The sequence below is a fragment of the Bacillus sp. ISL-39 genome, from assembly GCF_018613295.1.
In the GTDB taxonomy this organism is placed as follows: domain Bacteria; phylum Bacillota; class Bacilli; order Bacillales; family Cytobacillaceae; genus Mesobacillus.
In genome coordinates this window covers 687,341-745,011 of record NZ_JAGGQM010000002.1, presented here as the reverse complement: position 1 = coordinate 745,011, position 57,671 = coordinate 687,341, and the positions used below count along the sequence as shown (strand labels likewise).

Genomic DNA, 57,671 nt, shown 5'->3' with positions numbered 1-57,671 from the left:
CGATAAAGGAGCAGGGAAAACCTATCATCTTACAGACCCTAAACCATATAAGGTCTCTGAGCTTTATGAAATGATGATGTTCGAATTATTGAAGAAGCAGCCAAAAGGTTCTGTACCATTGGCACTGGCAAAGGGAGGTCTCAACTTCCGGGTGCTCAGGAGGTATCTGGGAGTCGAAAAAGAAGCGCTTGACTATTTTACATGGAGGGGCAATTTCGACTCAACCCAGGCACAGGACGACCTGAAGGATTCCGGAATCAAATGCCCGGACTTCAAGGAAGGGATTGCCGCAATGGCGAACTTTTATCGAGAAAACAAACATAACCCTCAATATCAAATCAACATAGTGTAAAAACTCTATTTTTTTTGGCAGGTGAATGAACGTGCATTCAGTTGAAGAAGTACGAAAGATGTCTGTTGTGGCACCAGCGACAGGAAAGATTATTGCCGAAATTGAAGAGACGCCTGTCCATGAAGTTCCGTTTTTTTACCAGAAGGCGAAGGAGGGCTTTGGAAATTGGAGCGGCCTTACGATTTCTGAACGGACCCAATATTTAAGGAACCTGAAGCAGCTGATGGTTGATGAAATGGACCAGATTGCCAAAATCATTTCTGATGATACAGGCAAGGTGTTGACCGAGTCAATTGTGGCCGATATTATGCCGACACTTGACGCAATCGACCATATTATCAGGCATGCTGAAAAAGTTCTCAGCAGAAAGAGAGTGAAAACACCTTTATTGCTAATTGGCAAAAAGTCATTTATAGAATATATGCCCCGTGGTGTGGTGCTGGTAATATCTCCCTGGAATTACCCATTGCAGCTGGCGATGGTTCCGATGATCAGCGCCCTGGCTGGAGGCAATTCTGTCATTTTAAAACCTTCAGAAGTTACTCCGCTTGTTGGAAAATGCATAGAGGACTTGTTTCGTCGTTCAGGCTTTCTTGAAGGAGCAGTTCAGGTTGCTCATGGCGGCAAAGAGGTAGGTGCTGCTTTTACTGCGGGCAAACCAGACTATATCTTTTTTACAGGCTCTGTTCGTACAGGAAAAATCATCCAGCAGCAGGCTGCGAAGGATTTAATCCCAACAACTCTTGAGCTTGGCGGCAAGGACCCGATGATCGTATTTGAAGATGCTAACCTAGACAGGGCCGTGAAAGCAGCTGCCTGGGGTGCTTTTACAAACAGCGGCCAGGTTTGCATGAGTGCTGAGCGATTATATGTGCAAAAGTCTATATATGGCAAGTTTCTCGAAAAGTTGAAAAAAGAAGTTAATTCACTTCAGCAGGGCACAGATCTAGATTCTGATGTCGGGTCTATGACTTTTCCAGGCCAGAAAGAAGTGGTGAAGGCTCAACTGGACGAAGCGGTTGAAAGGGGGGCGAAATTGGAGACTGGGCTGAAGCCTTCTGATTGGGAGGGAGGCATGTTCCTCCCGCTGACAGTCATTACTGAAGTGAAGCAAGATATGAAGGTCATCCAGGAAGAATCTTTCGGTCCGTTGCTTCCGGTTGTCCCTTTTGATACGGAAGAAGAAGCGATTGACTATGCCAATGGAACCGTGTTTGGCCTGAATGCCAGTGTCTGGACCAGTGATAAAGCCAAGGCTCGCCGTGTCGCATCCAGACTGGTGTCTGGAGCTGTCGTCATCAATGATGTAATCATTACTGTGGCAAACCATGGCCTTCCTTTTGGAGGAACCAAGGAAAGCGGCATTGGCAGATACCATTCGGAGGCCGGATTGAGAATCTTTTGTCATGAAAAAGCAATCATGGAAGACATGGGTTTCATGAACTCGGAAATTCAATGGTACCCCTATAAAGGCAAATATCCTTTGTTCCTGAATTTATTCAAAAGCTATTTTGCCGACAAAAGAGATTGGCTTAATTTTGCTAAAAACTATATTGCCCTTTTAAAACGCAACAAATAATTTTCAGCCGTCCCGATTTTAGGGGCGGCTTTATTTATGTTTTTGAAGTTTAACATAGGAGAAGTCAGGTTAACTTCTCCAAAAGTTTAGTTTCTGTGTTGGTATTGGATTGCGAAATAAATTTAACAAATAACTGGGAAAATGATAATTCGAAGAGCAATTTGGACAATATAAAACAAGTAGCAAGATGCACAAGATGATGGAAGCGCGGATTTCTAAGTTGTCCTTTTACACCTTGGAAACATCAGCATTCATAATAGCACCAATAATATGACTAAAGGATGAAACATAACGTGGCGATAAAAAAGAAATTAACCAAACTAGAAGCGGTAATGTGGAGCATCGCACTTCCAGGGTTTGCCCAGCTGCTGAATGGAAACCTCATTAAGGGGATCTTCTTTGTCATACTTGAGTTCCTTGTTAACGTGAATAGTAATTTTAATAAAGGAATAATGTACAGCTTCCTTGGGGAGACAGAAAAGGCCATGTATGTCATCGACTATCAGTGGCTGATGTTTTACCCATGTTTATATATGTTCGCCATGTGGGATGCGTATAGGAGCGTTATGCCGGAAGACGAAAAAATAACCTTTTTGCCATTTGTATTTTCTGCCTATTTCGTAACTGTAGGTTTGATGATCTCACCAAAGGTTAAACTATTTGGTTTGTTTCCAGGACCTGTTTTCCTTCCAATGCTATTTGTGATCCCCGGAGTGCTCACCGGGTTTCTGATCAGGAGTTTATTACTTAAGCTTTATTACAACTAGAATTGATGGTTTCCTGATTACATACAAAAACCACTACTTGCCTGCGGTGATCATCTTTCTTTGTTGTAAACGGTCCATCAGATTGCCTATCATCCCCCATTTCCATTAACAGGTCATTGAGATTGAATGCGATAGGCTGTTGAGCCATCTATATTTGCCTCAGTTATATTTTTCAAACCTAAAATTCTTAGCAAATCCTCATATAACCATATTATTTTAATCCTTCAGTCAAGTTTTGGCTGAAGCTTTTTTATTTTTTTCTAAAAAACCCCCATACCATAGTAAGCGTAAACGTAACTTTGTAGTGATTAATGCGGCCGCTCCAAAAACTTATGAGGTGGATGACGAATGAAGAAACTTTCAAACCAAGAGATGAAAAAAATCGCTAAGAGTACATTGGCTCTGGTGCTTGCTGGAACATTTACATTTTCGCCAATTGCAATGGCGGAAGAGAACAATTCTGAGGTTGAGACTGTTGAACTGCAAAATGTCAGCCCGGAAGAGATTGAAGAATCAAAAACACAGGTCGATGAGCTTGAAGAGACGAATCCATCTTTGATTCCTGGGGACTTCTTCTATTTTGCAAAAGTTGCATTGGAGAAAATAAGGCTCGCTTTTACAATTGATAATGCTAAAGAAGCAGAATTGCTTGCTACATACGCAGCAGAACGTCTTCAAGAAGCAAGTGCGTTATTCGCTGAGGGAAAAGAAGAAGAAGCCCTTAAAGTGATCGAAGCTGCTGTAGAATACATGGAATCTTCACAGGAAATTGTAGATGAGGAAGGATCAAAGGAAGTTGCTGACTCAGAAGAAACCGGCACGGAAGATGGAGTTAGCTCTGATGAAGAAACAGAATCTGAAGAATTAACTGAAGATGGCGAAGAGCCTGCAGATGAAGTAATCGCTGAAGAGCCAAGTGACGAAGATGCAGAAGAAGGTTCAGAGATAGAAGAAGTTGTAAGCGAAGACCCTTTCGAAGAGATTGAAGGAATGCTCAGACAGAATATCGTAGCATTGAAAGCCGCTATGGAACATGTTGGCAATGACAATGCAAGAGCACAGCTTCAAAAGAACATTGACAAGACATACGCTAAGATGGCAAAGAAATTAGCTGAATTAGAAGATAAATATGCAGAGAAGCCTGTTGAGGAAGAAGAAGATACCCAAACAGCTGAGCCAGTAGAATTAGAACCAATAGCAGAGCCAGATCTTTTGCCTGCTGATGAAACACCTGATGATGAGACAATGCCTGTAAATGACGACACAACTGTAGTACCAGTAGTATCGCCAAAAGCTGAAAAAGAAAAAGCTAAACAAGAGCGTAAAGCAGAAAAAGCTGCTGAAAAACAAGAGCGCAAGGAAGCTAAACAGCAAAAGAAAGAAGAAAAACAACAGGCAAAGCAGGACAAGAAAGTAGAAAAGAAGTCTAATCACCAGGGAAATAAGGGCAATGGCAACGGAAAAGGCAATGATAAAAACTAATGCAAATGAACAATAGACTCGAAAAGGTAGCCATGAGCGGCTATCTTTTCACTGCCTAACCACAAAAGCGTAATTGACAGACTGTGATATAATGTGGGGAGAAAAGAGGTGAGTCTATTGCTAAGTTTATTGTTCATGGCAAAGAAAAAGCGCAGGCCGCTGGAAGAAACCGTAGAAAAGATCCACCAGGGGGATGCTGCTTTAAGAGAAGAATTGATTGATTCTTACAAGCCATTTATCGCAAAGACTGTTTCGTCTGTCTGCAAGAGATACATACATGAGTCGGACGATGAATTTAGCATTGGCCTCATCGCTTTTAATGAGGCAATCCAGAAATATTCATCTGAAAAAGGCAATTCATTATTAAGCTTTGCAGAAGTCATGATCAAGCGCAGGGTAATTGATTACATCCGCCAGCAGAGCCGGAATCAAAACCTGAGTTTCCATATATCGAATGATCCGACTGAGGAAGAACAACAGAGGTCGACTATTGAAGATGAGCTTTCTCTCGATGATTTCAGGAAAAAGACAGAACGGGAACTGAGAAGAGAAGAGATCATCCAATTCCAAGGAGTATTAAAAGACTTTGATTTGTCTTTCCAGGATTTGCTCGAGCAGTCTCCTAAGCATGCAGATGCCCGTAAGAACGCTATGCTTGTTGCAAAATCAATGGTTGAGAACGAGGAACTAAAGAATTTGCTTTTAGATAAAAAACGGCTGCCAATCAAGCAATTGGAGGACATAGTCAACGTCAGCAGAAAAACCATAGAGAGAAACAGAAAATATATTATAGCAATTGCACTTATTTTAATTGGGGATTATGTATATTTAAAGGATTATATTAAAGGGGTGTTAGAGACATGAGAAAAGGGGTTATCCTTGAAATCAATGATCTTTACCTAACATTGTTGACCCCCGAAGGCGAGTTCTTACGGGCCCGAAAGCTTCAACAAGATTATCAGGTAGGAGAAGAAATTCATTTTTTTCCAGACACGCAAACCGTTAAACAGAAAAAATTTAATTTATCATTTTTAAATAGCTTTAAGACAAGGAGTATTGCGCTTGCAGCAGTATTTATGCTTGCGATGACTGCGCTTGTTCCTGCGTATCAAAACGGACAGGTTTACGCCTATATGTCCATCGATGTGAATCCAAGTATTGAACTGGCAGTCAATGATGATTTAAAGGTCCTTCGTTTGAAAGGGTATAATCCTGAAGGGGAAGAAATCATTGGGGAAATAAAAGACTGGAAAAAGAAGGATGCAGCGGTTGTTGCAGAAATGATCCTTGAGGAAATCGAGGAAGAGGGATTCTTTAAAGAAAAGAATGATGTTGTCATCGCAACGGTCCATAATCAAAAGGCAAATGAATCTGTTGATCAAAAATTAGAAAAAAAGATATCCGAAATAAAAAAATCAACACAAGATGAAGACCTGAATTTCAAGGTGATGGAAGCCACAAGTGAAGACAGGGAAAAGGCCCAAAAACAGGGTGTTACAACTGGTGTATACAAAGAAAAGCTAAAAGATGCACCAAAGCCTGCAGCAAAGCCGGTTGAAAAGGTTAAGAAAGCCACCCCAGAGCATGGAAAGAACAATCCTGCTCCAACAGTTGTTCCACAACCTGAAAAGAAGCACCCACCAGGTCAGGAAAAGAAGAAAGATCCTGAGATTCCAAAAGAAAAACCAAACAATAAGGAAACACCTGCAACTGAGAAAAGCAAAGGGAATAAAAATTCTGGGTTGAACAGTAATGGCAAGGGCAGCAGCAAACAGGTTTATAAAGGCAATAGTAATGGTCAAGACCGACAACAACATAAAAATGAAAAAAGGTTTAACACACAGCAAGGCCCCAAGAGTGACAACAGGGGACAAGCAGGAAAAAGCAAAGACAATCCTGGCAGCAAAAAATAGTTAACAGTAAAAGTCCGGAATCCAATCCGGACTTTTTTCCATGTTCATATTCAATTATTTGAGTAGATAATGGATATCCAAACGTATCTTACAGTCATTTATTGCTGGTTTTGACCAGAGAGCTGTGACTGTGCTTGCTGAACAAGGCGTTTAGTGATTTCTCCTCCGACAGAGCCATTTGCTCTTGAAACTGTATCGGACCCAAGATTCACTCCGAATTCCTGAGCAATCTCATATTTAACCTGGTCCATGAACTGTTCAACGCCAGGAACCAGCAATTTATTTGAATTACGAGCCATCGTTATCAACTCCTCTGATAGTATGCAGAGAAAAATTTCTCTGTATAGATAGTTTGAACATTGCGGGTAAAATCATAAGTGGTAATCTTTTATCCTTTTGGATAATGTTTGCCGTGATTTTTTAACGGTCATCTCCTCTTTAGGTTTCTAATAACCAATTAGGAGTACTTGCAATAAATTAGAGTACAATTCTAAAGAAAGTAAGTTCCGGGAATAACTGTAGGGAAAGTACTTTATTAATCAGGTGATATTCTATATCATAAGTATGTAAACGAATCAGGCTGAAAGGAATCAATTATGTGGCAAAATTTTAGAAAGAACCTTGACAAACTAACACCTGCTCAAATAATTGTATCTTATTATTTAATTGCGGTGGCTGTATCAATGGGCCTGTTAAGTCTTCCAATTGCAATTCAACCCGATGCGAAATGGTCCTTGTTGGATGCGCTGTTCACCGCTGCAAGTGCAGTAAGTGTAACAGGCTTGACTGTCGTAACAACAAGTGAAACATTCACTGTACCTGGAATTTTTATTTTAATGTTTGTTTTGCAATTTGGCGGTATTGGAATAATGACGCTTGGCACATTTTTCTGGCTGATCCTAAGAAAAAAAATAGGATTAAGGGAACGCCAGTTGATAATGACGGACCAAAACCAAACGAGTATGGCTGGGCTTGTCAAATTGTTAAAAGAAATTTTATTTATTATCATATTGATTGAAATTATTGGATCATTAGTATTGGGAGTATACTTTCTTAAGTATTTCCCAACCTGGCAGGAAGCTTTCCTACAAGGGATGTTCGCTGCTGTAAGTGCAACAACCAATGCAGGATTTGATATAACGGGATCGTCTTTGATGCCCTTCGCTAATGACTATTTCATCCAAACCATCAATATTCTATTATTGACCTTAGGAGCAATAGGGTTCCCTGTATTAATTGAACTAAAGGGATACCTGCTAAGAAAGAATAAGAAAACTCCTTATTCTTTTTCGCTATATACAAAATTGACGTCCATTACGTTCTTCGGTTTGCTGTTCTTTGGGACTATTGCAATATTTGTATTAGAATATAATCATTTCTTTTCAAATAAGACGTGGCATGAATCATTCTTTTACTCATTATTCCAGTCAGCAACTACGAGGAATGGTGGCCTGGCTACTATGGATATAAATGATTTCTCCGAGCCAACGTTACTGTTACTGGTGGCATTGATGTTTATCGGCGCCTCTCCAAGTTCAGTGGGAGGCGGAATCAGGACAACTACTTTTGCACTTAATTTGCTGTTCCTTTATCACTTTGCTAGAGGACGAAGGTCTGTAAAGATATTTAACAGGGAAGTACACCAGGAAGATATCATAAAATCATTGGTTGTTTCTATTCTTGCCGTTTTTATTTGTTTTTTTGCCGTTGTCCTTTTGATGGTCACTGAAAATCAGCCTATTCTGGCAATTGTATTTGAAGTGGCATCTGCCTTTGGAACAACTGGGTTATCAATGGGAATTACCCCTGAGTTAACCTCAATAGGCAAAATCGTTATAATTGCCCTAATGTTCATTGGAAGGGTAGGTGTTATTTCTTTCCTATTCATAATAGGGGGAAAGGCTGAGAAGGAAAGCATCCGCTATCCGAAAGAACGGGTGATAATAGGATAAAAAAATCCGGGGAATCCCGGATTTTTTTAGTCCTGACCTTTGCTAACATCTTTTGTAGGGTGCATAAATGGATAGGCCTGCGGCTTTTTCTTTTCCTCAAGAAGCTCCCTGTTTTCAGCTGTGTTCCACCCTATATCATTCGTAGGGTGAACCCATTCATTGCCGGCCATGACTGCTGGATCGGTCTCGTCAGTCCAATTTTCAAGCGGTGAGTTTTCGGATGAGTAAAGACTGTCTCCAATGATAACTCCATGCTCATTCTTGAATGGAGCTTTCATTTCGATGCCTGTATCTTTAAAGCTAGGAGCATTTATTTGATGAGGCATGGTTTCGTCGATATCCAGTGGTTTTAACTCCCGGTCTTTTTTTGCCATAGCAGCTCCTCCTTTTTGAGCTTATTTTTTGCCTTATGCCGTATTTTATTAGATAGTTCCTTTTGTAAAATTAGGTAATCAAATCGGTACATAGCAAATCGCCGATTGAAAAAAATAGTAGCATGGAGGTGGTTAGAATGGCTAAACGGAAGGCAGAAAGAAATGCTTTGGCTAAATATACAAATACACCTAAGAAAAATCTTCAGGAAAGCGAATTTTCTGCAGAGTTTTCCCACGGGGAAGATCCAGGCAAATTTGCCAACAGAAATTCAAAGCAGGGCAGGAAAGGAAGATCGTGATGAAAAAGCATGAAGGTCGGCACCAAAAGCCAATGAACGTTGAGTTTGGCATGGAGTTTGGCGATATTAATGCTGGTAAGCTTTATGAGCTCCCTTTTAATAGAAAAAAGTTGAAAAATAAAGCAGATAAAGAATGTAAATAAAAATCCAGGTAAAGTAAAAAAGCCGGCTGTGTTAAGCCGGCTTTACATCTTTCATCTTAAAAGTGAAGAATTGAGGATGCTCCATTTTAGAATCAAAATAAACAAGCATGTAGGAAGAAGAAGGCTCAATTTCTCCATCTTCAATAAACTTCTCGAGATCTATGGTAATATCCTCAAGCAGTGTATGCTTATATAAATCTTTTTCACTAATGTTCAATTCGGAGTACTGATGACCAAGGGATTCAGGTTTATGGATAATGCCGCGGTATAATTCGGAACGCTCCTGTTTGTCCAGACTCAGTTCCCACCATGGCTTTCTAGGCTTGTATTTCATGCTGGCAAGATAATCATACTTCATCAGGCTTTCGATTGCTTCAAGATTATCTACACCTTTTTCCTGAAGAAAGCGGACCAGTCTTTTGAATAAGTCTTCGAGCTGATGGCCAATCCGGGACCAGCCTTTTGTCTCCCAATAAGAACCGAAATCCTGGAAGAAGTCAAATGGCGATGGGAATACTTTTGTAACCAGATATTCAATGGTACGATCCATCCGGTGGTCATTCCAATATTTCTCGAGTACATCTTCAACCTGCTTGATCTTGATGATGTCATTGAAATTAAGGACATTATTCCCAAGGATTTCATACGGTGAATGATCCATATACACGTAATCATGCTGTTCAGCTCTCAGTCTCAAACCCGTCCCTCTGAGCATCTTCAGGAAGCCAAGCTGTAATTCTTCAGGCCGCATGGCAAACACATCATTAAACGTTTTTTTGAACGAATGATAATCTTCTTCTGGCAAACCTGCAATTAAATCAAGGTGCTGGTCTATCTTGCCCCCTTCCTTGACCATTGTTACAGTACGCTTCAGCTTTTCAAAATTCTGTTTTCTCATGACCAGCTCATTTGTATAGTCATTAGTGGACTGGACGCCGATTTCGAAGCGGAACAACCCGGGAGGCGCTTCCTCGTTCAGGAATTGAATGACCTCTGGGCGCATGATATCAGCAGTGATTTCAAATTGGAACACAGTCCCAGGAAGGTGCTCGTCAATCAGGAAACGGAACATTTCCATTGCGTAGCTGCGGCTGATATTGAACGTTCTGTCGACGAATTTGATTGTCTTCGCACCATTCGCCATTAAATAACGGATATCCTCCTTGACCTTCTCCCTGTCGAAGTAACGGACCCCAACTTCAATCGAGGAAAGACAAAACTGGCAGCTGAACGGGCATCCGCGGCTTGTTTCCAGATAAGTGACCCTTTTAGATAGATGGGGAAGGTCAGCTTCAAAACGATATGGAGAAGGAAGCTCTTTCAAATCCAGCTTATTGCGTTGGGGATTCATTTGGATGCTTTCGTGTTTTCGATAAGCTATGCCCGGTACTTCTGAAAAGTCAGCTCCAGAAGCTAGTGCAGAAAGAAGCTGCTTGAATGTCTGCTCACCTTCACCGATGACGATGAAATCAAACTCCGGCACTTCCTTCATCCATTCCTGTACGTCGTAAGTAACCTCTGGTCCCCCTGCAATGATTTTTATTTCAGGATTGATTTTTTTAATCATCTTGATGACTTTAATGGTTTCTTCAATATTCCAAATATAGCAGCTGAACCCAATAACATCAGGCTGCTTTTGAACTAAATCCGAGACAATATTGATTGCAGGGTCTTTGATTGTATATTCAACGAGCGTCACGTCAAACTCCGGCTGAGCATATGCCTTAAGGTACCTTATGGCGAGGTTTGTGTGTATATATTTCGCGTTAAGCGTTGTTAAAACTATTTTCATTGAAATAATCTCCTTTGTAAAAATCCAGCAGCAAATCAACTTTAAATTATATCTCAGTTTGGACAAAAAAGACAGGTGGAATGCAGTTGAAGAATAAGGAAAAGAGCCATTCTTGATGAATGGCTCTCAGGCGGTGACAAAATCGATGAAAATCGTGTTTGTTTACCGTCTTATTTTGGTTGGTGCTGAAATGGAGCTGTTGATTTCAGTTCCAGGCACTTCGCTTTCCGCGGGGAAGAATTTTGTAAAAGCCCAATTGCCGGCTTTTACAAAAAGCGAATTCTTCCTAGGGCTGCCGGTGAGCCTCCTCGGCGCTATACGCGCCTATGGGGTCTCCCGTTGCCCCATACTCCCACATGACTTTGAAGAGCTTCCTCGAACCTTCCCACGCACGATGGAAATGCGTTAGCATTTTCGGAGGAGTCTTCGTGCCTTGCGCATCAATCAACATGGAGAGAGCGATCTAAAAAAGGGCATAGAAAAAGAGACTGTTTGGTAATTTTATATACCTTTTAACAGTCTCTTTTTTCTACAATGCTATTTGTCTAATTACTCATCAGCTTCCTTCTATAGAACCTGAGGATGGCTGTTAACCGGGTTTTGAGTCGGTTGATCCCTGAGGTTTTGAATTCGATCAGCGGCTGTGCGATGGCTGCAGCGTACTTGCTGGACAACAGGAAGGTCAGCAGCAGTGCGATGACAGCCAGCAAAAGGATACGTTCAGGACTATGGAAGAAGTTCTGAACTTCGCTTTCACGGAAGGTTCGTACAAAAAATCCGTGCAGCAAGTAGACGTAAAGTGTATTCTTGCCAAGGTTTGTAAAGAAATATTGTTTCTTGGGAACGATGGTCAAGAAGCTGAACACCATCAGCAGACTTAATAGATAAAAGCCTAATCGAGTAAACATGCTTGATATTGAAGCTACTTCCATTATTGAATAGGGCTTTGAGCCAAGGAGCCATTTGTAATCTACTTCCGGGTTGAACAAAAATCCTAAAAACACTACAGTGAAGGCCGCCAGTGCTCCAACTTTGAAGGCGGGCCTTGTCAATGTTTTTATGTGGTCCTTCGTTAAATGGTACCCGAGCAGGAACAATGGAAAGAAGACAAAAGTCCTCGAAAGGCTTAGATAGTTGGATATCCAGTCTACATACCCGACACCCAATCCCAATCCAAAAGCAATCAACAGTCCAACGGGTGCCTTAAGTTTTGAAAAACCAATCAGCATAAGGTTCCAGCAGAATAAGCTGATCAAAAACCATAGAGACCAATGAGGGTTCAATGGATCCATCGTAAAAGTAGACTTGCTGTAAAGGAAATAATAAAAAATAGAATAGATCAGCTGAAAAATAAAATATGGCAATATTAACTTTTTGGCAATTTTCATTACATAGCCTTTTTTATTGAAGCCTCTTGCAAAAAATCCCGAAACAAGGATAAAGGCCGGCATATGGAATGTATAAATGACTTTATAGATATTGTAAATCGTTTCATTGTCTTCAATGAACGAGCGCAAAAGATGGCCAAATACGACGAAAAAAATCAAGATGAACTTGGCATTGTCAAAGTAGTAATCTCGCTGTTGTTTCATATTTCCTCCCTTAATTAGAGACCCCCAAAATACTAACCCTTTTTTACCCCTGTAAGGATAAAAACAAACCAGGCTATTTGCTCAAAATTAAGGAACAAGCTCCTAAAAAAGGAAAAAGTATTTCTGTACTATTACAATTCTATTTCTGTTATATAAAAGGTTTTTCATTATAGCATACGGCTTAAGTCTAATATTTTTGGGTGTGTTTCAAAAAAAAGTTCAAATGTTTGATATATGTCACAGCTTAATGATTGTAAAGTCTATAAAATTATTAATGGGGAATGTTTTAAAGTCAATTACCTTTATAACTAAATTGGGGAGGGAGATTATGTCTATCTTACCGAAAAAGAATGAATTGGGTTTTTATGAGATAAGGCTAGAGTCGATTGGAGGGCTAGGTGCAAACCTTGCTGGAAAGATGCTTGCGGAAGCAGGTGTTCTGGGCCTTGGATTAAACGGTTCTAACTTTTCTTCATATGGATCGGAGAAAAAAGGGTCGCCGGTGAAAAGCTTTGTCCGTTTCTGTGAACCAGATACTGAGATCCGGGTCCATAGTCCAATAGAAGAGCCGCATGTTGTCGGTGTATTCCATGAGGCACTTTATAAAATGGTCGATGTTGTCAGCGGCTTGCGCCCAGACGGGATCCTGCTGGTGAATTCGACGAGAGACTTTGACGAGATCAAAAAAGATCTTCATCTAGAGCATGGAACACTTGCGATTGTTGATGCACTTTCCATCGCCGTCGAGGAGAAAACGAAAGTAAATACTGCAATGCTTGGAGCGTTGTACCGCATTATTGATTTCCTGGATCCCGAAGCGATGAAAAATGTAATCCGCAAAACTTTTGAAAAGAAATATCCTCATTTAGTTGAGCCGAATATCAGAACGTTCGAGAGAGGCTACAATGACGTTCAATTTAAAACATACGCACCTGAAGAAGGAGCACTGGGCAAAGAATTTAAACGTCCAATGCCGCTGCTTGGATATGAAACACAGGAAATCGGCGGTGTGATTACGGCGCAGGCAAACAGCGTCCTCAAGGATTTAAGCGGTTCCAGACAGGGATTCCTGCCTCAATTCAATCAGCAGGAATGCATCAACTGCGCTGCATGTGATACTGCATGTCCTGATTATTGCTTTGTTTGGGAAGAAGGAGAGGACAAACGCGGCAGAAAGCAAATGTTCCTAAAGGGAATCGATTATCAATATTGCAAAGGCTGCCTGAAGTGTGTTGAGGCATGTCCTACTGCTGCGTTAAGCGAGCTGAGGGAAATGATTGGCTATGCTGAGGAGAATCAAGTGAAACATAATTATCCTTATGTGACTGGAGGGGTTTCTTAATGTCCGTTCTTGAAGAAAATGTGAAGGCAATGAGTACAGCAGAACAGGTGACAACCTTTGAATCCGGAAATGAAATGGCAGCAATGGCTGCAGCTCAGATCAATTATCATATCATGGGCTATTTCCCGATCACCCCTTCTACAGAAGTTGCACAGTATCTGGATATGATGAAATCCAGGGGAGAACATGATATCAAATTGATCCCTGCAGATGGAGAACATGGTTCAGCAGGCATCTGTTATGGAGCTGCAGCAACCGGAGCCCGCGTGTTCAACGCAACAAGCGCGAACGGTTTGATGTATATGCTTGAGCAGCTCCCGGTCCAATCCGGTACACGTTATCCGATGGTCTTGAACCTGGTAACTCGTTCAATCAGCGGTCCGCTTGATATCCGTGGTGACCATTCAGATTTGTATTTTGCGTTAAATACAGGATGGGTGATCCTGACCGCCAGGACACCACAGGCTGTCTACGATATGAACATCATGGCCCTGAAAATCGCAGAACACTCTGATGTGCGCCTGCCAGTCATGGTGGCTTATGATGGCTTCTTTACATCCCACCAAAAGCGCAAAGTGAACTATTTCAAGGATCGGGCTGTAGTCCAGCGATTTGTTGGCGAAGCACCGACTGAATATAATTTTGCCAGAGATCCAAAGAAGCCGTTGACAATCGGAGCCCACATGAATGGCGACGATTTGATCAACAACCACTTCCAGCAGTCAGAAGCAATGTACAGAGCGAAAGATGTTTATAAAGAAGTGGCGGCAGAATATGCCAAACTATCAGGACGCAACTATGATATTCTAGACCTTTATCAAATGGAAGATGCAGACGTAGCGTTGTTCCTGTTGAACTCTGCGGCTGAATCTGCTAAGGATGTTGTAGACAGGCTTCGTGAGAAGGGAATCAAGGCTGGTGTCATCAGCCCTAATATCATCCGGCCATTCCCTGCACAGGAAATCAGGGAAGCTTTGAAGAATGTCAAATCACTTCTTGTTGGTGAGCGCGCAGATTCCTACGGCGGACATGGGCCAAACCTGACGCACGAAATTAAGTCCGCACTGCAGGAAGACAGGGAAAATGCGACAATCGTCCAGAGCAGGGTGTTTGGACTTGGCGGCAAAGACTTCTATGCAGATGATGCTGAAGCATTTTTCTCTATGGCAATTGACGCTATGGAAATAGGATATGCAGAAAAGCCGTTCGACTATTACGGACATGTTGCTGGCGATCCTGAAAAAGCGTTGAAGCAGGTCATTGAACCGCAGCATGGCGATGTCTATAATTCAGGACTGATCCAGGTAACAAGAGATGAAGAAAAGAATAAACTGAATGTCAAAATTCCGCCTTTAAGAGCCTTGACTACAAAGCCGAAACGAATTGCATCAGGTCACGGCGCGTGTCCAGGCTGCGGCATCTTCGGCGGACTGGAGCTATTCTTTAAAGGAATTGAAGGAGACCTGGTTATACTTTTCCAAACGGGCTGTGCTTATGTTGTCACAACAGCGTATCCTCACACATCCCATAAGCAGACGACAATCCATAACCTGTTCCAGAATGGTGCAGCAACGTTATCAGGTACTCTCGAAGCATTCCTTGAACTGAAGCGCCGCGGTGAAATCGAAGTGTCTGCAGATGCAACCTTCGTAATGGTAACCGGCGATGGCGGTATGGATATCGGCATGGGGTCTGCTATCGGTACGGCACTACGCGGACACAAACTGATCATGCTTGAGTATGATAACGAAGGGTATATGAATACCGGCTCCCAGCTATCATACTCAACTCCTTTTGGCCACATGACGAGCACATCAAACGTCGGCAAGGCACAAAAGGGTAAAGCATTCCATCATAAGGATACTGCCCAGATCATGGCATCTACCAATATACCTTATGTGTTCACTGGAACGGAGGCCTTCCCGCAGGACCTTGTCAAGAAGGCTGCGAAGGCACAGTGGTATGCGCAAAATGTAGGTACTGTTTACGGTAAGCTTTTGATAACATGCCCGCTCAACTGGAAATCGGAAGACCGCTTTGGCCAGACAATTGTCGAAGCAGCTGTGAACTCGAACTTCTTCCCGTTATACGAAGTGGAACAAGGTATCACAAACATAACCTATGATCCTGAAGCAAAAAACAAGAAGATTCCATTAGCTGATTGGTTGAAATATATGGGGAAAACCAAGCATTTATTAAAAGAAGAAAATAAAGATATGCTTGTAGAATTTGAAGAAGAAGTCGAAAAAAGATGGCAGCGTCTGAAGGCTAAACATGAGAACGAATACCTATAAGAAACGAAGAGAAGCCATTAATTTGGCTTCTCTTTTTGTTTTACAAACTACTAAACGATGGTTGAAAAGAAAGCAGAATATCCAGGAAATAATCACGATTTTAAAGGGATTTTTACCATCCTTGTAGAAATTACTAGAAAAATGGGAATCCGACAAGGAGGCTTTCTGGTGAGTAGTGCTAACAAGGCAGATGAGATTAAAGCACTGAAGGAAAAAATAGCCGCTTTAGAACAAGAAAATTCCTCATTAATAGAGAGGATCAATAGCGATCAGAGAAAAGCATCCGACTCTTTTGTACATAAGGTCCCTGCAGAAGGCCCGGCAACAAATTTCGCTGATAGATTCAGTACGGACGAGGGTTTGCTGAAAAGCTTTTTCATGGATACATTGGATGGGATTGTGTTCTGGGGGAAATGTGGTCAAATCATTGCAGCTAATGAAGCAACCTGTAAGATTTTCGGGCTCACACAAGATGAATTGTTAAAACATAAAATAACGGACTTTATCTATAAAAAAGACGAGAAATATAGAGAGATGAAACAAACGATCAATGAAAAAGGTGCATTGCGTGAGGAAACTCTCTTTTTGCTCCCGAATGGGGAGAAAAGGATGCTTGAATTTACTGTAAAGCTCAATGCTGGCGATGGCTATCATATGACCATTGTCCGTGATGCAAGTGAGCGCTATTATATGGAACAGCGGCTGCGGAAAAGTGAAGAGCGCTTCAGGAATATTTTTGAAGGATCAATTGAGGGGATGATTCTTTGGGAGGAGGATTGCAAGCACTACGAGATTAATCCTTCAGGAAGGGCAAAACTCGAATTGAAGCCGGAAGACCTGAAAGAGGAAAACTTCCAGAAGCTGTTCATGAATCTCGGACTTTCCGAAGAATTGATCGATGAAAAAATCGAGGCATTGCTTCGTAAAGGGAGGCTGGACGGCAGGATTACCATTCCATATGAAGATGGCCGGATGAAGCATTTTGAATACAGTATCAAACGTCACTTGGTCGACAATTTGAATCTCATTGTGTTCAGGAACATCACTGAAAAAATAGAGATGGAAGCCCAGCTGCATAAGTCAGATACGCTTAATATGCTAGGGGAACTGGCAGCAGGCATTGCCCATGAAATCCGTAATCCAATGACCGCGCTAAAAGGGTTCATCCAGCTGCTCGAGAGCAGCTCGGGTGATGCTTATTCGCTATATTTCCAGGTAATCAAGACCGAACTGCAGAGGATTGATTCAATCATCAATGAGTTCCTGGTCTTGGCCAAACCGCAATCAATTAAATTTGAATATACCGATATTTCAAGAATCATGGATGAGACTGTGGCCCTTCTTAGCGCACAGGCGGTGCTCCATGATGTGCAAATCAAAACCGTTTATGACGATGATTTGCCGGAACTTATGTGTGAGCCTAATCAATTAAAAAAGGTCTTTATCAATATCATAAAAAACGCACTAGAAGTCATGTCAAAAGGGGGTTTTGTGACTGTGACTGTCAGTCAGGCTCCAGGGAACAGAATACATATCTGCATCAAGGATGAAGGCGAAGGAATCCCGGCCGATCAGATCAAAAAGCTTGGGAAACCTTTTTACACCACAAAGGAAAGAGGAACAGGGCTCGGTCTGATGGTGAGTTTCAAAATCATTGAAGAACACGGGGGTACAATCGAAATAGAGAGCGAAGTGGGGCACGGAACTATTTTTCATATTTATTTGCCAATAACCAAGGAAGCGTCTGATTGAAATCAATCAGGCGTTTTTCCATGGGTGGATGCGGTGCCATAAAAGGGGTCCATCCAGGAGAAATAAAAAATTCTCCAAATCCCCTTTAAATTTCGCAAAGAATGCTTTAATATTAGATGTATACCTAATTAGATGAATATTAAATTAAATGGAGTGTTTTTATGCAATTGGACAAAATTGTCGCCTTCCATAAAGCGATGGGAGACCCTACAAGGATCAGGATTGTGGCATTACTAGCGAACGGGCCGCTTCATGGCCAGGCGATTGCCGGAAAGCTGGGCCTTACTCCGCCAACAATCACACATCATATCAAGAAACTGCGGGATATCAATGTCATTGTTGAGCGCAGAGACAAAAATACAATTTATTTTCACCTTAATGAATCAGTAATCAAGCAACAGGCAAGGACGCTAGGCAGGTTAATCGAGAAAAAAGAAGGGAAGGTGGAAGCTATGATTGAACAAAATATCGAAAGGCAAAAGGTGATCGATAATTTCTTTACGAAAGACGGTAAATTAAAAAATATACCGGCACAACGGAAGAAGAGACTGATGGTATTTGAATACATGGTCCGAGGTTTGAAAGCCGGAAAAAAATATCCGGAAAAGGATCTGAACGAATATATCACGAAGTTCCACGAGGATTATGCGACAATCAGAAGAGAGTTCATCATCAATCATTACATGTATCGTGAAAATGGGATTTATGAATTGAACCCTGAAGAAATGTGGGCAAAACCTGAGTGATTTCCCTCTAGAACAGCATTAAAACCGCCCTAGGCATTGTCCCTGGGCGGTTTTTCATAGTGTTTAGAGAATCAAACAAGTGTGAATAACTATTGGGTTTTCCTAATCCAGCTCCAGCGCCTAGCACCTCGAGACGCTTGTCTAGCTGCGGCTCCTAACTCCTCGAGACGTTTCGGTCCTGCCAATGAAGTCAAAGAGCGACTTCACTGTCAGGCCCTCCAACGCTTGTCGGAGTTGGGCAGTCGCCTCCGCTTTTTGTTTTAATATAGTTCTGGCCTGCGATCCGTAAAGATAGGAATCTTGCTCCTTGCTTCCTTAACCTCGTCAAGCTCGATTTCCGCCAGGAGGATTTCCTCGCCTTCTCCACCTTCAGCGATCACTTCACCCCATGGGTTAATGACCAATGAATGGCCGGCGAAAGTATTGTTAGGGTCTGAACCAGCACGGTTGCAGGCTACTACAAAGCATTGGTTCTCGATTGCACGGGCGATGAGCAATGCCCGCCAGTGTTCCAACCTCTGGATTGGCCATTCAGCGACAACAAACATCGCTTCGACATCATGGAGTGCATGGGCACGGACCCATTCCGGGAACCGGATATCATAGCAGATCAGGCCGGCAAATTTGTGGCCATCCAAAGAGAACAACCCCTTTTCCTTCCCGGCAGCCAGATACAAATGCTCATCCATTAGCTTGAACAAGTGAAGCTTGCTGTAGGTTCCCGCATGTACTCCATTTTTATCAAATACAAGCAATGTATTTTCAATGCCTGATTCTGTTTTATTGGCAACAGAACCGCCTATGAAATGGGAGTTGTATTCCAAGGCAGCATCCTTGAAAAACGCTTTGGCTGCTTGTGCATCCTCTTCCGCAGTGTTTTTTAAATTATTCAGGTCATACCCTGTAGTCCAGAGCTCCGGAAGGATTATGATATCAGGTTTTTGAGAGTTTGCCTCTGCAATCAGTTTAGATGCGTTTTTGTAGTTTTGTGCAGGATCCCCAAAGGCAATATCCATTTGCAGGCATGCAATTTTAAATTTCATCCTTCATCACCGCCATACTTTCTGAAAATTATATCTTTACAAGTTACTCTTTACGTTATATCATTTGTGACTAGAATTTCAATTAAAATTTTGAAATAATAACATATTTTCTAAGCAGGTGAGAAGATGGAATTTCCACAATCAGATTTACTGAAAAGCCTGCCCAAGCAATTTTTTGCTTCACTGGTGCAAAAGGTGGGCGCTTATACAGAAAAAGGGGCAGACATAATAAATCTGGGGCAGGGGAACCCTGACCAGCCGACTCCACAGCACATTGTTGAAAGGTTGAAGCAAGCTGCGGATAATCCGGTTAACCATAAGTATTCGCCTTTCAGGGGTTTTCGCTCGTTAAAAGAAGCAGCAGCAGCGTTTTATAAAAGAGAATATGGGGTCGATCTTAATCCGGAAGAGGAAATTGCCATCCTATTCGGGGGTAAAGCCGGTCTCGTAGAAATACCTCAATGCCTGTTGAATCCTGGGGACACAATTCTCGTTCCAGATCCCGGCTATCCTGACTACTGGTCTGGAGTCGAGATTGCCAGGGCAAAGATGGTGACCATGCCACTCCGTGAAGAAAATGACTTTCTGCCTGATTATGATGAGTTAAGCTCAGATCAATTGGATAAAGCAAAGCTGATGTTCCTCAACTACCCAAATAATCCTACAGGTGCAGTGGCTGATAAAGAATTTTTTGATCAGACAATCGAGCTGGCACGAAAAAATGAAATTTGTGTAGTACACGATTTTGCTTATGGAGCGATTGGCTTTGACGGGAACCGCCCGCAAAGCTTTTTACAGTCCGAGGATGCAAGGGAAGTGGGGATCGAGATCTATACATTGTCAAAAACATATAATATGGCTGGATGGCGTGTTGGCTTTGCGGCAGGGAACAAGAGTGTAATAGCCGCAATCAACTTGCTCCAGGACCATATGTATGTCAGCTTGTTTGGTGCTGTGCAGGAAGCTGCAGCAGAAGCTTTGCTGGGATCGCAAGAATGCGTTGCTGAACTGAATGATTTATATGAATCTAGAAGAAACGTACTTATTGACGGTCTTACAAAAATTGGCTGGGAGGTGACTGCTCCAAAAGGCTCATTTTTTGCCTGGCTGAAGGTTCCAGAACCATTCACTTCAGTTGAATTCGCGGATTTCTTGCTGGAAAAAGCACACATAGCAGTTGCGCCAGGTGTAGGGTTTGGTGAGCATGGCGAGGGTTTTGTGAGGGTTGGCTTGCTGACTTCGGAAGAAAGATTGCGTGAAGCAGTTGGCAGGATTGAAAGCTTGGAAATATTCAAAAAAAATAGTTGACATTGATTTACGAACCTGACATAATCCTAATTAACAAATTCACTTTAACCAATTAAATAACTTGATTAAATTATTTTCTTATCAAGAGCAGGCGGAGGGACGAGCCCGATGAAGCCCGGCAACCGATCCAGCATTTAGCTGGGCACGGTGCTAATTCTTGCAGCGAAAGCTGAAAGATGAGAAGAGTTTAGTGTATTTTCTAACCTCTTCTTTGTGAAGAGGTTTTTTTATGCCCAAAATAATAATGGGTCCACAAGTAATGAAAGGATTGATCCTCATGAGTGAAATTACAGCGACATATATAATCCATGATGCTAAACATAACCCGGAGATAAAAGCAGAGGGAATCGCGCTTGGGCTGACGGTAGGGTCCTGGACTGATTTGCCGGAACTGGATCAAAAACAATTGAGAAAACATAAGGGGAGAGTGGTTTCTGTTGAAGGTTCAAGTAAGGACAACAATTCAGAGACAGTGGCAACAATCAAAATCGCTTACCCTGCTCTCAATTTTTCTCCAGACCTGCCAGCCATTCTTACAACAGTTTTTGGAAAACTATCGCTTGATGGCAAGGTAAAACTTATCGATCTGGAATTTGGAGATGAATTAAAGAAAGACTTTCCGGGTCCGCGTTTTGGAATTGAAGGAATCAGGAGCAAGCTTGGTGTTTATGATCGTCCATTGCTAATGAGCATCTTCAAAGGTGTCATCGGACGTGATATGGACTTTCTGCTAAAACAGCTTAAAGAACAAAGCCTTGGTGGTGTTGATCTGATCAAGGACGATGAAATACTGTTTGAAAATGAGCTTACACCTTTTGAAAAAAGGATCGCTCTTGGTAAAGAGGTCCTTGAAGAAGTATATGAATCTACTGGGCACAGAACCTTATATGCTGCCAATCTAACAGGAAGAACCTTACAGTTGAAGGACAAAGCAAGAAAAGCGGCTGAACTTGGAGCCGACGCACTGTTGTTCAATGTGTTTGCCTATGGCCTGGATGTTTTACAGGAACTAAGGGAAGATGATGAAATCGGCATCCCAATCATGGCTCACCCTGCAGTAAGCGGTGCGCTGACATCGGCTGATGAATATGGTTTTTCACATTCTTTGCTTCTGGGAAAATTACTCCGCTATGCCGGGGCTGACTTCTCGCTGTTCCCGTCACCTTATGGAAGTGTGGCACTCGAAAAGCAGCAGGCGTTATCAATAGCCGAGGCACTGACTGCTGAGGATCAATTCACAAGGACATTCCCGGTTCCATCAGCAGGCATTCATCCTGGAATGGTACCGCTGCTTATAAAAGATTTCGGTGTGGATTCAATCATAAATGCTGGTGGAGGCGTCCATGGACATCCTCGTGGAGCACAGGGCGGCGGGAAGGCATTCAGACAGGCAATTGATACCGTACTTCAAGGAAAAACACTTGAAGAAGGCGCACTTGAGCATGATGAGTTGAAAGCTGCTATTGCTCTTTGGGGTTCGTCAGAGGCGGTGGCAAAGTGAGTCAGCCAGTGATTTTTTGTGACTTTGACGGAACAGTAACCGAAAAGGATAATATCATAGCGATCATGAAGGAATTCGCGCCTGATGGCTGGGATGAAATAAAAGAAGCGGTGCTTGACCGCAGTATTTCAATCAGGGAAGGAGTAGGGAAAATGTTTTCCCTCCTTCCGGTCTCCAAGAAGGAAGAAATTATTCAGTTTGCTAAAGAGAAGGCTAGGATCCGTCCGGGTTTTCAGGAGTTTCTTGATTTTGCCCATGAAGAAGGAATTCCTGTTTACATCGTCAGCGGCGGTATTGACTTTTTTCTCGAACCAATCATTGAACCATTCGGACCGATAACAGGCATCTACTGCAACGGTTCAGATTTTTCCGGCGAAACAATAAAAATTGAATGGCCAAACAGCTGCGATGATCAGTGTTCAAATGATTGCGGCTGCTGCAAACCAACAATCATGAGAAGATTAGAACAAAGCGATGCTTATAAAATCGTCATCGGGGATTCCGTAACAGATTTGGAAGCTGCCAAAAAAGCAGATCTTGTACTGGCTAGAGATTACTTGAAGGATAAATGCGAAGAGTGGGAAATCGCATATAGACCATTTGAAACGTTTTATGACTGTATTGAAGCTCTTAAAACTGAGACAGGGGTGAGAGGATGAGCATTTTAGAAGGTAAGTGGGAAGAATTGGCGGATGTAAAGACTGAACTGGCAGAGCGTGACTGGTTTATGGGAACGAGCGGCAACCTGGCGATCAAAGTGAACAACGAGCCGGTACAATTCCTTGTAACGGCAAGCGGGAAAGATAAGAGGAAAAGAACGGACGAGGACTTTTTGCTGGTTGACCAATTTGGCCGGCCGGTTGAGGATACCCATTTAAAGCCATCAGCTGAGACGCTGCTCCATGTTGAGGTATACAAAAGGACAAATGCTGGCTGCAGCCTCCATGTCCATACAATTGACAATAATGTCATCTCCGAGGTCTATGGAGACAGGGGCGAGGTGCAATTCCAGGGGCAGGAATTGATCAAGGCTTTCGATATTTGGGAGGAAGATGCTGTCCTTAAGATTCCGATAATTCCGAATTATGCACATATACCAACCCTGGCTAAAGCATTTTCAGAGCACGTTAAAGGGGATACAGGTGCGGTCTTGATCCGTAACCATGGAATCACTGTGTGGGGAAGGAACGCTTTTGAAGCAAAGAAAATTCTTGAGGCCACTGAATTTTTATTCCGCTACCAGTTAAGGCTGCTCGAACACAAACCATTCCAATTGTTCAAGGTGGTTTAACTCAGGATCATTAAAGCAGATTTCATTAAAAGATAAAAGACATTATAAAAGGGAGAGATTCACATGGCATATATTGTAAAACAAAGTACAAAGGAAAGAATCGTTGATGAGCAGCAGGTAGAAGCATTTCTGAACGCACAGGAAGTTATCTATGAAAAGTGGGATATCAATAAGCTGCCATCAAACCTTCAGGAGAAGTTCCTGTTGACCGCCGAGGAAAAACAGCAAATCCTCGGCGCATTCCAAGCTGAGATTGAAGACATTTCAGAACGCAGAGGCTACAAGGCACAGGATGTCATTTCACTGTCAGACAATACACCGAATCTTGACCAGCTGCTTGCGAATTTTAAGCAGGAACATCATCATACAGATGATGAAGTAAGATTCATCGTAAGCGGTCATGGAGTGTTTGTCATCCAGGGTAATGACGGAGAATTTTTTGAAGTGTTCCTGAATCCTGGAGACTTGATTTCAGTCCCTGAAAATACACGTCATTATTTCACTCTTCAGGATGATCGCCAGGTAGTTGCGGTAAGAATTTTCGTGACAACTGAAGGCTGGGTGCCAATTTACGAAGAGGAAAAAGTCAGCCAGTAATCATAACGAACTGCAAACTTTGTCGAAGTAAATTTTTTTGGCCGTGAATATTGTCTTATTTTGCGAATCTATTTACATTGATCCTAGCATTTGCCATAATTCTTCAAGTAATCTATTTATTTTATTAAGCAATTAAAGTAGTAGAGGAGATATAGAAGTGTATCAATCGCAAAATGCTTTGTTGAAGGAAATTGATCGCGTTAGGGAATTGATGGTGGCTTCTGCACTGGAAACTGGATATACAAGTGCTGAAACAGTACGTCGCAGCCAGGAACTTGACACTCTGATTTACGAATATCAATCATTGTGCAGGGAGACGGAGCTGCAGCGGAAAAAAACAAGAATCCTTTTCAGACAGATGATCCTGCTTACAAAGAAACAATATATTTTATCACATGCATGATAACATTCAGACATATGGGGAAAATTAGCCACTGCCAATAAACCGGCGGTGGCTAAAATATTTTTATAAGAAAATCATGATAAAAATACAGATGATAAATGGATTACTCGAGGACAATTCATCTGGCAATTCTTGTAGGCGTTTGTGAAAAAATTTAACAATTTGCTCAAATTTTCACGATAATATATATTTGTGTGATTTTTATCATATTTTTATAGGCTTATTTTATATATTTTTAACATAGATAGCTTCTTATCATCAATCTGCTAACGCACCTCATCATTAACTTTCATTCATTTTACAGTTGACTCGATTATGTTTTTAATTGTTTTACCTCATTTTTCACCAAAGAATATTACCTATGTTATCTACTTTTTTAATTGTTGGTACTATGCATGTAATACGATTCATATATCGTACTACATAGCATTTTATTTATATAAGGCTGTGTGAAAAGTGACTAACATGTTTCGTCATAAAATAATGCACATAAGCCTTTATTACAGCTGTTTTCATCATACTCGTTTTCTGCAGGGTCTATAGCCAGCTGAACAGGAGGATTTTTCTTGGTATCAAAAATTCCTTCCTTATTAAATTTCCCTCATTTTAAAGAAAACGATTTTAAAACGAAAACAGCTAAAAGTAACCGCTTACAAATTAATAGTTTTACATTTTGAGGAGGGGAATAGAGAGTATGCACATTGTCGTATGTGTCAAGCAAGTGCCCGATACAAAAATCATCAAAATCAATCCTAAGACCAATACTCTGGACAGGCGAAGCGCACCAGCCATTTTGAATCCATATGATGCTCACGCTGTACAGGAAGCAGTCAAAATCAGGAATAAAACGGGAGGAACAATTTCGGTTCTTTCAATGGGACCGCCACAGGCTGTCGCTGTTATTAAAAAAAGTGTTGAAATTGGCGCAGACCGTGGATACCTGATCTCAGACAGAGCATTTGCTGGAGCAGATACCCTTGCTACAAGCTATGCACTCTCTAAAGCGCTTGAAAAAATTTCGAAGGATAATCCGATAGACTTGGTCATCTGTGGAAAGCATGCGATTGATGGTGATACAGGACAAGTAGGACCAGGGATTGCACGCAGGCTTGATATACCGCCAATCACGAATGTTATTGAAGTTTCCGAGGTTAATAAGGAAAAAAAATATGTTCACATCAAGCGTAAGCAAATCGATGGCTACGAGGTACTTGAATCGCAGCTTCCTTGCCTGCTGACTGTTGAAAAAGAGATTAATGACATAGAGTATGCACCGCTGCCAAATATGATCAATGCAGCTCGATATGAACCGGTCATCTGGTCAGTGAATGATCTTGAGGATGTTGACAAGACCCAATTGGGTTTAAAAGGATCTCCAACGATTGTCGGCAAGATGTTCAGTCCGCCAAAACTTGAAGGCGGAAAAAGGATTGAAGGCAATCCTGATTCTCAAGTTGAGCAGCTTATGGGCGTTTTAATGGAAAGAAAAGATTTATTGAAATTAAAAACAGCCAACTCTTGATTCGATTTTAAAGGGGGAATAGCAGGATGGAAGAAAACCAGGGAGTCTGGGTATTCATTGAAGTAAATGATGGGAAAATCGAAGGAGTTTCACTGGAATTGCTGGGTGCGGGAAGGAAGCTTGCAGACAAGCTGGAAGTTCCGCTTGCCGGAGTCATGCTAGGGGAAGGAGTCATGCCTTTAGCAAATGAAGTGATTTATGCTGGTGCAGATCAAGTGTATGTCGTGGACCATCCGGTTCTTAAAGATTATCGGACTGAGTCATATATGAAGGGTGTCTGTATACTGGCTGAAAAATATAAGCCGGAAATCTTCCTATATGGAGCAACACCAAATGGAAAAGACCTGGCGAGTGCAGTTGCAACGGATTTAAGTACCGGTTTGACAGCTGATACAACGATGCTCGATGTCGATGTTGAAAAAAGGCTGCTAGAAGCAAGCCGCCCTGCATTCGGCGGAAATATAATGGCCACGATCCTTTGTAAAAAACACAGGCCGCAAATGGCTACAGTACGCCCTAAGGTGATGAAAGCCCTCGAACTGGATGAAGACAGGAAGGGAGTCATCATCGAAGAAGTGTTAGAACTTCGCGAAGAGGATATGCGCACAAAAGTGCTTAAAATTGTGAAGGATGTAACAAAAAAAGCAAGCCTTGCCGAAGCCCATGTTATCGTGGCTGGCGGAAAAGGTTTAGGCGATATCCAGGGTTTCCAGCTAATTCATGAGTTAGCGGAAGTGATTGGTGCAAGTGTGGGAGGTACAAGAGATGTCGTTGAGGCAGGATGGCTGAAGCATGAGCAGCAAATTGGCCAGACTGGCGAGACCGTGACTCCGAAAATCTATTTTGCAATCGGTATTTCAGGGGCAATCCAGCATGTCGAGGGAATGAAAAACTCTGAGCTGATCATTGCCATCAATAAGGATCCGAACGCTCCTATATTCGATGTGGCCACATATGGCATTGTCGGGGATGCTATGGAAATTGTACCGAAACTGATCAAGCAGTTCAAAGAGCTCAGCAAAGAGAAGGGCGGGGAAATGAGCTATGTCTGAAAAATTTGATGTAATCGTCGTAGGAGCCGGCCCTGCTGGAACGTCATGTGCCTACAACTGTGCCAAAACCGGACTGAAAGTATTGTTGATAGAGCGCGGTGAATACCCAGGATCAAAGAACGTCATGGGCGGTGTTCTCTACCGTAAACAAATGGAGGATATCATTCCGGAGTTCTGGAAAGAAGCTCCTCTCGAAAGGCCGGTTGTTGAGCAGCGATTTTGGATGATGGATAAAGAATCGGTTGTCCAGTTTGGCTACAAAGGTCTCGAATGGGCGGCTGAACCATATAATAACTTTACAGTACTGCGTGCACAGTTTGACCAATGGTTCGCACAGAAAGCTGTCGAACAGGGTGCATTGTTGATTAATGAAACAGTTGTTACTGAATGCATCGTAGAAAATGGCAAGGTTATAGGGGTTCGTACCGATCGCCCTGATGGAGAGGCATTTGCGGATGTTGTCGTGCTTGCAGACGGCGTAAACTCCCTGCTTTCCAAGCAACTTGGCTTCCACAGGGAATTCCGCCCTGATGAAGTTGCCCTGACGGTTATGGAGGTCATCAATCTGCCGAAAGATAAAATCAATGATCGCTTCAATCTTGAAGGAAATCACGGAACTACGATTGAGATTTTCGGTGATTCAACACAAGGCAATCTTGGCACCGCCTTCCTTTATACAAACAAGGAAAGCTTGAACATCGGGGTAGGAACTACACTGTCAAGCATGATCAAAGCCAAATTGAAGCCATATGAGCTGCTTGATTATCTGAAAAAACATCCAATGGTTCGTCCTTATCTAGAGGGAGGGGAGTCAGCAGAGTACCTGGCCCACTTAATCCCTGAAGGAGGATTCAATTCCGTGCCAAGGGTTGCCGGAAACGGTGTGCTTGTAGTCGGGGATGCTGCCCAGCTGGTTAATGCCATTCACCGTGAGGGCTCGAACATGGCGATGGCTTCAGGCCAAATGGCTGCAGAAGCCATCGTTGAAGCCAAAAAAGACGGCGACTTCAGTGAGAGCAGCCTGAATCGCTATAAGGAAGCCTTGTTCGGAAGCTTCATCATTAAAGACCTTGAAAAATATAAGGATGCAGCACATACCTTTGAGACATACCCGCAGTATTTCAAGGAATATCTGCCAATGATGAACAAAGCAATGAGCAAATTCTTCACAGTAGATGGAACACCTAAGAGAGAGAAACAAAAGGAAATCATGCGAAGCGTTACGGCTGAAAAAGGAACCTTTAAGGTCATGCAAGACATCTATCGTGCCTGGAAGGCGGTGAAATAATGTCAACGACAAACATCGAGGAAAAACAATTTCTTTTAAGGTTTAAGTGTGACACAAAATCACATCTGACAGTTTTGGACCATGACGTCTGCATGACGCAGTGCCCTGACAAACTTTGTACCGTATTCTGCCCGGCTGAAGTGTACAAGTGGGAAGGGAAAAGGATGCAGGTAGGATATGAGGGCTGTCATGAATGCGGCAGCTGCCGGATCGGGTGCCCTTACCAGAATATCAAATGGGAATATCCAAAAGGCGGACACGGAATCGTATTCAGGCTTGCCTGATGATTAAGAAAAAAAAGCGCAAGCGCCAGGTTCAACCCCGACAAGCGCTGCCCGCCTATAACGCCACGTCCCCCTAAAACGCTAACGCTTCTCGCAAGATACTCGAGAAGCATATTCATGGATGAAAGCTGGCTAGGCGCTGGAGCTGGATTAAGACACCCAGATGCAGTTATCCACAGAAAAATGCTTTTAAAATTTCCTACACAACAGAAAGAGACAGGCGGATAGATTATCGCCGGTCTTTTTGTTGTTTTAGTATGCCTAATAATGAGTGAGAATGGAAGGGTAAATGAATGAAGCGGACTGGGAGAAGGAAAAGGAATATAAACAAACTGATGCGGATAAAAGAGAAATTACTCAACAAGCTAACCATCAACAATTGTTCTATATTCATCATATGTAAGTTAATTCACAAATGGGTTCAAAAAAAGGTGAAGCTCTCAAGAGAGGGATAAATGAGGGGGTTTAACTGATTTTTTCTTGCTGGCGCAATGCGTGAAGCTGATCACGGAGGATCTCTTTTTCTATATTTCGCGATGCCTCCACAGCATCATCAAAACGGTCATACAGAGTTGACGCATAAACTGGTTTGCCTGCATCATAAATTCCAGAGGAATCTGATTTGTATATAGCCACATTCCAATTGTAGAATTCACTGCCATCTTTCTGGTGCCCTTGAAGCCCAATCAGTAAATGGGTATGCAGCATGTCAGGATGGATGTCGAGGAAAGCCTTCCTGTCGCTAAGCCCTGCTGGCACAAGTGACTTTTGATAAAAATCCCGGTAAAAATTATTCTGCAAGGTAAAATCACTCCTTTTCCATTAAGCTATAACTTTATTATATGTAAGGGTTGATAATATTTGAAGGAGAATTGTTAAAATTTTTCGAAATTTTAACAAAGTGTCATTTTTTCTTCACATTTTCTTAAATAAATCAAAATTGTGATGCCTATCACAACCGGGAATCCGATTGCTTTCTATAATCAAATTATAAAAGATATAGGAGGCCGATTGATATGACAGGTTGTATAAGCGGTATAAACCAAGATTCAAGTTTTACATTAAGTGCAGGTCTTCAGCAATTGAAAAATGAACATCCGCCATTATTGGAGAAGCTTGCGAATCTCTTGGATATTTCACTGAAAATTGAAGAAGGGGAGCAAATGGCGGAGAATTTCTCAAGGCTGAGAGAAAGGGTCATTGAGTTCCTTGCTGAGCTGGAGCCGCATTCGGATCGAGAGGAAGGCGTGCTGTTTGAGATGATGGCAGCTTATATTGGAAGAGAAATGGGACCCATTGCGGTTATGGAATATGAACATGATCAGGCAAAACGATTCATTGGAACCTTCCTCCATAACACAAAGGATGGCACGACAGGTTTTACAAATGAGAAAATGATTGAAAACGCCCAGTTGATAAAAAATGCAAACTACACTTTAGTGAGCCATTTTGCTAAAGAAGAAAGCATTCTGTTCCCAATGGCGGAGAATATGTTCAGCGATGAAGAAAAGCAGGAGCTGGCAGAGCGTATTAAATTGATTTAATAGCATGCAACGTCTCTGTCCGCTCGGTAAGCAGACAATTCCGGTGAAATACAGCCTAAAAAAGGGTGAAGCCCTCAAAGCTTCACCCTTTCTGTATATAATTAAGCTTCTGTAATCGTAACAAGCTTAATGTCTTTTGTATCGAATTTATAAAAAACATTATCTTCTCCAGTGAACTCGATCAGCCCCTCTTGATCTTTCGCATCCTGGATGGCTTCTGAAATGTTTTCTACCTCGATTGGACGTGAAACTTTAAAATCTTTTTCAAAAAAATAGTTAATCTTAAATTTAGACATGTCGATCTCCCTTCTTTTTATCCTCACTTTCTTTTTTTCCTTAACAGAAGTATGTCTAAACATAAAAATGTAAATGGAATATTTTAATTTTCACTTCTGATGCTTAGTTGTTCCATTCAGCCAGCTTTTCATCTGTTGGAAGGAACATGGTCAGAATTCCAAGCAAGGGAAGGAATCCGACACAGATGATCATCAAGGACAATCCAATCAAGTCGGCAAGGTATCCTAGTCCGACAGAACCAATGGCACCCATACCGAATGCGAGACCTACTGTAAGGCCAGCCATCGTACCGATTTTACCCGGAACGAGCTCCTGGGCATATACAACAGTAACTGAAAAGCTCGACATCAGAATAAAACCGCTTACCGTCAGCAGAACAAACGCAATTGTATATGGCATAAATGGGATAATTGCGGACAATGGGGCAGTTGCAATCATAGAAAGAAATATGATGTTTTTCTTTCCAAAACGGTCTGCCAGCGGGCCTCCGAAAAAAGTACCGAACGCACCGGCAACAAGGAAAGCAAACAGGAATATTTGTGCCTCCGTAATCGAAAGGCCATATTTATCGATTGCATAAAACGCGTAAAAATTCGTCATGCCCGAAATATACCAGGACCGGGCAAAAATCAGAAATAGAATCAGAACGAGCGCCATTTTAATATTTTTTGAGATTCCCTTGCCGACTTGTACGCTTGCTTTCCTGGCTTTGGCGGCCAATTTTTCATAATCCAATCTACGGCTGTACCAGGCTGCGATATATAAGAGCAGACCAACGGCTATGGCCGCTACTAATGTAAACCAAACTGCTCCGAATTGACCGAGCGGTACGAGGATAAGTGCTGTAATCAGCGGGGCAAGTGCCTGCCCGGAATTGCCGCCGACCTGGTATATGGACTGTGCCAATCCCCTGCGCGGACCGGCTGCCATATAGGCTACACGGGAACCTTCAGGATGGAAAACAGCTGACCCAAGTCCAATGAATAAAACGGAAAGAATAACAAACTCAAAACTCGAAGCAAATGCAAGGCCAAGAACCCCAAACATTGTCGAGGTCAAACCCAGCGGCAGGGCATAAGGCACTGGCTTTTTGTCTGTTGCCATTCCAATCAAAGGCTGGAGGATGGAAGAGACAATATTCAAAGAAAAAGCGATCATCCCTAATTGGGTAAATGAAAGACCCATCGATTTTTCAAGGATCGGGAACATCGCGGGAATGACGGATTGAATAGAATCATTCAGTAAATGTACTAATCCAATGATGAAGAGTATTTTATACGCTGTATCATTTTGGTTCTGCGGTTTTGCTCTGACGGCGGCAGCTGATTGGCTCATGAGTGTCTCCTTCTGAAAAAAAATATTTCGGTTTCCTACATATCATTTTACAAAAAAAGTCACGAGATAAAAATAGCTTTTCTGCTGAAAAATATGTTCTAATATAATTTAGAAAATACAGATTATTACCGAGGGGGAAATTTGAATGGAAAAAGCCGTGAGTTCATTGATGAACCAGGAGATTTTAAATGATTTTCTGGATCGGTTTGGCTTGGAGAGGGAAGTGAAAAAACTTGGTGATTTTGAGAATTATGTTTTTGAAACATATAGAAATGGTCATCCATATATCATGCGGCTCACACACAGTTCCCACCGGAGCAAGGATGAGGTTTTATCCGAATTGGACTGGATAAGACATCTAAACAACCAAGGTCTGTCTGTTCCGGAAGTTTTCCCCTCCAAAAACGGACTTTTGGCAGAAGAAATTCTGGCAGAAGATAGAAGCGAATTTTATGGTTGTTTATTTGCTAAAGCGCCAGGTGCTGCAGTCAGTGTGCGGTCAGAAAAATTCAATGAAGAGTTGTTCGAAAAATGGGGAGAAACGACAGGAAGGATGCATCAAGCCACAAAATCTTATAAGCCATCTGAAGACATAAAAGCACGCAGCAGCTGGGATGAGGACGAACTTTTATCAGTTGAAAAATATTACCCTTCTGACGAGAGGGTATTAGTAGAAAACGCCAAAGAAGTGATTGCCGCAATTTCCGTGCTTCCGATAAATATGAATAATTACGGTATCATCCATACTGACATCCACTCAGGGAATTTTTTTTATGATGGAGAACAAATTCATGTTTTTGATTTTGATGATGCGAGTTACCACTGGTTCGCCTCAGATATCGCAATCCCTCTGTACTATTCTATCCTTTACCGGATCCCTGCCAGCGAGGAAGAAGAGCGAAACCGTTTTGGGAAAGTATTTCTGAATGCTTTTATCGAAGGGTATCAAAAAGCGAACCTGCTGCCAGACGGCTGGAAGAAACAAGTCCCATTGTTCCTGATGCTTCGTGATATTGTACTGTACGCAGTTCTCCATAAAAAAATCGCCCCAGAGGATAGGGACGAAAAATTGAAGGGTATGATGGATGAAATCGCAGTTAGGATTAGGAGCAAGCAGCCGATTGTGAATATTGGTTAACTAGAGTATCTTAGTATAGACAAAAAACACCAGAGCAATCGCGCTCTGGTATTTTGTCAATTTACCAACCACGGCTGGCACCGCCGCCTCCGGATGAACCGCCGCCGCCTCCTCGAGGTCCGCCGCCACCGCCGCCTCTCGATATAATCGAAAGCAGCAGGTAGGTTAGGGTCCCGCCGAAGAACATAAAATCGAGGACAATGACGCCAATTACGATGATGACGAGCAGCCATGATGGTATTGGCAGGTCTTGCTGCTGAACATCACGGGGTCCACTGCCGAATTCATTTGTACCTGATACCTCGTTGGCAAGCGCCTGATACGTATTCATGACAGCAAGGTTAGGCTGGCCATTTTGTAAATGTGGAATGGCATATTCATCAAGGATGCGTCCAGCTTTGCCATCAGGGACGATTCCTTCAAGTCCATATCCGACTTCAATCCTGATTTTCTTTTCCTGCATGGCTATCACTAGCAGAACGCCGTTATCATTTTCCTTCGTTCCAAGCCCGAATTTTCGGTAAGCTTCGACAGAGTATTCCTCAATGCTTGACTCGCCGATTGAGTCTACAGTAAGGACAGCAATCTGAGAAGTAGTCTGATCGTCAATCGACCTTCCAATATTTTTTAACTGTATTTTCTCGTTTTCGCTTAAAACATTGGCGAAGTCCTGGACATATATATCCCCAACTGGTGCAGGTATCTCATTTTGTGCGGCGATTGCCCCGGTGGGAAGCAGCAATAGGAGGAAGCCAAGTATTGCCGCCAGGCCAGGGAACCTACTTATGCTCATCTTCAGCCTCCAAAGTCAACCTCGGGGGCTTCCTGTGCCCGAGGGTCCGCCTTGAAGTATTCCTTTTCGTCGAAACCTGTTATGTTAGCGATGAGTGCACCTGGGAATTGCTTTACTTTCCTGTTATAAACGGATACCTGATCATTGTAATCCTTTCTTGCCACAGCCAGTCTATTTTCCGTACCGGCAAGCTCATCCATCAACTGGGTGAACTGCCTATCCGCTTTCAGGTTTGGGTAGTTTTCAACAACGACAAGCAAGCGGCTTAAGGCACCGGACAATTCGGCATTAGCAGTTGCCTGTTCTTCCGGCGTATTCGCCCCTGCTAATGTTGCGCGAGCATCTGATATGGATTGGATTACTTCTTTTTCATGAGCTGCATATCCCTTGACCGAATTGACAAGGTTTGGGATGAGGTCAAGTCTACGCTGAAGCTGGTTCTCTACCTGGGCATATGCCTGATTGACATTCTCTTCCTCGGCAACGAAGTTATTATAGCTGCCAACTCCCATCATGATGAAAATTCCTAGTAAGACTAATAAACCAATGACAATTCCTAATCCTTTTTTCACTCTAGCCACTCCTAATTCTTAGTTGTTTGGTGATGCCCGTATTTTTCCCTCATTTGTGAGGGTTTTAAACTTATAGCTGAGGATATTCTCTTTTGCTTTGGCTCTTTCTCAAACTTTGTTGCTATTGACTACAAAATAAGATTGAATGACCTATGTTTCTTCAAAAAATTAAAGCTAATGATGAGAAAAGAGCTTGCACACTTAATTCGTACTACAAAATGGCTTTTGATCACGTTAAAATCGGCTTTAGGATTTTAACAACAATCTTTACGAAAACAGCCTTATGAAAACAGCCTTTGCTTTAGAGGAATGGTTCCTCTGGAAGGACTTTATTTAGTTTTTCAGATAAAATTAAGGGAAATACTGATAAAAACAACAAATTCAGATATACTCTAGTTATGGATTAGTCGTTTAAGGTAAAGGAATGAAATTGTATGAACAATGAGACAGAAAAATCTTTGAAGTTATTCATTGTATTGTCCAGAGCGTACAGGGCTGTCAATGAGAAGGTGAACAAGGTCATCCAAAGAAATGGACTGAACCCGACAGAATTTGCTGTTTTAGAGCTTTTATACCACAAAGGCGAACAGCCGTTGCAGCAAATAGGGGGAAAGATCCTGCTGGCAAGCGGCAGTATTACCTATGTAGTCGATAAGCTTGAAGAAAAAGGCTATTTAAATCGGGTAGCCTGTCCAAAAGATCGAAGAGTCACCTATGCGAAAATTTCCGATGATGGAAGAAAACTAATAGAAGAAATCTTTCCTGAACACAGCGCGTTGATCCACGAACTTATGGACAGCCTGAATGATGATGAAAAAGACTCAGCGATTGAGTTGCTAAAAAAGCTGGGCCTTTCTGTAAGCAAATATTAAAAACGGCATATGCCGTTTTTTTATTGTTTTTTTCAGAAAAACTTATGGAAAGTGCCAGGTATAAAAAGGGATAAAGGGAATATTCGTAGAATAGGAAAGGGATGGGGATAATACTTCCCTTATAAAGATAAAGGGGGCAATACCGTGAATTTCGAGCAATATACATATACTCGCCCGAATTTGGATGAAGTCACCGCCAAATTCGATAAACTGCTTGAACAATTTAAAAATGCTGGTTCTGTTGAGGAGCAAAGCACAGCCATGAATGGGATCAATGATTTGCGGAATGATGTTGGCACCATGTTCAACCTATGCTATATCCGCCATTCAATCGATACCGAGGATGAATTCTATAAGGAAGAACAGGATTTCCTGGATGAACTGGCGCCGCAGGTGGAGGGTTTGGTGACAAAATATTATGAAGCACTTGTTTCCTCTTCTTTTCGCGATGAACTTGAAGCCAAATGGGGACGACAGCTTTTCGCTCTTGCCGAAGCACAATTAAAGCAGTTTTCACAGGAGATCGTTCCTTTGATGCAAAAGGAAAATAAGCTTTCAACTGAATATACAAAGCTTGTTGCTTCTGCAAAAATCATGTTTGAAGGTGAAGAGCGAACCCTCGCGCAGCTTGATCCTTTCACCGAATCTAAAGATCGCGAAACAAGAAAGAAAGCAAGTGAAGCAAAATTTGCATTCTTTTCTGGGCATGGAGAAGAGTTTGACCGTATTTATGATGATCTTGTTAAAGTCAGGACAGAAATGGCCCATAAGCTTGGCTGCAGCAACTTTGTAGAGCTGGCATACTACCGCATGTTCCGTACTGACTATGACAGCAGCATGGTAGCGGCATTCAGGGACCAGGTCCATAAATACATTGTTCCGGTCGCCTCGAAGCTTAAGGAACGTCAAAAGAATCGTATAGGAGTCGGGGAATTAAAGTACTATGATGAGCCATTCGATTTCAAAACCGGTAATGCCGCTCCAAAGGGAAGTCCTGAGTGGATCATTGAAAATGGACAGCAAATGTATGAGGAGCTATCTTCTGAGACAGGTGAATTTTTCCGCTACATGAATGAAAACAATCTGATGGACCTGGTCGCGAAGAAAGGGAAAGCAGGCGGAGGCTATTGCACATACATTGAAAATTATAAGTCACCATTCATCTTCTCAAATTTTAATGGAACTTCTGGTGATATCGATGTCCTGACACATGAAGCAGGCCATGCCTTCCAGGTATATTCAAGCCGTCATTTTGAGATTCCGGAATATAACTGGCCTACTTATGAGGCTTGTGAAATCCACTCGATGAGCATGGAATTCTTCACATGGCCATGGATGGAACTATTTTTCAAAGAGGATACTGATAAATATAAATTCTCGCATCTAAGCAGTGCGCTGCTATTCCTGCCATACGGAGTTTCTGTCGATGAATTCCAGCACTGGGTTTATGAGAATCCTGAAGCTACACCTGCAGAAAGAAAGCAGCAATGGCGTGAGATCGAGAAGAAGTATCTTCCGCATAAAGACTATGACGGAAACACTTATTTAGAAGCAGGCGGATTCTGGCAGCGACAAGGCCATATCTATAATTCACCTTTCTACTATATCGATTACACGCTTGCGCAGATTTGTGCTTTCCAATTCTGGAAGCGTTCAAGAGAAAACCAGGCAGAAGCATGGAAAGACTATGCTAACCTGTGCAAGCTGGGAGGAAGCATGGCTTTCACTGACCTAGTTAAGGAAGCAAACCTGATTTCTCCATTTGAAGAAGGATGCGTCCAGTCAGTAATTGGTGAAATCGAGAGCTGGCTTGATTCAGTTGACGACAGTAAGCTGTAAAAAAAGAATCGTGGCAATTTCAGGCTGCAGACAAACGATAAGAATCGGTTTGTCTGCAGTTTTTTATTTAATTTTTTAATTTTCATTAATGGATTCAGTATCATTCGTCCGAACGGTACCCTTATGGAGGCGGGAAAGCTTGCACAAGGGTATCATTCGTCCGAACGGTACCCTTATGAGAGTGGATATACTTGTAGAAGGGTATCTTTCAAATTTAAATCTTATTAAAAAAGCCCGCATCTTCATGCGGGCTTCATCATTATAAGCTGCGTTCTTTTTTCACCTGTCTGAAGAAAAAAACCTCATAAATAACAGGGATCAGGATCAACGTCAACAGGGTGGAGGAGGTGAGCCCTCCAATTACGGTTACTGCCAGCCCTTTTGAGATCAGGGTGCCAGATGAAGTAGTGAGAGCCAATGGAATCAATGCAGCGATCGTAGCAAAGGCCGTCATCAGGATTGGCCGCAGCCTCGTGATTCCTGCTTCAACAAGCGCCTCGCGGATAGGCATTCCTTTCTCTGTCCGGTTCTGGCCAATCCGGTCCACCATGACAATCGCATTGGTTGTAACAATGCCTATTAGCATCAGCAATCCAATCATGACGCTAACTGACATAGGTTCATCGGCAATCCATAGTCCAAGCAAGGAGCCGATTGGGACGAAAATCAAGGATGAGAGAATAATAAACGGAATCCTTGCCTGACCGAATGTGATCAGCATGGTCAAATACACAAGTCCGATGGCCACGATCATCGCAATTCCCAATTGTGTGAATGTTTCAACGGTCTCATCACTGCCGCCCCCGCCTTCAAGGGAAACATCATCAGGCAGTTCAATGTCATTTTGGACGCCATCTATAACGGCATTCGAAACAGCCCTGATATCATTTGAATCAATTTGTGCTGAAACGCGGGCGAATATCTTGCCATCTAATTTTTGGATCGAAGTGAATGCCTCCGTTTCAGTGATACTGGCTATTTCAGTGATCGGGACTGGTCCCTGTTGTGTGAAGATCACCGTATTCTTGAGATCCTCTATTGTTTCGGATTTTTCATCATAGGTTATGGAAACACGTCGTTCTTCACCGCCCAGTTTCATTAAACCAGCGTCTACGGGCTTCGTTTTATCAGTTATGGTACCAAGAACCTGGAACCCGGAAACCCCTAATTGAGCAGACTTTTCAGGGTCGATATCTACAATCACTTGCTTTTGTTTCTCAGAAAAATTGTTGGATACATATTTTAGGTCTTCCTGCTTCATCATGTAATCTTCTACCCTGGCAGCCGCGTCCTGCAAGACAGCCAAATCAGTAGAGTACAAGTCAATGTTGACATTATTATTAGATGGCGGACCGCCTGTGGATTGTTCCTGGATACCGATTTTGGCATCTGGCTCTATTGATAGAACGATATTTTCCATTTCTTTTTCTAGCTCAGGTATAAACTCGGAAACACTTACGCCATCTCCCAGACTGATAAAATAGTTCGCCTGGTTTTGTCGTTTGAGGCCGGTTTGGAAGTCCCGGCTGCCGATTCCAACGGTAACATCATTAATTTCTGTTTGTTCTGCGAACATGTTTTCGACCTTCAAAGATACTTCATTCGTTTTATCAAGTGAAGTAGAAGAAGGCAGCTGGAAAGTAGCCACCAGCAGTTTTTGCTCCTCGTTAGGAATGAACGTGAAACCAAGGCCTTTGACAAGGAATCCTGAACCCGCAAGCAGGGCAATCGAGAGGATGATGACTAGTGCCTTATGGTTCAATGACCATTTGATTGAAGATGCATAGGCTTTTTGGAGCGCACCTTCTTTTTCTTCCTTAGGAACCTTCTTGAATGAGAATTTTGCCAGGATCGGGACGATTGTGACGGCTACGATTAATGATGCTAGCAAGGAAAAAACAATAGTCAAAGCGAATGGCAAAAAGAATTCCCCGGTAATTCCCCCGACAAGTCCTAACGGCAGGAATACAACAACCGTGGTTATGGTTGAGGATGTGATCGCCTTCAGAATTTCCTTAGTGGAATCCTGAATCAAATCATCTGTCATGTCTTTATTCGCTTTCCGGACTCTCCGGAAGATGTTCTCAATAACGACGATACTATCATCGACTACCCGGCCAACTGCTACTGCCATACCGCCAAGTGTCATGATGTTCAATGAAATATCAAGCTGGTTTAAAAAGATCGACGAAATCAATAACGAAAGCGGAATCGACACAATCGCAATGATTGTCGCCCTGAAGTTCCTGAGGAAGATCAGTACGGCGATCGAAGCAAACAGGGCTCCAAGCAAGCCTTCCTTAACCAAGGTATTGACCGACTTTTCAATTCCTTCTGCAGAATCGAAACCAATCGCGTATTCAAGCCGGTCGTCATAGCTGTTTATAACTGCCAGAACCTTCTCGGCAACTTCAACCGTATTGGCATCCTGCTTTTTCGTAATTGCCATCGATAAAGATTCTTTTTCATTGTAGCGGGTGATTTCCGGTTTCTCGGTTGCAACCTTAATTGAGGCAATATCCCCCAGTTTAACTTGCGGTGCATTAGGGGCGAATTTTGACTGCATCACCAGGTTTTCGAGTTCATTGATGTCTTCAATTTTTTCCTGGACCCTTACCGGCACTTGGATTTCGTTTTCATTCAAGTTGCCAGCTGGAAAGCTGAATTTTTTGGCATTGATACTTTCTTTAATTTCATTCAGGCTAAGCGCAAACTGGGCAGCCTTTTCCTGATCAACAGTAATCTGGAGGATCTCCTCAGTCATACCGCCAACTGAGACACTGTTGATTCCCTGGATTTTATTCAGTTCAGGGATAATTTCATCGTTCACAAGCTTTTCGAGGTCTTGATCTCCTTTTGCGAACAGAGAAATATTGAAAATTGGGAATGTGCCAAATGAAAAGCGGTTGACATTTGCTTCTACATTTTCAGGAAGTCCTGCCTCCTTGATGAAGGAATTGACCTGCTGTTCAGCATCATCCAATTCAGTATCGAAAGGGAATTCAAGATTGATGATTGCGATGCTTTCATAGGAAGAGCTCTGGATTTTCTTGAGTCCATCAATTCCTTTGAATTTAGTTTCCAGTTTTTCTGTCACTTGTTCATTGATATCCTGAGGCGATGCTCCCGGATAAATGACTTCAACAGAAAGCTGCGGGACCTCGATATTCGGCAGTAAGTCGACCTTCAGGCGAGTGAAGGAATACAGGCCTCCGAGTATTAACAAAAAGGAAATGATAAATACAGCAAAAGCATTTTTGAGACTGAATCTTGTGAGAAACCCCATAATTTTACCTCATTTCATTGGAAAAAGTTATGCTCTTATTCTATATGTCTTCTATGTATATTTCATTTTTAAACTGCTAAAATTATTATATATTTTCTTCTTGATTGGTCCGCGAGAACAACTAAACAAACACGGTTAACAAGTCTCTTTTAACGGGACGCTAGACTGATCATGTTAAAAAGTATAGAGGCAACCAAAGCTGTCAAGAAAATCACGTTTCCTTTAAGAGTTGTGCCATAGATCCAAAAACCGCTCTGCTGCCCACCAGGCAGCAAAGCGGTTTAACAGAAGATGAAAAAAAGAAGGTTCGGATCTGCTCCGAACCTTCGAGGTCGTTATTTTCGCTTAATCATGATTGCGTCATTTTCGATGACTGCTTTCAGTTCTACTGCACCCGGGTCTTCAAGGATGAAGTCGGCAATGGAGTCCTCGAGCTGCTCCTGGATGGAGCGGCGAAGAGGGCGTGCGCCAAATGCAGGATGGTATCCCAGCTCTGCAAGCTTATCCTTTACTTCATCCTCGACTTCAAGAGTGATGTTCTGCTCCGAAAGTGTATCCTTAAGTTCAGAAAGCATTAAGTCAACAATTTGAAGTAAATGTTCTTTTTCAAGTGCCTTGAACTCGATGATGCTGTCGAATCGGTTCAGGAATTCTGGCTTAAAGAAGCCTCCCAATGAATCCAGGATACTTGATTCGTTGACAGCTGTGCTCTGATCGAATCCTACTTTGATTGTTTTGTGACCGGCTCCGGCATTGCTTGTCATGATGATGACTGTGTCCTTGAAGCTTACAGTACGGCCCTGGCTGTCAGTCAGGCGGCCATCTTCAAGGATTTGCAGGAACATATGCTGGACGTCTGGATGTGCCTTCTCGATTTCATCCAGCAGAATAATGCTGTAAGGATTCCGCCTTATTTTTTCGGTCAGCTGGCCCGCTTCGTCGTGGCCTACATAACCAGGAGGTGATCCAATCAGCTTGGACACACTGTGCTTTTCCATATATTCACTCATGTCCAGTCTAACCATGGCATCTTTAGTGCCAAACAGCTCTTCTGCCAGCGTCTTTGTCAATTCTGTCTTACCGACACCAGTTGGTCCGACGAATAGGAAGGATCCAATCGGACGGTTTTTAGATTTCAGGCCTGCACGGCTGCGGCGGATTGCCTTGGCTACTCTCTGGACGGCATCTACTTGTCCGATTACCCTGCCATTAAGGTTTCCGACAAGATTCTTCATCCTTACTTGCTCGTCCTCCTGGAGTTTACCTACCGGAATTCCCGTCTTCTTTTCGATGATTTCCTGGATATGATGGACAGTGACCAAAGGACGTGCCGTATTGCCATTTTCATTTAATGCCTTTTCAAGCCTGGATTCCTCATCACGAAGCTTTGCAGCTGTTTCATAGTCTTCCTGTTTCAGGGCCTCTTCCTTTTCCTTTGCGATTTCAGCAAGGCGGTTTTCAGCATCGCTTTTATTTGTATAATCAGAAACAAGGTTAAGCTTAGAGCCAGCTTCGTCCATTAAATCAATCGCTTTGTCAGGAAGGAAACGATCCTGGATATAACGGTGTGAAAGCTGTACACATGCCTTGATTGTTTCTTCCGAAAAGGATACCTGATGGAAATCTTCGTACTTCGACTGAATTCCCTTCAGGATTTCCACAGCCTCGTCCACTGTCGGTTCCAATACATGTACTGGCTGGAAGCGTCTTTCGAGCGCCGCATCCTTTTCAATTTTGCGATATTCCTTCAGAGTTGTTGCACCGACTACTTGGAGCTCACCGCGGGCGAGTGCTGGCTTCAGGATATTGCCGGCATCCATTGATCCTTCAGCAGACCCTGCACCAACAAGCTGGTGAATTTCATCAATAAACAGAATGATATTTTTGCGAGCCTGTAATTCAGAAATGAGCTGTTTCATTCTTTCCTCGAATTGCCCGCGGATACCTGTGTTCGAAACCATTGAAGCGACATCTAACAAATAGACTTCCTTGCTTTTCAGCTTATCCGGCACATCGCCTTCAACAATCTTAAGAGCGAGTCCTTCAGCGATGGCAGTCTTACCTACGCCTGGTTCGCCAATCAGCACAGGATTATTTTTATTCCTTCTATTTAAAATCTCGATGACTCGTTTTACTTCTTCGTCTCGTCCTATTACCGGGTCAATCAAACCGGTTTTTGCGATTTGGGTGAGGTTTCTCCCAAATTGATCGATGAAGCCATTTCCACCGCCAGCAGTTTTCGCAGCACCAGATGAATGGTTATGATCAGGGTTTTGATTATTCATATTGCCTGAAAACTGTTTGAACATATCATTAAAAGGCGAGCCTCCAAAGTCTTGAAAACCAGGCATCTGGCTGCCAAAGGAAGCACCTAATCTTTCTTTTTCTTTTTTGTAGCAATCTTCGCAGAGCATTAAATGCTTCTGATTACCGTTTAAATTTACTCTCAATTGGATATTAGCGTTTTTCTCATGGCAATTTTGGCAAAGCATTTAAATTCCTCCCTCAAAAAGTTAATTCTTATATATGATCAATTATAATCATTCTTGACTTTGACTAACTTTGATCAATTTAACTTTATTATACTTTGACCTTTTTTGACTTTCAAGATATTTGCCTATGGTAATTTTTAGTAGAGATTGTGTTTAATTACCTTTTAAAAAAAGCTCGTCATGGTTTGTCTATCCTGACATATATTGAGAAGGAGGGAGGGGAACGCTTTGAAGACAAACTGGGGTGCTGCCTTTCAAATCGCTGCTGTTTATGTCGGTACTGTTGTGGGAGCCGGCTTTGCGACAGGGAGGGAAATCGTCGAATTCTTTTCCCGCTTTGGACTTTTTGGATTAATTGGTGTTTTCATGGCGGGATATATTCTTACATATATGGGTGCAAAATTGATGCGCATCGCAGCGGCGATCGGTGCCTATTCATATGAAGAAATGAATGTTCATTTATTTGGGAAGTTTTTTGGCAGAATCATCAATATTATGATGCTGTTTATGCTGCTTGGAGTTTGTGCCGTTATGTTATCAGGTGCAGGGGCAGTTTTTGAAGAGCAGCTTGGAATGACTAAGTCCCTGGGGATCTTTGTCACGATTGCACTGTCACTTGCCGTCATGGTTGTCGGCTTAAAGGGCGTCTTTGCTGTGAACACTTTTGTCGTGCCGATGATGATCTTGTTCAGTCTGATCTTATTCTTCCTGTCAGTTAAATTGCCTGGATTCATTGAACAGGTCGTTTTTATTCCATATGCAGAGGATGGCTGGAAGGCTGTGATCGGACCATTTTCATATACAGCGCTGAACCTGTCGCTTGCCCAGGCAGTCCTGGTTCCTGTAGCAGCCGAGATGAAAGACGATCATACTGTAAAATGGGGTGGAATCCTGGGCGGGATAGCACTTACCTTAATTTTGCTTTCAAGCCATTTGACTTTAATTATGCTGCCTGGATTCGAAACATTTGAGATTCCGATGGCTGTTGTAATGAAACAGCTTGCTGCTGGTCTATACTGGATTTTTGTCTTGATTGTATATGGGGAAATTTTCACCTCGGTAATTGGTAATATTTTTGGTCTGGAAAGGCAAATTCAAAAGTATATCAAGCTGCCAAGCCTGCTTGTCGTCTCACTGCTCTTTTTAATTTGTTATTTCATCAGCTTGATTGATTATGGAACGCTGCTTTCCATCCTTTATCCGGTTTTTGGCTACATCAGTTTAATTTTTATTGTCTTGTTATGGATGAAACCAGTTAATTTGAATAAATAAAAGGCTCTTTTTTCAAACTTTGTTGCTATTGACTACCAAATAGGGTTGAATGGCCTATTTTCTTCGCAAAGTTGACTCTTATGTGAGAAAAGAGCATTCACACTTAATACCGACCTGCAAAATGCCTTATATTACGTTAAAATCGGATTTAGGATTTTAACAACAATCTTTACGAAAACAGTCAAATAAAAAAGAAGGGGAACTGCCCCTTCTTTTTATGATGAGAATGTATAATTACACTTCAATTAACTTATCTTGTATTATTTATTCTCTTTCATAATGGTCTTGGCCATTTCTAAGAATGCACTGCGGTGGTCTGCACCTTCTTTTGTGAATAAAGTAAGCTTTAATGGTTGTTCTTCATTTTTAATTAAATACGTAGTTACGACGTCTGATTCATTTTTGGTTTCCATTGCCCATGCATTGTTGAAGAATGGATCTTCAGGTGTTTGTGCTTCATTCACTTCAGCACCGACAGCAGCTAGCTGTGCTTTGGAATTCTCTTCGACTAAGGCCCATTCTGCGTCATTTGGAATCAGTTCTATCCTCATGAATACACTGTCGTCCTCAGTCCACATCAGAACGTCTTTGTTGGGTTCTTCTGCTGATAATTCATATTCAGGCAGAACATACATAGAGTAGTTTTGATTGTCATTGTGTTTTAAGAAAGCAGTCTGTTCTTTTTGTTCGCCATCCACTGTATAGGCAATATTTTGCTCCATTACCCGGATTAAGCCCTCTTCGTTATTATTATTTTCCTGATCTGTTGTCTGCTGGTTTTCTTCATTTTTTTCAGGCGCAGCAGCCGGCTGGGCTGCAGGTGCCTTATCTGTCGACTTCGATTCTTCCGGAGAGCCGCAGCCTGCAATGATAATGGTTGACAATCCGATAATTGCTAAAGGTTTTACTAATTTGTTCATTTCTAAATGCCCCCTGTTATTTCATATGGTGATTTCTACATTTTTAGACGGAATAGAATAACGAAAGTTACAATACTTTGTCGCATTTACAAAATACCATGGACAGGCAAATTGGACAATAATGAAAATGACCCATGAGCCAGAGTTGGCATGGGTCATTTTTAGGGTAATATCTGTTGAGGTAATCACTAGTTAAGTGGAAGAAAAACAAATAATAATAAATCAAATACGATATGGGAGACTATAACAAGCGGCATGCTCCGTTTCCATGCGTATAAAATACTCCAGGCCAGTCCAGCAATTATTGCGGCTAAAACCAAAATAAACTCACCAGAATAGAGGTGGACAGAAGAATATAATAAAACAGAAAAACTAATCGACATTTTCACACTAAAGTATTTGCTAAGTCGTTTTTGGATAAATCCTCGCCAAAAGATTTCTTCGCCGGGAGCCAGGATTAACACCAGGACAAGGTAATGCCAGAATAAATCAGGTGAGAATCTGTTGTACAGACGCGAGATTTGATTGGCGAAAGGCAAATTTAACAACTCGATCAGGAAGCTTCCAAGCCAAAAGAGGCCAAATAAACCAAGACCCGAAGCAATCCCTAGCGTTAAGTAAGAAAGTGTTGAAGTGTTGTCCTCGATTTCTTCGTGTATGATGGAATAACTGATCAGAACCAGCATCGAAGCTGTGAATATATACCAGAATACGTTTTTATCTTCGAAGGTAAAAAACATAAGAAGATGCGCGATCAAAACCCCACTAATCAGTCTGCGATCCGCCATCCAATTCTTCATTCTACATAAACCCCTTTCCAGAAACAAAATTTATTGTACCAAATAATTCATTAAAATTGTAAGGAAATGATTTCTTTCAGTTGGGGAATAGTAATATTGCACGAAGATTTGATTGGAGGGAAGGTCATGTCAGAATCAAAGCGCGAGAGAGAGCGTAATTGGACTGTGCGCAAGCAGGATCAGCACCCGCATGGAAAAGTAAAGTCATTTAAAGAACTTGCAGGTAAGGAAACTAAAAGATAAAAAAGATAAAACAGAAAAAGCAGCTCAGGCTGCTTTGGGTATCTTTATAATAAAGTGAAAAATATTACACTAGAACAGTGTCTAGCTCCAGCGCCTAGCCAGTTTTCATCCTTGAAACTGCTTCCAGTATCTTGCGAGAAGCGTTAGCTTTGAGAAGCTCGAGACGCTTGTCTAGTGCCGCCTCCTAGAAACTCCAAAACTTCAACTCCGACGGCAGAAGCAAAAAGCGCTTCTGCCGTCGGAGTCTCCAGTCTCTGCGTTTCTGGACAGTCGGCTATACTTTTCGATTTTGGTCCTGACAATGAAGTCAAAGAACAACTTCTCTGTTCGGCCCTCTAAGCACAGGACGTTTAAACCCGCCAGCCACACGATGTGGCGTTTTAGGCGGGCAGCGCTTGTCGGGGGTGAGCAAGCCGCTTGCGTATTTCTAGGTTAGTAGGCTGCATCTTTAACAATTTTATAGTTTTTATGATTGATGACAGTGCGTTGATCGAGCTCCAGATCCCGGAAATTGTTCATATATGTCAAATCAACAATTACTGAGTTTTCATTTACCTTCTCTACGACACCTTGCAGTCCTTCTTTGAATTCGATTACATTTCCAACTTCGGCTTTCTTCAAATAAACTCGCTCCTTCGTTATATTTCGAATTACTAACATTTTGCCTTAATTTTTAACTAGCGTAAAGGAAAATTCGCATTAAATTTGAATGTTCACGAAATTTTCATTTTATAAAAGTTAGAAAATTCAATTTATATAACCTATTATATAAAATAATTACATTTCCATCCAGAAAAAAATAATTATGTTTACCATTTCATTCCCTTCCTACCAATCAAGAAACATGACAGATGAATTTGCAAATTCATCACTAGAAGATAAAATAGTCATAGTATAAGAAACGAGGTGGTTCACTTGGATAAAGAACAGGCTATTAGAATGCTGGAAAGTTTAAAAAATAAAGAAGTAGAGGAAATCTTTGTCGCTAAACAGGATTTCATGGAATTTCGCGAATTTCTGGTGAAAAGGGAGGATTTCAAACATTTCAGGGGAATCGCTCAAAGGGGCGGAGATGTCATCTTTACATATATAGATGAGGCGAGGAGCTAAATAACAAAGAAAAAGTGGTCCGTCACTGTAAATTTTACTATCCCTATTTGTGGAATAGTAGTAAAATATTAACATGTACTGGTGAGGTGATCGCTGATGGAAACATTTTCTCCTGAAAGGCTAATGGAAGAAATCGAACTCAAACGGAGAGAAATGATTTCAGCCGCGAAGGAAACAGGTTTTCTAAGCGTACAGACTATTTCAGCAAGCCAGGAGCTGGATAAACTCTTAAATGTAGTTCAGGAAGAACGGTTCTTTTTAACAAAGTAAATTTATTGGGAGCACTTAAAAAAAAGTGCTCCTTTTTATTTGGATAAAAATGGTTGTAAATTCACATTTTTATTTCCTGATGGTAAACTTTTCATAAGTCTTTCAATCGTAACCAATAGAACATTCACAATAGGGGGAACAAATGGATGGAAATGGCAAATAAACTAGAGCAGCTAAAAATTGAAATAGGTAAAAATGTGGTCGGACGGGACGATGAAATAGAGTTGATGGTGATTGCCCTTTTGAATAATGGCCATATTCTTATGGAAAGCGTACCAGGGACGGGGAAAACATTGCTTGCTAAAACATTTGCACGTGCAATAAGCGGACATTTCTCGAGGGTTCAGTTTACACCTGATGTATTGCCTAGTGATATTACAGGAATCCAGTTTTTTAATCCTAAACTTCAGGAGTTCGAATTAAAACCAGGTCCAATTGTCACCAATATTCTGCTTGCAGATGAAATCAATCGCGCTACCCCTAGGACTCAATCCAGCTTGCTTGAGGCGATGGAAGAACACCAGGTTACAATTGACGGCCACACTATCCCCTTGAAAACGCCCTTCCTTGTAATCGCAACCCAGAATCCAGTGGAATCACAGCAGGGGACATTCCAGCTTCCGGTCGCGCAGATGGATCGCTTCTTTATTAAGTTATCCCTCGGGTATCCAGAAGTGAATGAAGAGAGAGAAATGATCAAGAAACATAGGTTTGGAACATCAGCCAAGGAAGTCAAACCGATTATTAGTGAAGAGGATATCAATTCATTGAAACAGGAAATCATGAATGTGAAGTTAACTGAGGTTGTTGAAGATTATCTATTACAGATTGTACGAAAAACAAGGAACCATGCTTCGATCGAGCTAGGAATCAGTCCGAGGGGGACGCTTGCATTAGTAAAGGCTGCCCAAGGGAGGGCGCTGATTAAGGGTCGAGATTATGTGGTACCGAATGATGTAAAAGAGATGGCTCCCTTCGTGTTAGGACACAGAATTTATTTATCTGCGGAGTCATCGCTGACAATGACTCCCGAAAAAGTAGTCGAAGAGTTGCTGGAATCCATTCCTCTCCCTGTTGAAGTTGAGGTTTAAGCCCATGCAATGGAAAAAAATCGTTATCGAGGACCGCTTTCTATCCATATTGGCTTTTCTCGGGATTCTATTACTGATCGCAAGCTTTTACATAAATTCCTGGCTGATGTTCGGAGTCGGCATGATGATCCTATTTATCGCTGGAGGGAATTCCTATTATCTGAAGCATATAGGAGAAGGCTTGTTTTTTGATAATGAACGTAAACGGAATCGCTTCTTTATCGGGGACAAAGGAGAGTGGAGCCTGCAATTTCACAATCAAGGTCTTCCAATCATGAAAGGGAATCTCTCCATTTATTTTGATAGTGCAGTTGTACCTGTTACGGGCGAGTATCATATTCATTCTTCTAGAGTCGATATAAGCCTGCCGTTTTCGGTTGGACAGCGAGAAAGGATTAATATCAAAGTTCCATTTGCCGCAGAAAAGCGAGGATTATCAAAGATAAGGAAAATGGAGCTCAACATCCCTCATTTCTTTGGTTTCGGAGATACAATTCTTGAGTTCTCCGACGTTATCAATATCGAGGCGCTCGTCTATCCTCAAACAATTTCGGTGAAAAATTTGGATAAGCATAAGTCAATTAAGCCAGGCCAGAATCCATCATTCTTTTCACTATTTGAAGACAATATGGGACCAATAGGTACAAGGGATTACCTCCCGACAGACAGCTTTAACAGGATTAATTGGAAAGCAAGTGCCAGGAAAATGATTTTGCAGACGAAGGAATATGAACGAATTAATGAAGCAGGTGCCGTATTGTTCATTAATATTTCAGATGGTTTTTCAGTTACTGGCAAGCTGGAATTTTTGATGAGCAGTACAGCGGAAATGGCTTACTTCTTTAACCGAAGAAATATTCCCTTCTCGCTATGCATGAATATAAGGTCTGCTGGATTTACTCCATTTACCTACCTGCCATTGGGGTCTGGAAAGGACCACTTGCAAAAGCTGCTTGACCTGCTGGCTATTGCCGATTTTCATTCCCCAACGATTCCATATGAACAGCTGCTGTTCTTTTACAAGCGGCATTTGCCGATTGCGCCGACCATGATCCATGCAGGAATCCGTACAAGAGGAGCAGATGCCTATATACAGGAATGGACACATGCGGGCGTACAGTTATTCGAGCTAAAAACGCATAATGAACATGCATTACTGGAACCGATGAACATTATTTTAAAGGATGTGGCGAGCAAATGAAAAGCCGTGTCTTAAATGTTTTTTTTCGCTTTTTTATAGAGTGGACTTTTGTAAGCCTGATTCTGGTGGTATTTCATTTATTATCATCACAACGAATGCCATTGTTTTCAACTATGATAATAGCCGCTGCAGCCTCCATTCTCTTCACGTTTTTATTGGTGCTGAAGCCACGTCTGGCGAAGCCTTTTTATCTTCTTGTAGTTATGCCGCTTCTCTTTGTTGCAGGCAATTTGAGCAATCTTGAGAACTTTTATACAGGGATTATGGCAATATTCATTTTTTGGAGAGTACTTAAGTTTCACCAGGATTCAACGAGTCAATCAGAAAGTGTCTGGCTTGTTCTCACCTTTTTGATTGGGGTATTCCTTTCGCCGCTTGCTTATTTTTATGGCGGCTCATACTTGATCCAAATTGTATTCCTTCTTCTCTTCCAGCTGCTGTTTATATTGTCAGGGCAATTTTTGCTAAAGTGGATTGATATCGAACAGGCCTTGAAAAAGAGATTTGCAGCCACCTACTCGAAGCTGCTGGGGATTATTCTGCTCCTTGTTGCGGTATTAACTTTCGGAAGAGGAATATTAAAAGACATTTTCTTTTTTGTACTGCAATTGGCAGGATGGACGCTTTCCATGCTGCTGTATCCCTTTTTTGCATGGATTGGTTCTGCGGATATGCAGGCCAGAGCCAACAAAGTATTTTCTGAAAATCTGCTCAATATGGAAAATGAAACATCAATTAAGCAGGCCAGGCAGGTTTTCGACCCGGATTTTTGGGGACCTATTCTTTTCGCTGCCCTGATTGGCATTGGATTTTATTTCATTTATAAAAAAACCAGTCTTTTCAGCAGGCAGAAGGAGGAAGAAGCAGCAGAAGCAGGATTTATAATCACTGCCCATATCGAAGGGGCAAATAGCGTAGAGTTTACAAGGAGGCAGAAAGCGGCCCCTGAAAACAATATAAGGAAGGAAATCTTTCAGCTTGAAAAATATGCCCAGAAAAAGGAACTGGGCCGGCTTAACCATGAAGATGTCAAAGAATGGTTCGACAGGCTTAGCATACAATATGACCGACGGACAATCCAGACGTATGAAAAGGTCAGGTACGGTGAGCAGCTGGACGAAAAATCGGATGGCTGGTTCAAAGACGAAATAAAGAAGGTAAAAAAGCAAATCAATGCATTGGAAAAATTAAAGAAGGAAGAGAGCAAAAAAAGTTTGAAGGAAAACTTTAAACACCTTTTCAGACGTTAAAATACTTTTTGTCACAATTTCGATAAAATGAAAACGTTTTACTGAAAAAAATGACTCTAAACCTTTAAAAATCAATGTTTTTTCATTGTCTATGACTATGCAAAATGCTATTCTTTTGTGTGGGATGCCAATCCAAACTTCTTCGGAAATGATTGGAAACAATATATGGTGTGAAAGAACAATACAAATGGGTAAAATACAAATATCATTTTGGCTAGGCCTGAGTTTTGACCTTTCGCTGAATTGAACCATTTAGTTTGGAAAGGCATCATGTATGGTCATCTTAATTATCTATTTAAAAGGAGAATGATATAGTATGGTACAAAAACAATTCAAGGTTGTTGCTGAAACAGGAATCCACGCACGCCCTGCTACGATGCTGGTACAGGCTGCAAGCAAGTTCGATTCAGAAGTACACATAGAATATAAAGAAAAAAAGGTTAACCTTAAGTCAATCATGGGTGTAATGTCATTAGGTATCGGCCAGGGAGCAGAAATCACGATCATTGCTGAAGGAAGCGATGAGCAAGACGCTCTTAATACTTTAGAAGAAACTTTGAAAAAAGAAGGTTTAGCTGAATAATGGGCTTTCTCCAGGGAATTGCCGCTTCAAACGGCATTGCGATCGCCAAAGCCTATAAGCTGGTAGAACCGGACTTTTCTTTTGAAAAAAAAACAATAGACGCTCCCGCTGAAGAAATTGCCCGTTTTCAGTCAGCGCTTCAGACAGCAAAAGTTGAGCTGGAAAAAATCCGCGATCATGCGGGAACTGCTTTAGGAGCTGATAAAGCAGCGATTTTTGATGCTCACCTTCTAGTATTGAGCGATCCAGAATTGATTTCACCCATCGAAGACAAAATCAAAACGGAAAATGTTAATGCAGAGCTTGCATTAAAAGAAACAGCTGATATGTTCATCAGCATGTTCGAATCCATGGACAATGAATATATGAAAGAACGGGCGGCAGATATCCGTGACGTCACAAAACGGGTGTTAGCCCATCTGTTAGGTATCCAGATTCCTAATCCTAGCATGATTGCTGAAGAAGTAGTCATCGTGGCGGAAGATTTGACTCCTTCAGATACTGCTCAATTGAATCGCCAGTTTGTAAAAGGATTTACAACGAACATCGGCGGCCGTACCTCCCGTTCAGCAATCATGGCTCGTTCAATGGAAATTCCGGCAGTTGTAGGCACAAAGGCAGCTACAGAAGAAATCAACAACGGGGATCTCGTCGTTGTTGACGGATTGAAGGGCGAAGTTCACTTCAATCCAACTCCTGAAGTGCTTGAAGCTTATAAGAAGATTCAAGAAGATTTCGAGAAGCAAAAAGCTGAATGGGCTAAACTTGTTAACGAAAAGTCTGTAACAGCTGATGGCCATCATGTTGAACTTGCAGCTAATATCGGTACACCTAAAGATTTGAAGGGCGTAGTTGAAAATGGCGGCGAGGGTGTAGGTCTTTACCGTACAGAGTTCCTTTATATGGACAGGGACCAGCTTCCTACTGAAGAGGAACAATATACAGCATATAAGGCAGTGCTTGAAGGCATGGAAGGCAAACCAGTCGTGGTCCGTACTCTTGATATCGGCGGAGACAAAGAGCTTCCATACTTGAACCTGCCTAAAGAAATGAATCCTTTCCTTGGCTTCAGGGCAATCCGCCTGTGCCTTGAGGAAGTGGATATTTTCCGTACGCAGCTGCGCGCTCTTTTGCGAGCTAGTGTTCATGGAAACCTGAAAGTTATGTTCCCGATGATCGCTACTCTGAACGAGTTCAGGGAAGCGAAAGCAATGCTTGAAGAAGAAAAAGCAAGATTGATCCAGGAAGGCGTCGAGGTTGCTGACCATATCGAGCTCGGCATCATGGTTGAAATTCCTTCTACTGCAGTCCTTGCAGATCAGTTTGCGAAGGAAGTAGACTTCTTCAGCATCGGAACAAATGACTTGATTCAATACACGATGGCAGCGGACAGGATGAACCAGCAAGTATCATACTTATATCAGCCATACAACCCATCCATTCTTCGTCTCGTAAAAATGGTCATTGATGCAGCTCATCAAGAAGGTAAATGGGCTGGAATGTGCGGAGAAATGGCCGGTGACGAAACGGCAATTCCAATTCTGCTTGGACTTGGCCTTGACGAGTTCTCGATGAGTGCCTCTTCAATCCTGAAAGCACGCTCATTGATCAGAAACTTAAACAAAGCCGATATGGAAAAGCTGGCTTCAAATGTGTTGAACATGAGTACGACTGAAGAAGTGGTTGAAGCAGTAAACCAAGCTATTTCTTTGTAACGTAATTGTAATATAAAAAATGTTTTACGCTATATAGGGCGGGTATAAATGAGTAAGCACTTTGGTTAGACTTTAATTAAGCTAATCATTCTCATTTTCCCCCAGATTTGGCCGGCTGTTTATCAGCCGGCATTTTTTTGTTTAAGTCTTTTAAATGTCAAAAGAAAGAGTAACTTCAGACAGGTTTGCAGGGAAAAGCAGAAAAGCTGTCAGAAGAAGGAGCAGCTTCAGACAGGTTCAGAAGTCTTGATAGCGAACCTCTTTTGGCAAAGAATAAAAAAAGCTGCCGGATAGGCAGCGTCTAAGCTTTAAAGGGGTTTTTCCATTCCATCAGCATCCCGTAATTCAATGACTCTTCGTCCTCAAGATAATTTGCTACTGGTTTGACCGGTGTACGTCCGCAGCGCAGCAGAAAGGAAACGACTGGATCCTTCAATTCACCTTTAAGTACCTTTTCTACATACTGGTCAATGGACAAGTCTGCGGAATGCAAGTGGTATCCTGGCATCCTTCCGCCGCCCAAAAGTCTTTCAAGATCTAATTGCACGACCGTCTCATACATAGATTGCATCATCCATTTACCAAGACCAAGTTTGCGGTAAGCCGGACTTATGCAAATATCGACAATGTAAAGAGTATTGCCTTCCGGATCATGATTCCTTATATAGCCGTTATCGGTTATTTCTTCCCACGAATGATCTTCGTCGCCTTTTATCAAATGAACAACCAGTCCAGTAATGGAACCCGCGATTCTACCTCCGACTTCCACACAGAGGGCACCTTCGGGAAATAAATCTACATGATTGGCCAGCTGCTCGGTGTTCCATAAGAGTTCTTCTGGAAAAGGAGGCGGGAAGGCTTCCTTTTGTACCGATATCAACTGCTCAAAATCATCCTTTGTATAATTACGAATGATTGCTTTTAACGGTCTGTTGCCGTCATATACATAAAGCTCTTTATAAAACATATCCGCACCTCTAAATATAGTATAGACTTAGTATAAGAAGATTTTTAATGCAAGGTCAAATCGTACAATGCGAAATTTTTATATTGGAATTCAGCCTGATGTATTTAGCAATAATCAATTTATTAGGTTTGGATGTGTTTATGACAGGGTACAATATTATTGCGCATAAAATGGTAGAACGTTCTGGAGGCCGAGGAGTAAATTCTCGGCCTTTTGCAATTTATAATGTTAAAATATAGGTAAAATTGAAAAGGGAAGAAGGAGTACATATGCTGTCTAAAGAAGATACGGTAATTGGCTTTATTGGAACAGGCGTTATGGGACAAAGCATGGCAGGGCATCTGCTTGATGCGGGCTATCAGCTCACTGTTTTTACAAGGACGAGGGAAAAGGCGGCTAATTTGCTGGAAAGGGGAGCTGTCTGGTCAGACTCCCCACGTGAGGTAGCACAGAAGGCTGATGTCGTTTTTACGATTGTCGGTTACCCTTCAGACGTGGAAGAAATTTATCTGGGGGAAGACGGCCTTATCTCTAATGCAAAGCCAGGCAGTTATTTAATTGATATGACCACGTCGACTCCTTCCCTTGCAAAAGAAATTTACGAAAAGGCAATAGAGAAAGAGATTCATGCAATTGATGCGCCTGTTTCCGGCGGTGATATCGGTGCCCGCGAAGCAAGGCTTGCCATCATGGTGGGCAGCGATGATGAGGCTTTTCTTCAGGTAGAACCACTGCTTAACATCCTTGGAACAAATATTGTTCACCAGGGAGAAGCAGGTGCCGGGCAGCATACAAAAATGTCCAACCAAATCGCCATTGCTTCCAATATGATCGGAGTATGCGAAGCTATGATCTATGCTGAAAAAGCGGGTCTTGATCCAGAGACCGTATTGAAGAGCATATCGACGGGTGCTGCAGGGAGCTGGTCGCTTTCCAATCTGGCACCAAGGATGATCGATGATAATTTCGAGCCCGGTTTTTACATCAAGCACTTTATCAAGGATATGAAAATCGCCCTGGATGAAGCAAAGCGGATGGATATGGAAGTACCAGGACTTTCTTTGGCATTGTCGCTATATGAACAACTCGCGGAAAAAGGCGAAGAAAACAGCGGCACTCAGGCGCTATATAAGTACTGGAAACAATCATAATATTTGCTAGTCATAGACCCCTCTCCAGGTAAGATACTATAACCTAAAGGAGGGGATTTTTATGGCTAAAAGGACGAAAAAGAATGACCCGCAGCAAAAGAACAAGAAGGGTTTTGATTCTGCAGTCATTGATTCTGAATTCTCACATGAGATTGGCAGTGCTGCGACTAATAAGATCCATAAGGATAAAGCAAAAAAAGAGAAAGCCCCCAAAAATAACGGAAAATACAAGGGATAATAAAAGGCTGTTTTCGCAAAGATTGTTGTTAAAATCCTAAAGCCGATTTTAACGTAATAGTAGGCCATTTTGTTGGTCGGTATTAAGTTAGCATGCTCTTTTCTCACAAAAGAGTCAACTTTGCGAAGAAAAATAGGTCATTCAATCCTATTTTGTAGTCAAGAGCAACAAAGTTTGAGAAAAGAGCCTAATAAAAAGCCGTTCCTGCTGACGAGGAACGGCTTTTCGAGTTTTATCGCAAATAACTTTCCAAACGATTGAGCCCTTCTTTTAGCGTATCCATCGAGTACGCATATGAAAGCCGGAAATAGCCCTCTCCAAATTCAGAGAAAGCACTCCCTGGAACCACTGCCAATTTTGCTTCATTGACTAATTCCATACAAAAATCAAATGATGAAATATTGGAAGCTGGAATTTTGATAAAGAAGTAAAACGCGCCCTCAGGCTTGATTACATCAAGGCCCATAGACTGGAGTCTGCTGAATACATAATCCCGCCTTGAAGCATACTCCTGCTTCATTGGCAACGCATCATCAATCCCAGCTGTCAGGGCCTCTAAAGCAGCCATTTGCGAGATCGAGGTTGCACAAGTTACATTGTATTGATGCACTTTCAAAATATGCTTGGCCAAATACTCAGGCGCGAACAGCATCCCTATCCGCCAACCTGTCATAGAGTGGGATTTGGAAAGTCCGTTGATGACAATTGTTTTTTCCTTTATGAACTGGGCAATTGAAACATGCCTTTGCTCATAAACGAGTTCACTGTATATTTCATCAGCAAGGACAAAGATGTCCTTGTCCTCAAGCAGCTGGGCTATTTCTTTAAGTTCCTCCTCATTCAAGCTGACGCCTGTTGGGTTTGAAGGATAGGGGAGTACGATACATCTTGTTTTATCTGTGATCAGGCTTTCAATCAACCCTGCCGTCATCCTGAATTGTGTTTTCCTGATATCAGCATAGACTGGTTCGGCACCGCAGAGCTTGATGATTGGTTCATACCCGGGATAAACAGGCCCTGGGATGATAACTTCACAGCCTTCTTCAAGTATGGTCCTGAAAGTGATATCAATAGCCTCGCTTGCTCCAACAGTAATGATCGCTTCATGCTCCGCTGAATATTCAACATTATATTTTTTACGATAAAAATCAGCTGCAGCTTTTCTTAGCTGGATCAGTCCAGCATTATGTGTATATGTAGTGACGTTCTCATTAATTGCTTTTTTCCCAGCTTCCTTGACATGTTCTGGTGTCGGAAAATCAGGCTGACCGATGGTGAGAGAAACCATATCTTTCACATCTGCCACCATATTAAAGAATTTTCTGATCCCTGATATTTCTATATTCTTCACCCTATTGTTAATTAAATGTTCCACTTCTTTCATCCCTCCGATTGAATATCACTATTTTAACATGATGGACCGGAAAGTTGTAAAATTCGTCTGCTTAAGCAAAAGGTTATTTCATCTGGGGAGCGAATATAAATTGAAGAACTAAACAAAAGGAGAGATTCAGATTGAATTTAGAACAGATGAAACAACATTATACACATTTTAGCGAATGGATCCAATCACTAAAGGGCCTAACGGACACAGAGTGGAACATGCCATTAGGGCAGTGGTCTGTAGCAGCAGTTGTATCGCATCTGCTTTTCTGGGATCAATACTCTTTAGAGGAAAGGTTTCCTTATTTCAAAGAAGGAGCTCAACTGCCATCCTATCCTGATTTTCAAAAGGTCAACGAACGGGCCCAGGAATACGCAGAATGTACCCCAAAAGAAGAGATTCTCGATAGCCTTCTTGCTGTTCGAGGACAGTTCCAAAAGATGCTTGAAGAAATGGACAATGACAAGTTGGCTGTGGCATTCAAAATTTCTGATCACCACATGACGGTCGGTACGTATATCATGGATTTTATCGAGCACGACCTTCACCATCAAAATCAGGTAAATTCGGTATTAGGCTGGACAATAGTTAAATGATTAAGCTATTTTCGTATCCAGGTTGCTTGAACTGACCAATTCTA

57 protein-coding genes and 1 riboswitch (1 of these 58 cut by a window edge) are annotated in these 57,671 nt (G+C 42.1%); of the genes, 40 read left to right on the top strand and 17 right to left on the bottom strand.

The features are described from left to right. The 6 genes from J7E37_RS05510 to J7E37_RS05485 form a co-directional block, all read left to right on the top strand. Positions 1 to 352: the end of an SDR family oxidoreductase gene (locus J7E37_RS05510; RefSeq protein WP_215022846.1), read on the top strand. Its footprint begins 746 nt before the window's first position; the window shows 352 of its 1,098 coding nt (coding positions 747–1,098); its start codon lies beyond the left edge, outside the window; the stop codon is at positions 350 to 352. Positions 353 to 377: 25 nt separating this feature from the next. Then, on the top strand, positions 378 to 1,931 hold the full coding sequence (locus J7E37_RS05505; RefSeq protein WP_215022843.1) for an aldehyde dehydrogenase family protein: 1,554 nt from the start codon (positions 378 to 380) through the stop codon (positions 1,929 to 1,931). Positions 1,932 to 2,263: 332 nt separating this feature from the next. Beyond that, positions 2,264 to 2,698 carry a hypothetical protein gene (locus J7E37_RS05500; RefSeq protein WP_251009498.1) on the top strand — a complete coding sequence of 145 codons (435 nt, stop codon included), beginning with the start codon at positions 2,264 to 2,266 and terminating at the stop codon, positions 2,696 to 2,698. A 348-nt stretch (positions 2,699 to 3,046) separates the two neighbouring features. After that, a complete protein-coding gene (locus J7E37_RS05495) occupies positions 3,047 to 4,180 on the top strand; it encodes a DUF5667 domain-containing protein (RefSeq protein ID WP_215022841.1) in 1,134 nt (377 codons plus the stop codon). A 108-nt stretch (positions 4,181 to 4,288) separates the two neighbouring features. Further along, positions 4,289 to 5,044, top strand: a complete 756-nt coding sequence (sigI, locus tag J7E37_RS05490; RefSeq protein ID WP_483297197.1) for an RNA polymerase sigma factor SigI — start codon at positions 4,289 to 4,291, stop codon at positions 5,042 to 5,044. Then, the gene (locus J7E37_RS05485) at positions 5,041 to 6,093 is read left to right on the top strand and encodes an anti-sigma factor domain-containing protein (protein WP_215022840.1); all 1,053 of its coding nucleotides are present in this window, start codon (positions 5,041 to 5,043) and stop codon (positions 6,091 to 6,093) included. Before sigI ends, J7E37_RS05485 begins: the two co-directional genes overlap by 4 nt. Positions 6,094 to 6,191: 98 nt before the next feature. Here the strand turns inward: J7E37_RS05485 and J7E37_RS05480 are convergent, their stop codons facing one another. After that, positions 6,192 to 6,392, bottom strand: coding sequence for an alpha/beta-type small acid-soluble spore protein (locus J7E37_RS05480; protein ID WP_214777589.1), 201 nt, complete (start codon positions 6,390 to 6,392; stop codon positions 6,192 to 6,194). 297 nt (positions 6,393 to 6,689) lie between these two features. Between J7E37_RS05480 and J7E37_RS05475 the strand changes: the two genes are divergently transcribed. Further along, positions 6,690 to 8,045 carry a TrkH family potassium uptake protein gene (locus J7E37_RS05475; protein WP_214777587.1) on the top strand — a complete coding sequence of 452 codons (1,356 nt, stop codon included), beginning with the start codon at positions 6,690 to 6,692 and terminating at the stop codon, positions 8,043 to 8,045. Positions 8,046 to 8,071: 26 nt separating this feature from the next. On the opposite strand, the gene J7E37_RS05470 is transcribed toward J7E37_RS05475, so the two are convergent. Beyond that, positions 8,072 to 8,419, bottom strand: a complete 348-nt coding sequence (locus J7E37_RS05470; protein WP_215022839.1) for a DUF3905 domain-containing protein — start codon at positions 8,417 to 8,419, stop codon at positions 8,072 to 8,074. 137 nt (positions 8,420 to 8,556) lie between these two features. Here J7E37_RS05470 and J7E37_RS05465 point away from each other — a divergent pair, with 137 nt between their 5' ends. Then, on the top strand, positions 8,557 to 8,718 hold the full coding sequence (locus J7E37_RS05465; RefSeq protein WP_214777583.1) for a hypothetical protein: 162 nt from the start codon (positions 8,557 to 8,559) through the stop codon (positions 8,716 to 8,718). After that, entirely contained in the window at positions 8,718 to 8,861 is a 144-nt protein-coding gene (locus J7E37_RS05460; RefSeq protein WP_215022838.1) for a hypothetical protein, read from the top strand. The genes J7E37_RS05465 and J7E37_RS05460 overlap by 1 nt, the downstream gene beginning before the upstream one ends. Before the next feature lie 31 nt (positions 8,862 to 8,892). On the opposite strand, the gene J7E37_RS05455 is transcribed toward J7E37_RS05460, so the two are convergent. Then, positions 8,893 to 10,653, bottom strand: coding sequence for a B12-binding domain-containing radical SAM protein (locus J7E37_RS05455; protein WP_215022837.1), 1,761 nt, complete (start codon positions 10,651 to 10,653; stop codon positions 8,893 to 8,895). A gap of 115 nt (positions 10,654 to 10,768) precedes the next feature. On the opposite strand from J7E37_RS05455, the gene J7E37_RS05450 reads away from it, so the two are divergent. Continuing rightward, a complete protein-coding gene (locus J7E37_RS05450) occupies positions 10,769 to 11,062 on the top strand; it encodes a hypothetical protein (RefSeq protein WP_215022836.1) in 294 nt (97 codons plus the stop codon). A 136-nt stretch (positions 11,063 to 11,198) separates the two neighbouring features. Here J7E37_RS05450 and J7E37_RS05445 read toward each other — a convergent pair whose 3' ends face one another. Continuing rightward, positions 11,199 to 12,245 (bottom strand): acyltransferase family protein, encoded by a 1,047-nt coding sequence (locus J7E37_RS05445; RefSeq protein WP_215022834.1) that lies wholly within the window; start codon positions 12,243 to 12,245, stop codon positions 11,199 to 11,201. Between the two features lie 328 nt (positions 12,246 to 12,573). On the opposite strand from J7E37_RS05445, the gene J7E37_RS05440 reads away from it, so the two are divergent. The 4 genes from J7E37_RS05440 (at position 12,574) to J7E37_RS05425 (ending at position 18,379) form a co-directional block, all read left to right on the top strand. After that, the gene (locus J7E37_RS05440; RefSeq protein WP_214777572.1) at positions 12,574 to 13,587 is read left to right on the top strand and encodes a 2-oxoacid:acceptor oxidoreductase family protein; all 1,014 of its coding nucleotides are present in this window, start codon (positions 12,574 to 12,576) and stop codon (positions 13,585 to 13,587) included. Further along, complete coding sequence (locus J7E37_RS05435) at positions 13,587 to 15,881, top strand: thiamine pyrophosphate-dependent enzyme (RefSeq protein WP_215022832.1); 2,295 nt, start codon at positions 13,587 to 13,589, stop codon at positions 15,879 to 15,881. The genes J7E37_RS05440 and J7E37_RS05435 overlap by 1 nt, the downstream gene beginning before the upstream one ends. A gap of 168 nt (positions 15,882 to 16,049) precedes the next feature. Next, positions 16,050 to 17,633, top strand: coding sequence for a PAS domain-containing sensor histidine kinase (locus J7E37_RS05430; RefSeq protein ID WP_353049983.1), 1,584 nt, complete (start codon positions 16,050 to 16,052; stop codon positions 17,631 to 17,633). Positions 17,634 to 17,794: 161 nt separating this feature from the next. Next, complete coding sequence (locus tag J7E37_RS05425) at positions 17,795 to 18,379, top strand: DUF2087 domain-containing protein (RefSeq protein WP_214777568.1); 585 nt, start codon at positions 17,795 to 17,797, stop codon at positions 18,377 to 18,379. 260 nt (positions 18,380 to 18,639) lie between these two features. Here the strand turns inward: J7E37_RS05425 and J7E37_RS05420 are convergent, their stop codons facing one another. Next, positions 18,640 to 19,422, bottom strand: a complete 783-nt coding sequence (locus tag J7E37_RS05420; protein ID WP_214777566.1) for a carbon-nitrogen family hydrolase — start codon at positions 19,420 to 19,422, stop codon at positions 18,640 to 18,642. 126 nt (positions 19,423 to 19,548) lie between these two features. Between J7E37_RS05420 and J7E37_RS05415 the strand changes: the two genes are divergently transcribed. From J7E37_RS05415 to J7E37_RS05370, 10 genes are all read left to right on the top strand, one after another. After that, positions 19,549 to 20,730, top strand: coding sequence for a pyridoxal phosphate-dependent aminotransferase (locus J7E37_RS05415; protein WP_215022830.1), 1,182 nt, complete (start codon positions 19,549 to 19,551; stop codon positions 20,728 to 20,730). Positions 20,731 to 20,805: 75 nt separating this feature from the next. Beyond that, positions 20,806 to 20,913, top strand: a riboswitch (SAM riboswitch). A 94-nt stretch (positions 20,914 to 21,007) separates the two neighbouring features. Further along, positions 21,008 to 22,231, top strand: a complete 1,224-nt coding sequence (gene mtnW / locus J7E37_RS05410; protein ID WP_215022923.1) for a 2,3-diketo-5-methylthiopentyl-1-phosphate enolase — start codon at positions 21,008 to 21,010, stop codon at positions 22,229 to 22,231. Beyond that, on the top strand, positions 22,228 to 22,890 hold the full coding sequence (locus J7E37_RS05405; RefSeq protein ID WP_214777562.1) for a 2-hydroxy-3-keto-5-methylthiopentenyl-1-phosphate phosphatase: 663 nt from the start codon (positions 22,228 to 22,230) through the stop codon (positions 22,888 to 22,890). Before mtnW ends, J7E37_RS05405 begins: the two co-directional genes overlap by 4 nt. Further along, positions 22,887 to 23,522 (top strand): methylthioribulose 1-phosphate dehydratase, encoded by a 636-nt coding sequence (locus J7E37_RS05400; protein WP_214777560.1) that lies wholly within the window; start codon positions 22,887 to 22,889, stop codon positions 23,520 to 23,522. The genes J7E37_RS05405 and J7E37_RS05400 overlap by 4 nt, the downstream gene beginning before the upstream one ends. Positions 23,523 to 23,585: 63 nt before the next feature. Continuing rightward, positions 23,586 to 24,119 (top strand): 1,2-dihydroxy-3-keto-5-methylthiopentene dioxygenase, encoded by a 534-nt coding sequence (locus tag J7E37_RS05395; protein WP_215022828.1) that lies wholly within the window; start codon positions 23,586 to 23,588, stop codon positions 24,117 to 24,119. Between the two features lie 157 nt (positions 24,120 to 24,276). Further along, entirely contained in the window at positions 24,277 to 24,522 is a 246-nt protein-coding gene (locus J7E37_RS05390) for an aspartyl-phosphate phosphatase Spo0E family protein (RefSeq protein WP_353049982.1), read from the top strand. Between the two features lie 694 nt (positions 24,523 to 25,216). Next, entirely contained in the window at positions 25,217 to 26,044 is an 828-nt protein-coding gene (locus J7E37_RS05385; protein ID WP_214777557.1) for an electron transfer flavoprotein subunit beta/FixA family protein, read from the top strand. Positions 26,045 to 26,070: 26 nt separating this feature from the next. Further along, on the top strand, positions 26,071 to 27,096 hold the full coding sequence (locus tag J7E37_RS05380; protein ID WP_215022826.1) for an electron transfer flavoprotein subunit alpha/FixB family protein: 1,026 nt from the start codon (positions 26,071 to 26,073) through the stop codon (positions 27,094 to 27,096). After that, the gene (locus tag J7E37_RS05375; RefSeq protein WP_215022824.1) at positions 27,089 to 28,384 is read left to right on the top strand and encodes an FAD-dependent oxidoreductase; all 1,296 of its coding nucleotides are present in this window, start codon (positions 27,089 to 27,091) and stop codon (positions 28,382 to 28,384) included. Before J7E37_RS05380 ends, J7E37_RS05375 begins: the two co-directional genes overlap by 8 nt. Next, entirely contained in the window at positions 28,384 to 28,668 is a 285-nt protein-coding gene (locus J7E37_RS05370) for a ferredoxin family protein (protein ID WP_023615122.1), read from the top strand. Before J7E37_RS05375 ends, J7E37_RS05370 begins: the two co-directional genes overlap by 1 nt. A gap of 465 nt (positions 28,669 to 29,133) precedes the next feature. Here J7E37_RS05370 and J7E37_RS05365 read toward each other — a convergent pair whose 3' ends face one another. Beyond that, complete coding sequence (locus tag J7E37_RS05365) at positions 29,134 to 29,469, bottom strand: hypothetical protein (protein ID WP_214777551.1); 336 nt, start codon at positions 29,467 to 29,469, stop codon at positions 29,134 to 29,136. A 215-nt stretch (positions 29,470 to 29,684) separates the two neighbouring features. Between J7E37_RS05365 and J7E37_RS05360 the strand changes: the two genes are divergently transcribed. After that, the gene (locus J7E37_RS05360) at positions 29,685 to 30,212 is read left to right on the top strand and encodes a hemerythrin domain-containing protein (RefSeq protein WP_214777550.1); all 528 of its coding nucleotides are present in this window, start codon (positions 29,685 to 29,687) and stop codon (positions 30,210 to 30,212) included. Positions 30,213 to 30,313: 101 nt separating this feature from the next. Here the strand turns inward: J7E37_RS05360 and J7E37_RS05355 are convergent, their stop codons facing one another. Beyond that, the gene (locus J7E37_RS05355) at positions 30,314 to 30,508 is read right to left on the bottom strand and encodes a hypothetical protein (RefSeq protein ID WP_214777548.1); all 195 of its coding nucleotides are present in this window, start codon (positions 30,506 to 30,508) and stop codon (positions 30,314 to 30,316) included. 103 nt (positions 30,509 to 30,611) lie between these two features. After that, entirely contained in the window at positions 30,612 to 31,844 is a 1,233-nt protein-coding gene (locus tag J7E37_RS05350) for an MFS transporter (RefSeq protein ID WP_214777546.1), read from the bottom strand. A gap of 145 nt (positions 31,845 to 31,989) precedes the next feature. Between J7E37_RS05350 and J7E37_RS05345 the strand changes: the two genes are divergently transcribed. Beyond that, positions 31,990 to 32,982: a phosphotransferase enzyme family protein gene (locus tag J7E37_RS05345; RefSeq protein ID WP_214777544.1), complete on the top strand. Its 993-nt coding sequence runs from the start codon at positions 31,990 to 31,992 to the stop codon at positions 32,980 to 32,982. 61 nt (positions 32,983 to 33,043) lie between these two features. Here the strand turns inward: J7E37_RS05345 and J7E37_RS05340 are convergent, their stop codons facing one another. After that, entirely contained in the window at positions 33,044 to 33,775 is a 732-nt protein-coding gene (locus J7E37_RS05340; protein WP_214777542.1) for a TPM domain-containing protein, read from the bottom strand. Between the two features lie 2 nt (positions 33,776 to 33,777). Then, positions 33,778 to 34,347 (bottom strand): LemA family protein, encoded by a 570-nt coding sequence (locus J7E37_RS05335; protein WP_214777540.1) that lies wholly within the window; start codon positions 34,345 to 34,347, stop codon positions 33,778 to 33,780. A 434-nt stretch (positions 34,348 to 34,781) separates the two neighbouring features. On the opposite strand from J7E37_RS05335, the gene J7E37_RS05330 reads away from it, so the two are divergent. Beyond that, positions 34,782 to 35,219, top strand: coding sequence for a MarR family winged helix-turn-helix transcriptional regulator (locus J7E37_RS05330; RefSeq protein ID WP_214777538.1), 438 nt, complete (start codon positions 34,782 to 34,784; stop codon positions 35,217 to 35,219). A 144-nt stretch (positions 35,220 to 35,363) separates the two neighbouring features. Continuing rightward, positions 35,364 to 37,058: a M3 family oligoendopeptidase gene (locus J7E37_RS05325; protein ID WP_215022821.1), complete on the top strand. Its 1,695-nt coding sequence runs from the start codon at positions 35,364 to 35,366 to the stop codon at positions 37,056 to 37,058. 259 nt (positions 37,059 to 37,317) lie between these two features. Here the strand turns inward: J7E37_RS05325 and J7E37_RS05320 are convergent, their stop codons facing one another. Next, complete coding sequence (locus tag J7E37_RS05320) at positions 37,318 to 40,344, bottom strand: efflux RND transporter permease subunit (protein ID WP_215022819.1); 3,027 nt, start codon at positions 40,342 to 40,344, stop codon at positions 37,318 to 37,320. A 335-nt stretch (positions 40,345 to 40,679) separates the two neighbouring features. Further along, positions 40,680 to 42,836, bottom strand: coding sequence for an ATP-dependent Clp protease ATP-binding subunit (locus tag J7E37_RS05315; protein WP_215022817.1), 2,157 nt, complete (start codon positions 42,834 to 42,836; stop codon positions 40,680 to 40,682). Between the two features lie 228 nt (positions 42,837 to 43,064). Between J7E37_RS05315 and J7E37_RS05310 the strand changes: the two genes are divergently transcribed. Beyond that, positions 43,065 to 44,108: a YkvI family membrane protein gene (locus tag J7E37_RS05310; protein WP_215022815.1), complete on the top strand. Its 1,044-nt coding sequence runs from the start codon at positions 43,065 to 43,067 to the stop codon at positions 44,106 to 44,108. A gap of 260 nt (positions 44,109 to 44,368) precedes the next feature. Here J7E37_RS05310 and J7E37_RS05305 read toward each other — a convergent pair whose 3' ends face one another. Both J7E37_RS05305 and J7E37_RS05300 read right to left on the bottom strand, forming a co-directional pair. Beyond that, positions 44,369 to 45,028: a hypothetical protein gene (locus tag J7E37_RS05305; RefSeq protein WP_214777528.1), complete on the bottom strand. Its 660-nt coding sequence runs from the start codon at positions 45,026 to 45,028 to the stop codon at positions 44,369 to 44,371. 188 nt (positions 45,029 to 45,216) lie between these two features. Next, positions 45,217 to 45,828, bottom strand: a complete 612-nt coding sequence (locus tag J7E37_RS05300) for a CPBP family intramembrane glutamic endopeptidase (protein WP_214777526.1) — start codon at positions 45,826 to 45,828, stop codon at positions 45,217 to 45,219. A gap of 126 nt (positions 45,829 to 45,954) precedes the next feature. Here J7E37_RS05300 and J7E37_RS22010 point away from each other — a divergent pair, with 126 nt between their 5' ends. After that, positions 45,955 to 46,071 (top strand): DUF6254 family protein, encoded by a 117-nt coding sequence (locus J7E37_RS22010; protein WP_251009445.1) that lies wholly within the window; start codon positions 45,955 to 45,957, stop codon positions 46,069 to 46,071. A gap of 432 nt (positions 46,072 to 46,503) precedes the next feature. Here J7E37_RS22010 and J7E37_RS05295 read toward each other — a convergent pair whose 3' ends face one another. Continuing rightward, entirely contained in the window at positions 46,504 to 46,692 is a 189-nt protein-coding gene (locus tag J7E37_RS05295) for a YkvS family protein (protein ID WP_192473581.1), read from the bottom strand. A gap of 294 nt (positions 46,693 to 46,986) precedes the next feature. On the opposite strand from J7E37_RS05295, the gene J7E37_RS05290 reads away from it, so the two are divergent. The 7 genes from J7E37_RS05290 (at position 46,987) to ptsP (ending at position 53,291) form a co-directional block, all read left to right on the top strand. Then, positions 46,987 to 47,181, top strand: coding sequence for a hypothetical protein (locus J7E37_RS05290; protein ID WP_192473582.1), 195 nt, complete (start codon positions 46,987 to 46,989; stop codon positions 47,179 to 47,181). Between the two features lie 96 nt (positions 47,182 to 47,277). Continuing rightward, a complete protein-coding gene (locus J7E37_RS05285) occupies positions 47,278 to 47,451 on the top strand; it encodes an aspartyl-phosphate phosphatase Spo0E family protein (RefSeq protein ID WP_251009444.1) in 174 nt (57 codons plus the stop codon). 146 nt (positions 47,452 to 47,597) lie between these two features. Continuing rightward, on the top strand, positions 47,598 to 48,542 hold the full coding sequence (locus J7E37_RS05280; RefSeq protein WP_483297196.1) for an AAA family ATPase: 945 nt from the start codon (positions 47,598 to 47,600) through the stop codon (positions 48,540 to 48,542). A 4-nt stretch (positions 48,543 to 48,546) separates the two neighbouring features. After that, entirely contained in the window at positions 48,547 to 49,743 is a 1,197-nt protein-coding gene (locus tag J7E37_RS05275; protein WP_214777525.1) for a DUF58 domain-containing protein, read from the top strand. Further along, positions 49,740 to 50,993, top strand: a complete 1,254-nt coding sequence (locus J7E37_RS05270) for a hypothetical protein (RefSeq protein ID WP_215022813.1) — start codon at positions 49,740 to 49,742, stop codon at positions 50,991 to 50,993. The genes J7E37_RS05275 and J7E37_RS05270 overlap by 4 nt, the downstream gene beginning before the upstream one ends. A 316-nt stretch (positions 50,994 to 51,309) precedes the next feature. Next, positions 51,310 to 51,576 (top strand): phosphocarrier protein HPr, encoded by a 267-nt coding sequence (locus J7E37_RS05265; protein WP_214777520.1) that lies wholly within the window; start codon positions 51,310 to 51,312, stop codon positions 51,574 to 51,576. Continuing rightward, a complete protein-coding gene (gene ptsP / locus J7E37_RS05260; protein ID WP_215022811.1) occupies positions 51,576 to 53,291 on the top strand; it encodes a phosphoenolpyruvate--protein phosphotransferase in 1,716 nt (571 codons plus the stop codon). The genes J7E37_RS05265 and ptsP overlap by 1 nt, the downstream gene beginning before the upstream one ends. A gap of 301 nt (positions 53,292 to 53,592) precedes the next feature. Here the strand turns inward: ptsP and J7E37_RS05255 are convergent, their stop codons facing one another. After that, complete coding sequence (locus J7E37_RS05255; protein WP_214777516.1) at positions 53,593 to 54,258, bottom strand: GNAT family N-acetyltransferase; 666 nt, start codon at positions 54,256 to 54,258, stop codon at positions 53,593 to 53,595. Positions 54,259 to 54,527: 269 nt separating this feature from the next. Between J7E37_RS05255 and J7E37_RS05250 the strand changes: the two genes are divergently transcribed. Together J7E37_RS05250 and J7E37_RS05245 are read left to right on the top strand one after the other, a co-directional pair. After that, positions 54,528 to 55,409 (top strand): NAD(P)-dependent oxidoreductase, encoded by an 882-nt coding sequence (locus J7E37_RS05250; RefSeq protein ID WP_214777514.1) that lies wholly within the window; start codon positions 54,528 to 54,530, stop codon positions 55,407 to 55,409. Between the two features lie 61 nt (positions 55,410 to 55,470). Continuing rightward, a complete protein-coding gene (locus tag J7E37_RS05245; protein ID WP_167831916.1) occupies positions 55,471 to 55,647 on the top strand; it encodes a hypothetical protein in 177 nt (58 codons plus the stop codon). A gap of 232 nt (positions 55,648 to 55,879) precedes the next feature. Here the strand turns inward: J7E37_RS05245 and J7E37_RS05240 are convergent, their stop codons facing one another. Further along, a complete protein-coding gene (locus tag J7E37_RS05240) occupies positions 55,880 to 57,022 on the bottom strand; it encodes an aminotransferase A (RefSeq protein WP_214777512.1) in 1,143 nt (380 codons plus the stop codon). 140 nt (positions 57,023 to 57,162) lie between these two features. Between J7E37_RS05240 and J7E37_RS05235 the strand changes: the two genes are divergently transcribed. After that, entirely contained in the window at positions 57,163 to 57,627 is a 465-nt protein-coding gene (locus J7E37_RS05235) for a DinB family protein (protein WP_251009443.1), read from the top strand. The last annotated feature ends 44 nt before the right edge of the window (positions 57,628 to 57,671 follow it).

Coding starts and splice junctions, on each gene's coding strand:
- J7E37_RS05505 (WP_215022843.1), top strand. CDS start 378: ATGAACGTGCATTCAGTTGAAGAAGTACGAAAGATGTCTGTTGTGGCA.
- J7E37_RS05500 (WP_251009498.1), top strand. CDS start 2,264: ATGTGGAGCATCGCACTTCCAGGGTTTGCCCAGCTGCTGAATGGAAAC.
- J7E37_RS05495 (WP_215022841.1), top strand. CDS start 3,047: ATGAAGAAACTTTCAAACCAAGAGATGAAAAAAATCGCTAAGAGTACA.
- J7E37_RS05485 (WP_215022840.1), top strand. CDS start 5,041: ATGAGAAAAGGGGTTATCCTTGAAATCAATGATCTTTACCTAACATTG.
- J7E37_RS05480 (WP_214777589.1), bottom strand. CDS start 6,392: ATGGCTCGTAATTCAAATAAATTGCTGGTTCCTGGCGTTGAACAGTTC.
- J7E37_RS05475 (WP_214777587.1), top strand. CDS start 6,690: ATGTGGCAAAATTTTAGAAAGAACCTTGACAAACTAACACCTGCTCAA.
- J7E37_RS05470 (WP_215022839.1), bottom strand. CDS start 8,419: ATGGCAAAAAAAGACCGGGAGTTAAAACCACTGGATATCGACGAAACC.
- J7E37_RS05465 (WP_214777583.1), top strand. CDS start 8,557: ATGGCTAAACGGAAGGCAGAAAGAAATGCTTTGGCTAAATATACAAAT.
- J7E37_RS05460 (WP_215022838.1), top strand. CDS start 8,718: ATGAAAAAGCATGAAGGTCGGCACCAAAAGCCAATGAACGTTGAGTTT.
- J7E37_RS05455 (WP_215022837.1), bottom strand. CDS start 10,653: ATGAAAATAGTTTTAACAACGCTTAACGCGAAATATATACACACAAAC.
- J7E37_RS05450 (WP_215022836.1), top strand. CDS start 10,769: ATGAATGGCTCTCAGGCGGTGACAAAATCGATGAAAATCGTGTTTGTT.
- J7E37_RS05445 (WP_215022834.1), bottom strand. CDS start 12,245: ATGAAACAACAGCGAGATTACTACTTTGACAATGCCAAGTTCATCTTG.
- J7E37_RS05440 (WP_214777572.1), top strand. CDS start 12,574: ATGTCTATCTTACCGAAAAAGAATGAATTGGGTTTTTATGAGATAAGG.
- J7E37_RS05435 (WP_215022832.1), top strand. CDS start 13,587: ATGTCCGTTCTTGAAGAAAATGTGAAGGCAATGAGTACAGCAGAACAG.
- J7E37_RS05425 (WP_214777568.1), top strand. CDS start 17,795: ATGCAATTGGACAAAATTGTCGCCTTCCATAAAGCGATGGGAGACCCT.
- J7E37_RS05420 (WP_214777566.1), bottom strand. CDS start 19,422: ATGAAATTTAAAATTGCATGCCTGCAAATGGATATTGCCTTTGGGGAT.
- J7E37_RS05415 (WP_215022830.1), top strand. CDS start 19,549: ATGGAATTTCCACAATCAGATTTACTGAAAAGCCTGCCCAAGCAATTT.
- mtnW (WP_215022923.1), top strand. CDS start 21,008: ATGAGTGAAATTACAGCGACATATATAATCCATGATGCTAAACATAAC.
- J7E37_RS05400 (WP_214777560.1), top strand. CDS start 22,887: ATGAGCATTTTAGAAGGTAAGTGGGAAGAATTGGCGGATGTAAAGACT.
- J7E37_RS05395 (WP_215022828.1), top strand. CDS start 23,586: ATGGCATATATTGTAAAACAAAGTACAAAGGAAAGAATCGTTGATGAG.
- J7E37_RS05385 (WP_214777557.1), top strand. CDS start 25,217: ATGCACATTGTCGTATGTGTCAAGCAAGTGCCCGATACAAAAATCATC.
- J7E37_RS05380 (WP_215022826.1), top strand. CDS start 26,071: ATGGAAGAAAACCAGGGAGTCTGGGTATTCATTGAAGTAAATGATGGG.
- J7E37_RS05375 (WP_215022824.1), top strand. CDS start 27,089: ATGTCTGAAAAATTTGATGTAATCGTCGTAGGAGCCGGCCCTGCTGGA.
- J7E37_RS05370 (WP_023615122.1), top strand. CDS start 28,384: ATGTCAACGACAAACATCGAGGAAAAACAATTTCTTTTAAGGTTTAAG.
- J7E37_RS05360 (WP_214777550.1), top strand. CDS start 29,685: ATGACAGGTTGTATAAGCGGTATAAACCAAGATTCAAGTTTTACATTA.
- J7E37_RS05355 (WP_214777548.1), bottom strand. CDS start 30,508: ATGTCTAAATTTAAGATTAACTATTTTTTTGAAAAAGATTTTAAAGTT.
- J7E37_RS05350 (WP_214777546.1), bottom strand. CDS start 31,844: ATGAGCCAATCAGCTGCCGCCGTCAGAGCAAAACCGCAGAACCAAAAT.
- J7E37_RS05345 (WP_214777544.1), top strand. CDS start 31,990: ATGGAAAAAGCCGTGAGTTCATTGATGAACCAGGAGATTTTAAATGAT.
- J7E37_RS05340 (WP_214777542.1), bottom strand. CDS start 33,775: ATGAGCATAAGTAGGTTCCCTGGCCTGGCGGCAATACTTGGCTTCCTC.
- J7E37_RS05330 (WP_214777538.1), top strand. CDS start 34,782: ATGAACAATGAGACAGAAAAATCTTTGAAGTTATTCATTGTATTGTCC.
- J7E37_RS05320 (WP_215022819.1), bottom strand. CDS start 40,344: ATGGGGTTTCTCACAAGATTCAGTCTCAAAAATGCTTTTGCTGTATTT.
- J7E37_RS05315 (WP_215022817.1), bottom strand. CDS start 42,836: ATGCTTTGCCAAAATTGCCATGAGAAAAACGCTAATATCCAATTGAGA.
- J7E37_RS05305 (WP_214777528.1), bottom strand. CDS start 45,028: ATGAACAAATTAGTAAAACCTTTAGCAATTATCGGATTGTCAACCATT.
- J7E37_RS05300 (WP_214777526.1), bottom strand. CDS start 45,828: ATGAAGAATTGGATGGCGGATCGCAGACTGATTAGTGGGGTTTTGATC.
- J7E37_RS22010 (WP_251009445.1), top strand. CDS start 45,955: ATGTCAGAATCAAAGCGCGAGAGAGAGCGTAATTGGACTGTGCGCAAG.
- J7E37_RS05285 (WP_251009444.1), top strand. CDS start 47,278: ATGGAAACATTTTCTCCTGAAAGGCTAATGGAAGAAATCGAACTCAAA.
- J7E37_RS05280 (WP_483297196.1), top strand. CDS start 47,598: ATGGAAATGGCAAATAAACTAGAGCAGCTAAAAATTGAAATAGGTAAA.
- J7E37_RS05275 (WP_214777525.1), top strand. CDS start 48,547: ATGCAATGGAAAAAAATCGTTATCGAGGACCGCTTTCTATCCATATTG.
- J7E37_RS05270 (WP_215022813.1), top strand. CDS start 49,740: ATGAAAAGCCGTGTCTTAAATGTTTTTTTTCGCTTTTTTATAGAGTGG.
- J7E37_RS05265 (WP_214777520.1), top strand. CDS start 51,310: ATGGTACAAAAACAATTCAAGGTTGTTGCTGAAACAGGAATCCACGCA.
- ptsP (WP_215022811.1), top strand. CDS start 51,576: ATGGGCTTTCTCCAGGGAATTGCCGCTTCAAACGGCATTGCGATCGCC.
- J7E37_RS05255 (WP_214777516.1), bottom strand. CDS start 54,258: ATGTTTTATAAAGAGCTTTATGTATATGACGGCAACAGACCGTTAAAA.
- J7E37_RS05250 (WP_214777514.1), top strand. CDS start 54,528: ATGCTGTCTAAAGAAGATACGGTAATTGGCTTTATTGGAACAGGCGTT.
- J7E37_RS05245 (WP_167831916.1), top strand. CDS start 55,471: ATGGCTAAAAGGACGAAAAAGAATGACCCGCAGCAAAAGAACAAGAAG.